The organism is Solwaraspora sp. WMMD406, assembly GCF_029626025.1.
Lineage (GTDB): Bacteria > Actinomycetota > Actinomycetes > Mycobacteriales > Micromonosporaceae > Micromonospora_E.
Genome location: NZ_JARUBF010000001.1, coordinates 6801973 through 6857984 on the forward strand (window position 1 = coordinate 6801973; position 56012 = coordinate 6857984).

A 56012-nucleotide genomic window follows, 5' to 3' on the forward strand; every position below is an offset into this window, starting at 1 on the left:
GACGAGCTGCCAGCGTGGCCGGGCCCGCCAGCCGGCGCGGTCTGTGCTGTTCGCGCGGTCCGTGCTGCTCGCTGGCTCCGCCATCGGTGCACCTCCTCCCGCACCCTACCGAACCAGACAGGGAAAACGTCGGTCGGCGCTCGGCGGGCGGACGGTCAGCGCTCGGCAGGTCGGCGCTCGGCAGGTCAGCGGTCCGCCATCCACTTCTCCCACGCCGGTCCGTACGCGGCGACGAGCGCGGCCGAGTCGTCGCCGTAGAAGAACATGTCGACGACCGCGCCCCGGCTGGCACCGAAGTCGGCGGCGATGACGCTGGCGACTCCGCCGGCCGGTTCGTCGACCAGCAGCGTCAGGCCGGTGTCGGCGACGGCGGACACCTGCCCGGCCAGCGGGGGCGCGACCCCGTCACCGACCCGGACCCGGTCGCCGACGGCTGCCCCGGCCAGCCCGAGGTCGGTGGTCAGCGTCGCCCAGACGTCGGACAGCGACCGGTCCGAATGCGCCCAGGCGCGCAGCGAAGCGCTCGGCCGGCCGGCGAAGTGGGCCGTGTAGAGGGCCAGCACCCGCAGCGCCTGGGTCCAGCCGGCGGCGGTCGACTCGGCCTGACGTCGTCCGTCCGGGCCGGTGCCGAAGCCGGACGAGACGATCCGGACCAGGCTGGTCGCCCCGGACACCGCCTCGATCAGGAACTCGGTGGTCGAGGTGATCGGCTCGGCACCTTCGCTCGGTGCCCATTCCTCGACGTACGCGAATCGGTGTGGCGCCTCGGCGGCGACGATCGTGCCGTCGGAGACCTCGTCGTCGCCGGGGCCGAACCGGTGCCGGACGGTGCCCGCGTCGATGTCGACCTCGGCGGGCATGAACCAGGCGGAGATGCCGGCGCCGCTGGTCAGCAGCGGCCACAGCTCCTCCGGTGTGCCGGTGACCTCGGCGGACGCCTCGACAGGGTCGGTCATGGCTGCTCCCTCGGGTGGGTGGTCACGGTCAGGCGGTAGTCGTCGCCGACGGTGTCGGCCGACTGGTGGTGCCGACGGATCACGGCGGCGACGGCGGCGGTGAGGTCGTCGGCGAACGCGGCGCGGGCCTGCGGGGACGCCGCCAGGCGCACCTCGCTGTCCAGCGAGAAGGTGACGACCCGTGCTCCGCTGGCTTCGGCGCGACGCAGCAGCCGGGTCAGTTCGCGGATGGTACGGGCGGCGAGCGCGATCAGGTAGCGGGCGGATCCCCGGTCGGCGGTACGGGCGGGGTCGCCGGCCGCGTCGCCGAGCGCGGCCGGCGACACCAGGTACGCTGCGGCGCTGGCGACCAGCAGCCGCTCGGTGAGTCCGCCGTGCCGGCGTTCGCCGGCGGGCTGGACCAGGCCGTGGTGTTCGAGTGCCCGCAGGTGGTAGTTGGCCCGTTGCCGGGTCAGGCCGGTGCGCCCGGCCAGTTCGGTGGCGCTGGCCGGCTCGGCGAGCGCGGCCAGCAGCCGCGACCGGGTCGGTTCCAGCGCGGCGACCGCCACCTGCGGATCCTCGATGACTTCGATCTCCTGCACGCCGCCAGCCTGCCCCTGACAGAGGTTGCTGTCAAGACAAGATCTCCTGTCAAGCTCGAACGAGCGCTCCGACAGGCTCGGCAACCACCGCTGGTCGCAGATGGATCACGGGCCGAGCAGGGCCAGCGGGACGACGGCGATCCCGTCCGCACGCCGATACGCCACTGGACCGGTAGTGACGACCGCCGCGTCCAGCAGGTCCTCACCCATCTGGTCCCGAAGCCATCGCAGGTGCGCGACGTCGTCGTCACCGACGATGGGTGCAAGCTTCACTTCCAGCGCGACGACCCGCTGATCGGCGCGCTGCACGATCAGGTCGACCTCGTGGCGGCCGTTCCAGGTCCGCAGATGGTGGATCGAGGACTCGGCCGCCTGTGCGTAGACGCGGACACACAATGTCACCAGGGATTCGAAAAGCGCGCCCAGCAACGGGCCCATCCGGGGAGTGACCCCCGCAGGGACGGACTCGTTGAGCAACGCCTCCCGACTGGCACCGAGTAGCCGAGCGGCAAGCGCCGGATCGGCCAAGTGGTGTTTGACGGCGCTGCCGAGCCGGGTGAAGGTGCTCCGGCTCGGCGACCAGCCCGGCACCGGATCCAACAGCCACAGCTGGGAAAGCACGTCACGATAGGCGGTGGTAGTGGTCTTGGCGGGCTTGTTGCTCTCGCCCGGCGTCGCCGCGTCGAGGATCGCCGTGTATGAACTGGTGGTCGCGGTGGCGCTCGCGTACGCCGCCAGCCACCCGCGCAGCGTCTCGGGCCGGCGTACCAGATGTCCCTGCTCTGGAAAGTCACGCTCCACGATCCGGGCCAGGTAGCCGTCGAGTTGCGCGCGGCGCGCTCTCGACGGCAACTGTCGGATGGCGGGAAACCCTGACCGGACGATCTCCTCGGCGTAGTCGGCGAGGCTGGCCGGTGATTCGCCGGCGACCTCCGGCCGGCGACCGGACAGCAGGTCACGCAGGCTGACCGTGGGTTCGGCGACCGCCCGCTCGACAAGGGTCATCGGTCGCATCCGCAGTTGCACGATCCGTCCCGCTCCGGAATGGGTAGGTGCCGAGGTCGGGGTGGCGCTGCCGGTCAGCAGGAACCTTCCCGGCGACGGATCCCGGTCGACGCTGCGTCGCACCAGGTCCCAGACCGTCGGCTCGCGCTGCCACTCGTCGATGAGGACCGGCCCCTGGACACGGTCGATGCGCGCCGGGTCAGCACGTAGCAACTCTCGCTGTACGGGGTCGTCCAACGCGACGAGGGTTGCCGCCCGACGCTGCCCCGTCGCTGTCTTGCCCACCCCCTTCGGCCCCTCGATGCTGATGGCGGGTAGGCCCGGCAGCAGCTCGTCCAACTCCTGGTCAACGACCCTTGTCTGATAGGCACTCACCAGCCAAAACTACCTTTCACACATGTTTTACGCTACTTCTCACACGCGTTTCACACTACCTTTCACACATCTCCTGGACTGCTTTTCCGCCAGGCCTCCGCATTCGGTCAGGGGGCGCTCAGGGCCCAAGCCGGCGGCAGCCGGGCGCCCCGGAACGCCAGATAGCCGCCCGCGACGACACCGACCAGCAGCTCGCCGCCCAGCCCGGCGAGGGTCGCCCCGGCGGCACCCGCCCGCGGCGGGGAGATCACCGTGGCCAGCGAGCCGCGCCGGGACGCGCACCACACCGTACGCGTACCGGCCCGGGCACCAGTCAGCCGGCGACGTCGAGGCGGGTCAACTGCTCCTCGGTGAGGGTGAGGGCGAGTCCGTCGAACGCGGCGTCCAACTGGTACGGCTTGCTGCCGCCGAGAATGGGTCGGATGCCCTGCGCCACCAGCCACGCCAGCACCACCTGCCCGCGCGTCGCGCCGGTCTGCTTGACCACGTCGTCGAGCGCGTCCAGCCGGCGGGTGCTGCCCGGATGGTCGTAGACCTGCGGGATCGACTTGGCCGGGTTGTCGTACGCCCCGGACAGCAGCGGCGTGTAGGCCCACACCTCCATCCGGTACGCCTGCGCGATGTCCCACTGTTCGTCGCTGAGCAGCCCGAACGGGTGCTCCACCCCGTCGGGCCGGGTGCCGGGGCGGGCCCGCAGATAGGTGGCGTTGAGTTGCAGGGCGTCGATCGGCCGGGTACCGGTGGCGGCGGCGCGGGCCCGGGCCCGCTCGACCCGCCAGGCGGGGTGGTTGGAGGCACCGACCCGGCGTACGGCACCGGAAGCGGTGAGCTCGCCGACCGCGTCGACGGTCTCCTCGATCGGGACGGCGCGATCCTCCTGGTGCAGCCAGAGCAGGTCGACGTGGTCGACGCCGAGCCGGTCGAGGCTGCCGGCGAAGGCGTCGCGGATGGCGTACCGGCTCAGGCCGGCGCGGTGGCGCGGCCACGAGCCGGCCCACAGCGGCTCGGCGCCAACTTTGGTGGCGAGCCGGACCCGGTCGCGGACGCCGGGCCGGGCGGCGAGCCAGCGTCCGATGATCCGCTCGCTGTCGCCGCCCCGGCCGTCGGCGCTGGCCCAGAACGCGTAGCAGTCGGCGGTGTCGATCCATTCGCCGCCGCGTTCGACGAACCGGTCGAGCAGCGCGAACGACGTCTCCTCGTCGACCGTGGTGCCGAACATCATCGTGCCCAGCACCAGCGGCGACGCCGGCGCGGGCGGTGCCGGTGCAGCCGATGCGGCGGCGGAGACAGAGTGGTCCGTGGTGTTCTCGTCGGTCATGCCACCACTTTTCAACTTCGAGTGCACTCGAAGTCAACCGGTATCGTCGCCGGCATGACGGCCTACTCTCCGGCGCAGGCGGCGGCCCGGTCCGGCTTCACCCTGCACACCTTGCGCTACTACGAGCGAGAAGGGATCCTGCCGCCGGTGGCGCGCGACTCGGTCGGACGGCGGGTCTACAGCGACGACGACCTGGCCACCCTGGGCTTTCTGCGCTGCCTGCGCGACACCGGCATGCCGATCGAACTGCTCCGCCGCTACGGCGAGCTGTGCCAGGACCCGGGCACCGTCCCGGAGCGGATCGCGCTGCTGCGCGAACACGCCGCCGCCGTCGAGGCGCAGATCGCCCAGCTGCAGCGTTGGCGGGTCCGGATCGGTGACAAGCTCGCCTGGTACGCCGACCAGGCCGACGGTACGTCGGCGGCCGAGGAGTAGCCACAGATCGCCGAGGAGTAGCGGCAGAACTACAAGTTCGGGCTGCTGGAGGACTTCGACCACCTGTACCGCTACTCCAACTTGTACGAGCTGACCCAGGGCAAGAAGGCGCAGGCGATCGTCGACTACCTGACCGAGGTCATGCCGGGGCGGCCGACGGCACACCACCACCGCCACCCCGCGGACAACATTCGCAAGCACTACGACAAGCACACTGTCGATCCGCTGTCGCGGATGCACGCGATCACGATCACGGCCGCCGAGCAGCAGACGATGACCTACTACATGAACGTGGGGCCGGAGTTCGTCGAGCCGATCGCCCGCAGTCTCTATCTGGAGATCGCGATGGTCGAGGAAGAACACGTCACACAGTACGAGTCGATGATCGACCCGGCGGAAAGCTGGCTGGAGCAGCTCGTCCACCACGAGTACAACGAGTGCTACCTGTACTGGTCGTTCGCGCAGGACGAGGACGACCGCCGGATCAAGCAGCTCTGGGAACTCAATCTGGCGATGGAGATCGAGCAGCTGAAGGTGGCGGCCGACCTGCTGCGCCGCTACGACGGCCGGGAGCCGGAGCAGATCCTGCCGGCCGAGATGCCACAGCCGACAAAGTTCCAGCCGAACAAGGAGTTCATCCGCGAGGTCATCGCCGAACAGGTGGACGTCACCACCTTCGGCACCGGCTTCGTCGCCGAGTGGCCGGACCGCTACATCAAGCACATGGCGACGGTCAACGCCGGCGGCGCGCCGAGCGAGCAGGTCATCGAGGAGAACGCGCTGCGCAACGGCAGGGAGTACCGCAACATGACCGAGGGCCCGTACCCAGTCGAGCGGTACGCCCACGAAAAGGTCCGAGAGGAGGTCGCGCGATGACGCGCAGCGCTGTCCGCGCCGAGACGGGTGCCACCATCAAGCCCGGCCCGATGGTGACGGCGGTGCCGGAGCGGGCCGTGGACGACGACCAGCTCGCCGCCTTCGCCGCCGGCAGTGGCCTGAACGGAGCATTCCTGGCCGATCAGCTCTCGGCGTGGATGACCCACGACCTGATGGGGGTCTGCCTGTTCAGCATGCTGGCCCGGCGCACCCCGAATCCGATCCTGGCCGGCCTGTACGACCGGCTGAAGTCGTCGGCCACCGAGCAGGCACGGACGTGGGAAGAGCTGGTCGGCAACCTGGGCGGCAATCCCCGGTACGTCAGCCCGACGGCCCGGATGACCGGCGGGATGGACGAGAAGATCACCGGGTCGTTCCTGCTCAACGGCTCCGGCGACGAGCTGACCTTCGAAACGGCCGGTCTGAACGCCGCCTTCGCCGCCCTCTCGCTCGATCTGCTCAACGCCTGCGCGCTGGCGAACTGCGCGGAGAAAGCCAACGACGGCCAGGCCAAGCAGGTCATGCGGGCGGCGGCCGAGCGACTCACCGGTACGGCACAGAAGGGCCTGTCCGAGGTGGAAAAGGCGTTGAGCGCCAGCATGTTCCTGCAGGTCAGCAGCAGTTCGACACAGAAGATGATGCAGGGCGTGGACAAGGCCGCCAACAAGATCAGGAACGTACTGCGGTCGTAGTCTCCACCCGGCTCACCGTCCCAGGTGGATGAAGCCTGCCCACGCGGCCAGGTCGGCGGCCACCGAGCAGGTCACCGCCGCTGATCCGCTGGTGACGAGGCCTTGCTTCGCAGCCCGCAGTGCCCGCCGATCGCCGCTGCAGGACGCCCACATGTGCCCCATCAGCGGAGCGAACCGGCCCACCAGGTCGAGCGTGTCCGGGCCCGCGTACGGGTCGTTGACGGCGCGGACCAGCGGCTCCATCGCCTGCTGTGTCGCGGTCGGCTGCTGCACCGACCTCACGTGCTGCACGAGCGCCCCGATCGTGTCCAATACGCTGCCCAGCTCCGATGGTGGATAGGGCATCCGGCGGGCGACGTCCAGTAGCCGGGTCACCCGGTCCAGATCGATTGTGTCCGGATCGATCCGCCCACCGTAGAACTCGGTGACGGCCAGGACGCCTGCGGCGAGGCTGCGCAGATCGGTGTTGACATCGACCGCCCGTTCCCAGGACGGCCGGGCTTCGGCGATCCACCGCACCAGCCGGGGACCGCTGAACTCCGCCAGGTCCGGTGCGGTGTGCCGCACCGCGTCGTCGAGCAGGGCGATGGCGGCGTCCAGGTCGGCGGGCCGCTGTCCGGCGTCGTACACGGTGTGCCGGGCCAGCCCGTGCAGCAGCCGAACGTAGTGTCCGAGCTCAGCGTCCGCCGTGTCGGCGGCGAGTGCCCACAGCGTCGCGGCGACGCGTTCGGCCTCCGTCAGCAGCTCCGCAGACGGGTCAGGGCGCAGTGCCCGCAGCAGCCGGAGTCGGTGCCAGTGCACCTCGGCGAGGGTGCCCACGACGAGGCCGTAGTCGGGTTCGCCGACGCTCAGCCGCGAGGGCAGGGCGTCGAGCAGCTTGATCGCCCGGTCGTAGTCGCCCGGATCCCGTCGGCGCTCGCCACGGTAGCCGTACAGGATCGCGAGGTCGTAGCGCCACTTCCCGGCGGCGGGATGGTCCGGGGCGCGCTCCCAGCGCGGGTTCGAGTTCCGCGGGGCGCGGCAGCGTGCTGCGGCGGGGAACCATGTTCTCGTCGGGGCTGATCCCGTAGGGGGATCATGATCCCGCTACGGGATCAGCCCCGAACGCACTACAGGTCCGCTGGGCCGGTTCCGGCAGGCGGGGAGCCGCGCGGCGGACGCCGACCTTTGCCGTACACCTGCGTTATCCACAGGCTGTGGACAACCGTTGTCCGTGCCGACCCCGTGCGGCAATGTTCCGGTCGTGTGGGCGGCGTGAGATGACGGCCGTCGAAGAGGCGGCGGACGACTCCGGGATGACCCCCGAGCCCGGCAGGCAGGCAGACCCGCAGGCCGGTAGCCGATGGCCAGAATTCTGACCAGTTGCTAACCCAGCTGCCATGGAGACCATTCCGATCACCGAGGCCAAGGCCCGGATCGCCGAACTCGCCGATCGGGTTGCTCGGGAACACGACCACTTCACGATCACCCGCAACGGCCGCGCGGACGTCATGTTGATCTCGGTAGCCGAGTACGAATCGATGCGGGAAACGCTGGACCTGCTCTCCGACAGTGAAGCCCTGGCGGATCTGCGCCAGTCCCGGGAGGACTTCGCCTCGGGTGACACGTTCTCGATGGACGAGGTCCTCGGCGAGTTGGAGCGACGTCGCGACCGGGCAGCCTGATGCCTCAGCGGAGCGAACAGGGCCACGGCGTCGGCGAAGCACCCAGCCCGTACACCGTGATGTTCTCCCGCCAGGCCCGCCGCAACCTGCACGAGGACCTGCCATTGGAAGTGGCGATCGCGGCAACGGAGACCATCGCTCGGGCGATCGCGGTCAACCCCTACCGGCCCGGCAAACCGCTCGACGAGCCCTTCGACGGCTTCCACTCTGCCCGGCGCGGCACATACCGGATCATCTACCGGGTCAACGAGGCCAAGCGGGTTGTCGAGATCCAGTCGATCCGTCACCGACGCGACGCCTACCGATCATAGGAGCGCCTGCCTCGCGAGCATCGCGACAATTCTCCTTGGCGCTGTTGTTGCCGAGCTTGGCGGTCGGCGTACGACGGCTGCACGACACCGACCGGTCCGGCTGGTGGCTGCTGATCGCGCTGATCCCGATCGTCGGAGCGATCGTCCTGCTGGTGTTCTTCGTGCTGGATGGCACGCACGGCCCGAACCGCTTCGGCCCCGACCCGAAGGACGTCGCCGGATTCGGGGCGGCCGTCTGACGCCCGACAGCTACGACGATGTGAGGCTGAGATACCTATCCCGTACGCCGATAGGTATCTCAGCCTCACATCGGTGCCGTCAGCGCGGGTGCCGGGGTGGTCAGCCGCCGAGGGTGCCGGTCTTGGTCGCGGCGACGAAGGCGGACCAGCTCGCCGGGGCGATCATCAGCACCGGCCCGGCCAGGTCCTTGGAGTCCCGCACCCCAACGACACCAGCCAGCTGATCAGCCACCTCGACACACTGTCCCTGGTCGTTGGAACGGCTGCTCTTGCGCCACGTGACGTTGGACAGGTTGGTCATGACTCGTACTCCTTTGCGGTCCGGATGAGGAGATCACGCGACGCGGCCTGGTCCAGCGCCACTGTCGAAAGGCCATCGAAGGCAATCGTATAGCGCTCGGCCTCATCCGGACGGTCCAAGTAGAGGGCACCTGTGAGCCCTTCGACGTAGATCGTGGTCGGCTCAACCTCACCGGGGAAGGCCATGATCGTGAAGTCCTTGGCGAGGGTGCCGCCATGGACTCCTGCGGCGAACGGGATCACCCGGATCGAGACGTTCGGCAGCTCACCAGCCTCGACCAGCCGGCGAAGCTGGGCAGACATCACCGTCCCCGAGCCGACCGGGCGGCGGATCACCGCCTCATCCAACACGATGTCGAACTGGGGCAAATGCGGCTCGATCCGGGTGAGTAGCTGTGCGCGCTGCAGCCGCACCGCCACCCGCCGCTCGATGGTCTCGGGCGAGAGGTTGAGCGGGCTGGCCGTGAACACTGCGGTTGCGTACTCCCGGGTTTGCAGCACCCCCGAGACGAGGTTGGTGTGGTACTCGCGGAGGTGGGAGGCGGCTTCTTCGAGGCCGATGAACAGCTCGAACCAGGACGGGATGCTGGCGTAGTCGTGCCACCAGCCCTTCTCCCTGGTCTTCGGGGCGAGGGCGGCCAGCGCCTCGGTCATCTTCAGGTCCGCGCCGTACAGCTCGCAGAGCAACACCACGTCCTCGGTACGGACCGGGACCTCGCCCTGCTCCATCCGCCACAGCTTGCTGTTGGACCAGGTGAGCACCCGCGCCGCCTCGATCTGCGCCATCCGCGCCCGCTCCTCGCGCAGCCGACGCAGCTCCCGACCGAGCTGCCGCCGAGGCACCGAAGAGTTCAACAAGGTCGCGGCCATCTGCCACCTCCCGAGACGTCGTTTGCCAATCGAGCCCATGCCGTACCTCGGTAAGAGCTGTTGATCGACGGACGCCACGATCATACGGTCGAATCGAATCCCTGGTGACATCCCCGACAGGAATTGCGGAGTCGCCGGTCGACCGACAGACTCGTATTCGTTCGGGAAACGCGAACGAAGCGCCGCAAAGCCGGCGCGTCTTCCACTTCATGAATACGGCGTCACCGTTCGGTGGGCGGCAAACCACCCGAACGGTCAACATCGTTTCACCCCGATCAGGCGTGGCGGCCGAGGCGACTCTCCCGGCCCGCCCGGCCGCCACGCCGCCCTATATCCCCAGCTCAGCGATGCTATGCGGAGGTCGAGAAATGTCGCCTATCGAGTTCTGGCTCGCCATGGCCGGCGCTGCCTTGATCGGGTTCCTCGCCGGGCTGCTGAGTTTCAAGGTCAAGAGTCGCTGGTGCCCGGAGTGCGGGGCGATGACCTATCCCCGGCTGCCACCGGGTCCCGAACGAGGCTCCTCATCGCAAATCTGAACGCAATTCCATGTCGAGCAGCACCATCAACTTGTGAGGGATCATGCCGTACCGAAATGACGAGCCGGACCGGTTCTCCCGCCCGCCGCTGCCGTCCCACTTGATCAACCAGTTGCCGACGCCCGGCCGACCGCCGCTACCGCAACGCCAACCCGGCGAGACCGACGTCGACGCCGACCCGCGCTTTAATCTGATCGCCGCGCGGGGCGTCGCACCGGCACCCCGCAGCGGCGACGACGCGCCACCAGCGGGCGACCACGTCGCCGACATGGTCCAGCTCGCCCGGCAGACCGCCGAGCGGCACATGCCCGACCGGTTGGGCGGCTGCCGGCACTGTCACCGTACGTACTGCGAAATGTTCCTCGACGCCCTCGCCGTGCTCGACCGCCGCGACCAGCGCGCGGCCCGCCGCATCCGGGTCGTCCTGCAGTACGCCGGCCTCACCCCACCGGCCCCGCCGCAGGACTGACGGTGTCTTCGACGATCCGGCCGTCCCGGATCCGGACGACGCGATCACACCGCGCGGCGAGGCTTGGATCGTGCGTCGCGATCATCAGCGAGGCTCCGAGCCGGTCCCGCACGCCGAACAACAGCTCGATGATGTCGTTGCCGGTCTGGCTGTCCAGGTTGCCGGTCGGTTCGTCGGCCAACACCAGCATCGGGTCGTTGATCAAAGCACGGGCGATGGCGACCCGCTGCTGCTGCCCGCCGGACAGCTTCGACGGCAACGAGTCGGCGCGATCAGCCAGTCCTACTGCGTCGAGCAGCTGCCGGGCCTTGGCCCGCTTGTCGAACCCGACCTTGTACGGCAGCAGCGGCGCGATGACGTTGTCGGTGGCGGTCAGGGTCGGCAGGAGGTGGAACCGCTGGAACACGAAGCCCACCCGACGTCGGTATTCGGCCAGGCGACGCCCCTTGAGCCCGGTGATCCGCTCACCCGCGACCTCGATCGTCCCCGCGTCAGGGGTGTCGAGCGCCCCGACCAGGTGCAGCAGGGTGGACTTGCCGGATCCGGACGGCCCGGTCACGGCGACTATCTCGCCCCGGCTCATCTTGAAATCGACGCCGTCGCAGGCGTGGATCGGCTCGCTGGCCTCCGTACGGTAGCTCTTGGACAGGTCGACGACCCGCACCATCGGTTGCCGGCCGGCTTCGGTTTCGTCAGCCACGGGCTACTCCTCCACCAACAGGTGCGTGATCGGGCGGCGGCGTAGCGACTGGATCGGCGGGATCGTCGCTACAGCGGCGGCGAGGACACCGACAGCGGCTACGAACGCGGCCACCGGCAGCAGCTGGACCAGGCCGGTGCCCGAGCCACCGGCGAGCAGCACCGCGAGTCCGAGTCCGACGATGGCTCCGGGAACGGCCCCGATCAGGCCGAGCACCACGCCCTCGGTGAGGACCAGTCGGGAAATCGCGCCGTGGGTCCAGCCGGTCGCTTGCAGCGCGGCGAACTCCGACGCGCGCTCCCGGACGTTGAGAAAGACCACGTCGGCGACGGCGACCGTCGCGAGGACCAGCATCGCCGCCACAGCGGCCAGATCGGAACCCCGCACCTGTACGGCCACCGCGTCACCGAGCAGGCTGCCGACCAGGACTCCCTGGAACGCCCAGGTGATGGCGACCAGCAGAGTCAGCGCCGTCACCGCGACTCCCAGCGCCGCGCCGCCCAACGCCGTACGCCCCGGGGTCCGCCAAAGGTTGACCACCGCGAGACCGGTGAGGCCGAGGAACAACCTGGCGCGGCGACCAGCGACGACCGGCGGCCGCACCGCCGCTATGGAATCGGCCCGCGAGGCCTGTATCGCCGGGATCAGACCGGCGGACAGGGACACCAGGATCGCCGCCGGCACAGCCGACACGGCCCGCGACCACGACACGTCGATGCCGAGCGAACCGGCGGTCAGCCACGCTCCGACGGCACCCAGGACACCGGCGGCCAGCCCGATCACCATCAGTTCACCCAGGACCACGGCGAACAACGACCGCCGCTGCCAACCCAGGCAGGCGAGCACGCCGAGTTCGGTACGCCGGGCTCGTACCGCCGCCGCCGAGGAGTTGCCGACGAACACCGCACAGACCGCCAGGACCAGCACGAACAGGATCAGCGACTTGCGCTCCACCGCCTCGCTGATCACGGTGCCGACGCCCTTCTTCGACCACCATTCCGTGAGTACGAGATCGGGCCGGCCGAAGTCACCGGCCGGTAGCGCCACGGTCCGCTCGGTCGGCGACGAGCCGACGGTGATGTCGACGTGCAGGCCGGTCGTCTCGGCGATGCGCTCCGCCGCGACCCGGACCCGCTCCCGGGACACGTCGTCGACGCCCGTCACGCCGGCGACCCGGACCCGGACGGCGGCCACCGGTCTCGTCCCCGACGACCGGTCGAAGGCCCCGTAGAAGGACTCGACCGCGTCCAGGGTCGTCAGCAACAGCGGCGGTTGCTGCACATAACCGGCCGGGTTGCCCGACGGCAGCAGCGGCTGTCCGCCCAACAGATCCTTGGACTGGTCGTCGGCTCCGGGCAATCCGGGCGACTGGTAGGCACCGAGCGGCACCTCGGACAGGGCAGAGAAGGTCTCGATCAGCTCCGGGTCGAATCGGCCGGACAGGGCGAGCTTCGGATGGGTCACGGCCCGACCGACGGCGAGGCGATGCAGGCGCAGGTCGCGGAAGCCCCGATCGTCGGCGGCGACCGGCGCGCTGGCGATACGGCCGCCGAACGCCCCCCGCCACACGTCGCCCGCGACCTGTTGATCTCGCGGGACGGTCGCACCGTCGGGCCCGGTGTCCCACTCGACTGGTCCGGCCGTCCAGTAGCCGTCCACCGCGTTACCGAACGCGTGCCCGAGGTCCCGGAGCAGGAAATCGCTCGCGTCCCGGCCGTCGACCCCGATGGACGTGACGCTGACACCGGGCGCGGCGGCGGCGAAGCTGTCCGGTGCGGCGATGCTCTCCTTAGCATCGACGAACTGTTCCGCGACATCGCGTGGCAGCCGCTCGACCTCGACGATCGCTTGCTGGTCGACGTAGCTGTCACTCGCCGCGATCACCGGGATCGTGCGCGCCGACACGTCGCCGCCGCCCGCGGCTGCCTCGGCCGACGTGGCCGGGAGGTAGTCCCCGGACACAATCGCCTCGTCCAAGCCGACCAACTCGGCTTCGGCCGCCGGATCCACAGCGGCCAAGACGTACGGGACACGCCAGTCGAGCAGGAACGCGCGATCGGCCGCGTACTCGCGGCTGTCCTCGGTCAGGGAGTAGCACTGCACGTTCTCGCTGAGCGAGGACTCGGTGGACTCCCCTGCCTGGATGCTGATCGACTTGCCGCAGATGTTGACGCGGTCGCCGGACGGGGTCACCTCGTCGAGGAAGCTTCCGGTGGGGTTGCGGTCGGAGACCTCGACGACGTCTCGATGCTCGACCGGGTTGGGAGTGAAGTAGGCGTACGCCGTGTCCGGTCCGATGGTGCTCAGGCCACGATCCGTCCGCCAGTTGACGGTGAGCCGGTACGCGGACCGTTGCCCGTCTGGCACGACGTCGGACAGGTCGACCGGGATCCGCAGCTGCGGAACGACCATGCCGACGAGAGCGATCGGTGCCGCCACTTCCACCCCGGAGATGTCCCGAATCGCGGAGACCTGTTCCAGGCTGATGCCGCCGGGTGCCTCAGTGAGGAAGTTGGGCCGAACGATCCCGGTCGTCGCTTCCTGCTCGGTGATCGAATCCGCCGGTCGGACCAGGATGTCGTACGCGGTGCGGGCGTTGGCCTGCACCGTTCCGATGACACTGAGGCGTGCCGTCTCAGCCGTCCCGGTCAGCACCGTGAAACTGGTGACCGCGACGAAGATCCCGACCAGCAGGGCGATCGACCGGGTCCACCGGCGGATGATCTGCGACCACACGATCCGCGTCATCGCTACGGAATCCCACCGGTCATCGGTTCACTGTAGTCACTCCCGGCCGGGTCAGGCAGCGGGGGTGACGGTGCCGGTGACGTCGCCGAAGCCGATCGTCGAGCCGTCGGGGCCGGGCGCGGTGGCGGTGATGGTGACCGTGTCGCCGTCTTCGAGGAAGGTGCGCTCGGAGCCGTCGTCCAGTTTGATCGGCTCGGTGCCGCCCCAGCTCAGCTCCAGGAACGAGCCGACCTGGTCACGCCGGACCCCGGAGACGGTGCCGGAAGCGTAGAGGTCGCCGGTGCGCAGCGACGCGCCGTTGACAGTGAGGTGCGCCAACTGCTGGGCCGGCGTCCAGTACATGCCGGCGAACGGCGGCTCGCTGACCCGGGTGCCGTTCCACTCGACGACGATCGCCAGGTCGAGACCGCGCCGGTCGTCCTCGCGCAGATAGTCCAGGACCGGCGGATCCTGCACGGGAGCCGGCACCCAGGCGTGGTCGAGGGCTTCCAGCGGCACGATCCACGGGCTGACCGAGGTGGCGAACGACTTGCCCAGGAACGGGCCGAGCGGCTGGTATTCCCAGGCCTGGATGTCACGGGCCGACCAGTCGTTCACCAGGGTCACCCCGAACACATGGTCGGCGAAGCGGCCGGTCGGCACCCGTTCGCCGAGCTCGGTCGGCACGCCGACGACGAACCCGACCTCGGCTTCGATGTCGAGCCGGCGTGACGGGCCGAAGACCGGGCCGTCGGAGCTGCGCCGCTGCCCGTACGGGCGGACGATCGGCGTACCGGAGACGACGACCGTGCCGGCCCGGCCGTGGTAGCCGATCGGCAGGTGCCGCCAGTTGGGGGTGAGCAGCGGCTGGCCGGGGCGGAAGATCTGCCCGACGTTGCTGGCGTGCTGCTCGGAGGAGTAAAAGTCGACGTAGTCGCCGACCGTGAACGGCAGCGCCAAATCCACCTCGGACAGTGGGATCAGCAGCGGTGCGATCCGGGCCTGGTGTTCGGGCTCGGTGAGCAGTTCGACGATCCGCCGCCGGGTGGTCGTCCACTGCGCCCGCCCCATCGCCAGAAAGGCGTCGAGCGTCGGCGCGCACAACGCGCCGCCGGCCAGGATCTCGTCGGCTTCCTCCGCGCCGCGCAGGTCGAGCACCAGATCCCCGACGCGTACGCCGAGCCGCTGCTCGCCCCCGCCACGGCGGAACGCACCGTACGGCAGGGTCTGCACCCCGTACGGTGAGCCGTCGGCCCCGGGCACCCAGCAGGTCGTCATGCGAAGCCTCCGTTGATCAGGCCCAGCCGGACCAGGTCGGTGAGCGGATCCGGGATGCTGCACGATCCGAAACCTACCCACAGCGGCCGGTCGGCGCTGCCACGGGTCCGGGCCGGTTCGATCAGCCGGGCGGCGTCGGTGGTGGCGAGCAGTTCGGCGACCTCGGCCACTTCGCCGCCTTCGGCGGCGGCGATGGTGCCGGCGAGCACGTTGAGGAAGCCATGGTGGGTGAAGCCGGTCTCCGGGTCGGTGTCGCGGATGGCGTGGTGCAGGCCGGCGGTCAGTTTGAACGGCAGGGCGCGGTCGCGGCAGGCGCAGATGACGGCGGCCAGCTCGACCGGGGTGGGAAACAGTTCGGCGGCCAGCCCGCCGGTGCGGAACTTGGCGGCGACGTCGACACCGCCGGCCCGCGCCTCGGCGAGGGCGTCCAGGGCGGCGAGCAGCCCCCAGGTGAGCGGCACCTCGGCGTACCCGCTGATCTTGGGCCAGCCGGCGAGGGCGGTGAGTAGCGCGCGCAGGCCGGGTTGCGGGTCTTCGCCGCGTTTGGCGACGGCGACCTCGACCTGGCGGACCCGGACGCGGCCGGGGTCGAGGGCGGCGACGGCGGCCGGTAGCGCGCCGATGCCGGTGTCGCCGATCAGCCCGATGTCGAGGCTTTCGTCCGGTGCGGTCAGGCCGCCGATCCGGTCGACGGCCGACGCCGGCAGCAGGAACGGGCCGACCAGGTCGGCGTACCAGGCGGCCCGGTGGTCGCGGTGCGCGACGACCGCGTCGGGCAGCTCGGCGCTGCCCGGCGGGAAGACGGCGGCGTCGTCGACGAGGCCGGCGAAGATCCTGGGTACGTGCATTGACACGCCTTTGAACCTAGTGGATTCTACGATTAACGGACAACAGCGTCCGACTATCGGACGCTTTCGCCCGGTCAGCGGGGAGATACGGAGGGTAATGATGCCCTATTACCGCAGCGTTGGCGAGATCCCCCGCAAGCGCCACACCCAGTTCCGGCAACCCGACGGCAGCCTGTACGCCGAGGAGCTGATGGGCCAGGAAGGCTTCTCGTCCGACTCGTCCCTGCTCTACCACCGGCACCTGCCGACCGCGATCGTCGCCGCCGAGCCCTACGACCCACCGGCGACCACCCGGCTGCCCAACCGCCCGCTGAAACCACGGCACCTGCGTACCCACAAGCTCGACAGCGGACACACCGACGCCGTCCTCGGCCGCCAACCGCTGCTCGCCAACGACGACGTCCGGATCTCGTACGTCGTCGCCGACCAGCCGTCCCCGCTCTACCGCAACGCCACCGGCGACGAGTGCCTGTACGTCGAATCCGGCGCGGCCCGGATCGAATCCAGCTTCGGCGTCCTCGGCGTCACCTCCGGCGACTACGTGATCATCCCGACCTCGGTGGTGCACCGGATCGTGCCGGTCGACGACGTACCGCTACGGCTGCTCACCGTCGAAGCAACCGGCCACATCGGACCGCCCAAGCGCTACCTCTCGGTACGCGGGCAGTTCCTGGAACACGCGCCGTACTGCGAACGCGACATCCGGGGACCGGGACAGCCACTACTGGTCGACGGCACCGACGTCGACGTCTACGTCCGGCACCGGCAGGGCTGGACCCGCCACGTGTACGCCCACCACCCGTTCGACGTGGTCGGCTGGGACGGCCACCTCTACCCGTGGGCGTTCAGCATCCACGACTTCGAGCCGATCACCGGCCGGTTGCACCAGCCGCCGCCGGTGCACCAGACCTTCGCCGGCCCCAACTTCGTCATCTGCTCGTTCGTGCCGCGCAAGGTCGACTACCACCCGCAGGCCATCCCGGTGCCGTACAACCACCACAACGTCGACTCCGACGAAATGCTGTTCTACACCGGCGGCAACTACGAGGCCCGGCGTGGCTCCGGCATCGAACAGGGTTCCATCTCGCTGCACCCGGCCGGCTTCACCCACGGCCCGCAACCCGGTGCCGTCGAACGCTCCCTCGGTGCCGAACACTTCGACGAACTGGCCGTCATGGTCGACACCTTCCGCCCCCTGGACCTCTGCGACGCCGCGCTGGCCTGCGAAGACAGCGGGTACGCCTGGACCTGGGCCGGCAACGCCGCCCACTGAGCGCGAATCCCGTCCGCCGCCCGCTGACCGGTCAGCCTAAGCCTGGTCCGGCGGCCGGGTGGTGACCTGGCGCAACACCAGGAACTGGGCCACCGCCGCCGCGCCGATCGCCGCCACCAGCAGCCACGGCGTCGCGATCGCCGCGTAACAGAACAACAGCAGCGGCGCGGCACCCGCCGCGTACACGCTGGTCGCCAGCCGGCGGTCCACCAGCTGTGGCAGCAGTTCGGTCAGCCGGCCCGGCACCCGCCGGGCCAGGACCATGATCAGAACGACCCCACCGAGAGCGCTGACCACCGCCCAGCCGCGCGAGGCGGCACTGCCGGCCAGGCAGGCCACCGTCAACGCCGCGATCATGCTGTAGCCGGCACTGATCAGCACCAGCCGCCGCAGCTCCTCCTCGACCGTCCGGGGCTCCTGCTGCCTCGGCGGGGGCGGCGGAGGTGGGGCCATCACCGTGGCCCGCTCGGCGAGCAGGGCCAGCTCCGCCGCGTACCGGCGACGCTCCAGGTGAATCACGCCGACGTCGAACTGCGCCTCACCGATCAGCGGGTCCAGCCGCAGCGCTTCCTCGTACGCCCGGTGTGCCAGGTCGAACAGCTCCAGCCGGGCCCCGACCAGGCCCAGCACCAGGTGCGCCTGGGCGTCCTGCGGGGCCAGCTCCACCCCGCGCCAGGCCGCGTTCAGCGCCGGCTGCCCGTTGCGGGAGCCGGCCAGGATCGCCGCACCGCTGCGCTGGGCGTACGCGTCGTCCGGGTACGTCGCCAGCAGGTCGGTGGCGAGTTGAGCGGCCTCGGCGTACCGCCGCAGATCGATCAGCGCCAGACCGCGTACCACCTGGACCGCGATCCGGTCCGCCGGCTGCAGCCCGGCGGCCGGCGGCGAACCCTCAGCCGGCGACGCGTCGGTCGCGGCGGCCTCCGCCGACCACGGGTTGACGCTCACCCCGGCGGTCGACGAGTCGATCGCGGCGAGGGCCTGCTCCGGACGGTCGGCGGCGAGATGCACCCGGGCCAGCATGATCCGGGCCGCGACGCCGTCCGGGTCGAGCGCCACCGCGAACCCGATCTCGGCGGCGGCTTCGTCGTAGCGGCCCAGATCGGCCAGCAGCCCGGCCCGCTGCAGGTAGCCGTCGGCGTCGGTGGGCGGCTCGGGGGACGTCTCGCTCGACACGGGTCGAGCCTATCCGGCCACCGCACGTGGATAGACCATGGCCACAGCGAGGCCGGCGAGCCCTTCGCCCCGACCGGTCAGGCCCAACCCGTCGGTGGTGGTGCCGGCCACGGTCACCGGGGCGCCGGCGGCCGCGCCGAGTACCCGCTGCGCTTCGGCCCGGCGTGGACCGATCTTCGGCCGTACGCCGATCACCTGGATCGAGACGTTGCCGATGACGAAGCCGGCCGCCACCACCCGGCGGGCCGCTTCCGCGAGCAGGTCGACCCCGGCCGCCCCGGCCCACCGTGGCTCGGCCACCCCGAAGTTGGATCCGAGGTCGCCGAGTCCGGCCGCCGAGAAGAGGGCGTCGCAGGCGGCGTGCGCCGCCACGTCACCGTCGGAGTGCCCGGCCAGCCCGGTCTCGTCGGGCCAGAGCAGCCCGGCGACCCAGCAGGGCCGGCCGGGAGCGAAGGCATGCACGTCGGTGCCGACACCGACCCGGGGGACGATCATGGAAGCGTGGCCCGCAGGACGATCACGCAAGGAGCGTACGGTGCGCCGGCTCGGTGGCGAGCAGGTGCTCGGCGATCACCAGATCGAACGGGCGGGTGATCTTCAGCGCCCGTTCCGAGCCGGGCACGCACCGCACCGGTACGCCGAGCCGCTCCACCAGACCGGCGTCGTCGGTGTGCGCGTCGGCCGCCTCCGCGTGCGCGGCCACCAACACGTCCCGGCGGAAACCCTGCGGGGTCTGCACCGCGCGCAGCGTCGACCGGTCGACGGTGGCGACGACGGTCTCGGCAGCGTCCACGGACGTGGTGGTATCGACGGACTTGATGGTGTCGACGGACTTGATGGTGTCGACGACCGGCAGCACCGGGATCACCGCCGGTGCCCCGGCGCGTACCGCCGCCGCCACCGAGTCGACGAGGGTGGGTGGGGTGAGCGCGCGGGCCGCGTCGTGCACCAGGACGATCTGAGGACCCGCCGGTACGGCGGCCAGCGCGGCGGCGACGGACTCCTGCCGGTGCGCCCCGCCAGGAACGACGATCAGCGTCGGTGGGTCGGCGGCATCGGCTGGCCCGCCGGGCGCGTTGCCGGCGGCGGCTCGTTCGGCGACGACCGGGGCGAGCAGCTCCCGCACCAGGTCGACCTCGGCCGCCGGGGCGGCGACCACGATCACCCCGACGGACTCGGCGGCGGCCAGTCGACGGACCGCGTGGACCAGCATCGGCGTACCGGCGAGCAGGCGCAGCGCCTTCGGCGTGCCCGGACCCAGCCGTACGCCGGCTCCCGCCGCCGGAACGAGGACCGCGACGTCACCGCGCGGCTGGAGATGCGCGGTCACGTCGCGGTCCTCGGCTTTTGTTGACAACAGGCGATCGGTGACGGGTGGAGAGGTGCCTACGCGTCGGTAAGCACCTTGTCGAGCAAGGTCTCCGCCTCGTCCTTGGTGCTCTTTTCCGCGAGCGCCACCTCGCCGACCAAGATGTCCCGGGCCTTGGCGAGCATGCGCTTCTCACCTGCGGACAGCCCCCGCTCCCGCTCCCGACGCCAGAGGTCACGAACGACCTCGGCGACCTTGAGCGGGTTTCCGGAAGCCAGCTTCTCGAGGTTGGCCTTGTAACGCCGCGACCAGTTGGTCGGCTCCTCGGTGTGCGGGGCGCGCAGGACGTCGAAGACCTTGCCCAGGCCTTCTTCGCCTACCACTTCACGCACGCCGACTATCTCGGCGTTCTCGGCGGGCACTCGCACCGTGAGGTCACCCTGCGCAACCCGCAGGACGAGGTACTGCTTTTCCTCGCCCTTGATGACCCGAGTCTCGATTGCCTCGATGAGTGCGGCCCCGTGGTGGGGGTAAACAACGGTCTCGCCGACACTGAAAACCATAGGTTCGAAGCCCCTTTCGCTGTGTCTAGGGTAACACGCTCAGGCACCGATGTCCCGCCGCAGTCTTTGCCGTAAGCGCAGGTCAGAGGGGCTGTGAAAGGTCTTGCTCGGGCTTGACAGGCCACCACCCGAGGAAAACCGACACACTGAGTAACTAGAAGATCAGCAGCTAGCTAACCAGTTGGGCATGCCGGACGAGGCGTGTTTCGGCACATCGAGCATATCCTCCGCACCGATCCACTGCCGGCACTGGCGCGAGAACCCCCGGTGCGAGACCCTGGTAACTGGACCCCGATCGACCTTGTGGGCGACCGGCTGGGGGTGCTGTGGCGACGACAAGCAACGGCGATGGGTGGTCGGACGGTGCCGGGGCGCCCGACGACCTACCGGAGATCCCACCGGAGTGGGGGCCGGTCATCGTCCCCGACGACCCCGCCGCGCTGGCCGCCGAGGCCGAACTGGTCCGCCGTGAGCTCCGCCGCACCCGACGCCGCGACACCTGGCACCGCCGGTTCGGCATCGATCCCCACGACACCGGCCGTGGCACGGCGCACCGCCGCCAGGACCGGGCCGCGCTCCGACTGCCGCTGATCATCATGCTGGTCGCCGTCCTCGCCGCGATGGTGAGCCTGTTCACCGTCGCCTGGTCCGACCGGCCCCGGCCGACCCCGACGGCCACCCCACCGGCGCCGGTCCGGCTCCCCAGCCGACCGCTGCCAGCCCTCGACCTGATCGATCAAACCGGCACCTCGGTACCGATCCGGTCCCTGCTGCCAGCAGTGATCATGCTGGTGGAGACCTGCGACTGCGTCGACCAGATCGCCGCCACCGCCGCCACCACCCCGGCCGGGGTCTCGGTCGTCGCGGTCACCAGCGGCGCGGCCAGCCCGGCCACCCTCCCCGCCCCGGTCGCCGACCCGGCAAACACCCACCTGCTCGCCGATCCGGCCGGCGAGCTGCGCGGCTTCGTCGACGTCGAGGCGGTCGACGACACCGCGACCGTATTGCTCGTCACCGACTCCGGCGACGTCGTACGGCTGGTCCCGCAGGCCCGCTCGATCGAGACGTACCGGACCGACCTGGCCCTGCTCGTCGGACCCTGACGGCCGCCCACGTCGGTCCGCCCACGTCGGTCCGACCGCGCCGGTCCGACCGCGCCGGCCCACCGCCGGCTACCCGCCGGTGGCCGACAACAGGCCGGCGTAGAGTGTCAGCCCGGGACCGAACGCCAACATCACGATCACCCGTGGCGCGGGCGTCGACCGCCGCAACCGATCCACGATCAGCAGGACCGTCGGCGACGAACAGTTGCCGTACTCGGCCAACGTCGCCCGGGAAGCGGCCATCGCCGCGTCGGCCAACCCCAACTCCCGCTGTACGACGTTGAGGATGCGCGGCCCACCCGGATGCACCGCCCAGCCGTCGACCTGCGCCACGCTCAGACCATGCCGGGCCAGCAACTCGTCGACCAACCGCCGGACGTGCACCGACAGCACCTGCGGCACCCGGGGCGACAGGCCCATCCGGAAGCCGAGATCGGTCACCTCCCAGGTCATGTGATCGGCCGTCGCGGTGTCCGTGACCGCGGCGATCTCCCGGACCAGGTATCCGTCGGCCGCCGGGACGTCGGCCGCCGGCACGAGTACGACGGCGGCCGCCGCGTCCGAGAACAGCGCGTGCGCCACGATCTGCTGAGTGTCCACCCGGCGGGCCGGCGGCTGGATGTGCAGGCTGGTCAGCTCGGCGCAGAGCAGCAGCGCCGGACGGTCGCGCGCGGTGACGAAATCCGCCGCCGCGCCCAGCCCCGGCAACGCGGCGTAGCAGCCCATGTGACCGACGAACAACCGCTGGGCGTCCGGCGCCATGCCGAGATCACGGGCCAACAGGATGTCCAGACCCGGCGTCGCGTAGCCGGTGCAGGAACAGACCACGAACAGGCCGATGTCCCGGGCCGGCACCCCGGCCTGAGTCAACGCCCGCCCGACCGCCTCCTTACCCAGCGGCAGCGCCTCCACCAGATACCGCCGCATCCGGCGTTCGGTGGGCCAGTCCGCGACGTCCTCCAGTAACGGACTGACCGCCGCCTGCCGAGTCCGTACCCCGGAATTGGCGAAGATCCGCTCCGCGAGCGCCTGGGTGCTTCCCGCGTAGCGGTCGGCGAAGAAGTCCCGCCACAACTCGTCCTGCCGGGCCGACGGCGGCAACGCCACCCCGAGACCCGCGATCCGCGCCCGGCCGACCCGGGATCCGCCCTGGTCCGGGCCTCCCACCGGGCGGCTGCCCACCGTGGGGCCTACCACCGGGGAGCCGATCCGTCCCGGTCCGGGTCGCCGCCCAGCGTGGCCACACCCAGCCAGTCGGCGCAGACGTCCGAGGTCGGCGGGTGCAGCGCACCGCAGCGCGCGTCCCGGTACAACCGCTCCAGCGGATGCCCCCGCCGGGTCGCCGACGTACCCGCCGCCTCCAGCATCGACGCGGCCACCTCGGCCGCCGTACCGCCCGCCACCAGCTTGGCCCGCCACACCCACTGGTTGGTCTCCGGATCACCCGGAGCCGCGTCGACCCGACGAGCCGCTTCCCGCACGGCCAGCAACGCCGACGCCGCTGCCGCGTCCGCCCGACCGATCCGCGCCCGCACCGCCGGCAACCCGGCCAACCCGCGCTCGTCGAGGTGGGTCACCGCCGCGTCCACCGCCGCCCGCGCCACCCCGGCGTAGACCGCCGCGTAGCTGGCCACCATCCAGTGCGGCATCAACTGGGCGACCACCAGGGCCAGCCCCTCCATCCCGCCCAGCAGGGCGTCCGGGGCGACCGTCACGTCCAGGTGCAGGTCGTGCGAGGAGGTCGCCCGCATGCCGAGCGAGTCCCAGGTCGGCTCGACCCGCAGACCCGGGCTGTCCGCCGGAACCAGGAACTGCGAAACGACCGCCGGATCCTCGGCGTGCCGCGCCGCGACCAGGTAGCCGTCGGCGTGCCCGGCACCGGAACAGAACGCCTTGGCCCCGGTGATCCGGTAACCACCGTCCACCGGCCGATAGACGGTCGCCAGCTTTGACAACCGGGAACCCGCACCCCGTTCGCTCATCGCCACCGCGTACCAGGCGCCGCGCGCCGCCGCCGCGAGCAACCGGTCCCGGGCGGCGAGCGCCTCGTCCGGCAGACCGAGCGACTCGGCCAGGTCCTCGTCGACCGCGCCGAGCGCACCGGTCACCGACGCGTGCATGTTGAACACCAGCGCGGTGGCCCCGCTGCCCCGGGCCAGCTCGTACGCCACCTGGGCGTAGTCGGCGAAGCCGGCACCGTGCCCACCCAGCCGGGACGGCACCATCAACCCGAACAACCCCGCCTGGCGAAGATCGGCGAAATCCGCCGCCGGGAAGGTGCCCGCCCGGTCGTGCTCACCCGCGCGGGCCGCCAGCCGGGGCACCAGCCGCCGGGCCGCCGCGAGTGCGTCCCTACCGTCCGTACCGCCCGCCGCCGGGCTCGCCACCGGTTCGACGTCACCCACCGACCCGATGTCTCCCACCGCCACCGCGTCCGACACCATCGCCGCCCCTTTCGTCGTCGCCTCCGAATGGCACACCGCCTCCGGGCCCCTACCCCGTCTTGATCCCCCTACCCTGATAGAGCACCGCGGTGGACCAGGTCGGCACGATCCGTCGCCGGACCTTCCAGAGTGCCTGGTCCGAGACGGATCGCGGCAGCGGCACGCGGGCGAGCATCCACCGCGCCAACGCCGACACGGTCGGACGCACACCACGCACCCGCAGCCGTACGCCATGCCGGGCGCACTCGGCGATCAGCCGGCGCGGCCGGACGAACAACGCCGGGTCGTGGATCCCGCGTGGTGCGACCGGCAGCCGCTCCCCCAGCTCGACGGCGATCAACCGGCTGACCAGGGTGGCGTTGAGAGTGTCCAGCACCAGTAGTCCCCCCGGGCGCAGCACCCGGCACGCCTCACCGACCGCACCGGCCAGATCCGGTACGTGCTCCAACAGTTCACCGGCGGAGACCACGTCGGCGATCCCGGTGGACAATGGCAACGCCATCGCGTCCGCCCGCACCGGACACACGTCGCGTTCCCCCGCCTGCCGCAACGCCGAGGCGGTGAGGTCCACTCCGACGTGCCGGTATCCCTTGCCCCGCAGGTGCGGCGCGAGCAACCCGGCACCGCATCCGACGTCGACCAGCACCGCGTCCGGACGCGACGCCGGAGGGATCAACCGCGCCCGCGCCTCGGCGATCCAGTGCAGCATCTCGAAGGCACCCCCCGGCCGCCACCACTGGTCGGCCAGGTCGTCGTACTGCCGTGGGTCGTTGGGCGGGCGACGCGCGGGATCGGACATCCATCGAGCGTGGCACGACCAGCCGGTAACAGCCAGACTTCCGGTATGTCGCGCGCCGTGTCCGGGCTCCTTCGAGCAAGCCACCCCGAACCGGCGGTCGCGGTGACCGTGGCGACGGCCCTGCTCGCCTGGGGGGTCGGCCACCGGCTGCCCGGCGTCGTCGTCGTCAGCGTGACCGTGGCCGCCACCCAGCTCGCCGTCGGCTGGACCAACGACTGGCTGGACGCCGGCCGCGACCAGGTCACCGGCCGCGACGACAAACCCATTCCGGCCGGTACGGTGAGCCGCCGCGCCGTCGGAGTGGCCGGCCTGGTCGCCGCTCTGGCCACGCCGCTGATCGCCGCCCCGACCGGTGGGTGGGCGACGCTGTGCATCACCACCGCTCTGGTATCCGCGTTGCTCTACAACTGGCCGTTGAAGTCCACCCCGGTCTCCGTCGTGCCGTACGCGGTGTCGTTCGGGGCGCTGCCGGCGTTCATCGTGCTGGCCCTGCCCGGCCATCCGGTGCCGCCGGCGTGGCTGGTCGGCGCCGGTGCCCTGCTCGGTGCCGGCGCGCACTTCGCCAACGTACTGCCGGATCTGGCCGACGACGCGCGGACCGGGGTGCGGGGTCTGCCGCACCGGCTCGGCGCGGCCGGATCCCGGCTGGCCGCCGCGGCGCTGCTCTTCACGGCGACCGTGGTGCTGGTCTTCGGTCCGCCCGGCCCGCCGTCGTGGGCCGGGCTGGCGGCGGTCGCGGCGACCGCCGTCGTGCTCCCCACCGGCTGGTACGCCGCCCGCCGCGCGACCCGCTCCGGCGGTCGCCCGGTCGCCATCTTCCGGGCGGTGCTGCTGGTCGCGGTGATCGACGTGGTGCTGCTGGTCTCCAGCGGTCGGGTCGGCTGACCGGACCCGACCTCGTCGGCTGACCAGGACCCGGCATCGTCGGCTGACCGGACCCGGCACCGTCGGCTGACCAGGACCCGGCACCGTCGGCTGACCAGGACCCGGCACCGTCGGCTGACCAGGACCGACCTCGTCGGTTGACCGGGATCACGGATTGTCGGGTCCGGCGCAGCCAGCCGATCACCGCCAACTACCCTGGAGCCGGCTCGCGCGGGGTGTCGCCACCGCGCCCAGCGCCGGTGCGCGGCGCGATCGCTACGAGGAGGACCGACGTGACGCCCTCGACCAGGGGACACCGCCGATTCGCGGTGCTGATCACCGGCGCTGCGGCGGCCGGCGTCCTGCTGCTCAGCGGCTGCGGCACCGGCCAGATCGCCGAGACCGCGCTCAAGTCGGCGTCGATCAACGGGGTCAATATCGACTCACCGAACGGCGCGGTGTCGCTGCGCAACCTCTCGCTGCCGTATTCCGGCACCGAGGGCTACCCGGAAGGCGGCTCGGCACCGGTCGAGGTGGCCATCTACAACAACACCGCCGAACCGATCGCGATCCGGGTGAGCGCCGTGCCGGCCACCGGCGACGAACCCGAAACGCTGGTGAGCGCCGAGTCCGTGGTGCTGGGTGGCTCCGACGACGCCGAGCCGAGCCCCGACCCGGACGAGACCCCGGACCCCGCCAGCCCCGAGCCGACCGAGGCGCCGGAGCAGGACAGCGGCCGGGAAGCCATCATCGAACTGCCGGCCAACGGGTGGGCGCTGTACACGGCGGACAGCGACGAACTGCTGCGGGTCACCGGGTTGTCGGAGCGGGTGGCCGCCGGCTACATGGTGAACCTCGCCTTCGAATTCAGCGACGGCAGCCCGGCGCTGGTGGTGCCGGCACCGGTCACCGTGCCGCTCTCGCCGGCTCCGCGTGAGCCGGGCGAACACGAAGACGAGGAGCACTAGCCCGCAGGCCTCCGTCGGGACCGGCGACGACGTGGACGGTTCGTCGGTGCACTCGGCTACCGTGCTGAGGTGACCTCCCGATCGATTCCCCGTTCACCGGCTCGCAGCCGGCCGGCGGCGCGTGAGCCACGCCCCGCGTACGAGTGCGACGCCTGCGGGCACCAGCCCCCCAAATGGGTCGGCCGATGCCCGGAGTGCGGCGAATGGGGCTCGGTGATCGAATCGGTCGTCAGCGGACCGGTCGTGTCCGGCCGGGTGGTGAGCACCCGGCTGCCGGCCGAACCGGCCCGACCGATCGCGACCATCAGCGCCGCCCCGGCCAAGGCCCGACCCACCGGTGTCAGCGAACTGGACCGGGTGCTCGGCGGCGGTCTGGTCCCCGGCGCGGTGGTACTGCTCGCCGGCGAACCCGGAGTCGGCAAGTCGACCCTGCTCCTCGACGTCGCCCAACAGTGGGCGGCCGGCGCGGGCAGCCCGTCGCTGGTCGTCAGCGGTGAGGAATCCACCAGCCAGGTACGGCTAAGGGCCGAACGCATCGGCGCCCTGCACGAACGGCTCTACCTGGCCGCCGAGAGCGATCTGGGCGCGGTCCTGGGCCACCTCGACGCCGTACGCCCGGGTCTGCTGGTGCTCGACTCGGTGCAGACCATCTCGATGCCCGGCTCCGACGGCATCCCCGGCGGAGTCACCCAGGTCCGCGCGGTCACCGCGGCGCTGGTCGCGGCCGCCAAGGAACGCGGCATCGCCACCGTCCTGGTCGGTCACGTCACCAAGGACGGTCAGGTCGCCGGCCCACGGGTGCTGGAACACCTGGTCGACGTGGTGCTGCACTTCGAGGGCGACAAGCACTCGTCGTTGCGGATGGTCCGGGGCATGAAGAACCGGTTCGGCGCGGCGGACGAGGTCGGCTGCTTCGAAATGCACGAGGGCGGGATCAGCAGCCTGCCCGACCCGTCCGGGTTGTTCCTCACCCGCTACACCGAACCGGTTCCCGGCACCTGTGCGACCGTGGCGATGGAGGGCCGCCGGGCCCTGGTGACCGAAGTACAGGCGCTCATCGGCGCCACCGTCGCCGGCTCCCCCCGCCGGACCGTGTCCGGACTCGACAGCGCCCGGCTGGCCATGGTGCTGGCGGTGCTGCAACGGCGTACCGAGCGGCTGACGCTGCACGACCGGGAGGTGTTCGCCGCCACCGTCGGCGGCATCCGCGTCGTCGAACCCGCCGCCGACCTGGCGGTGGCGCTGGCGGTCGCGTCCGGCGGGCTCAACCTGGCGATCGCTCCCGACCTGGTGGCGATCGGCGAGGTCGGGCTGACCGGCGAGGTCCGCCGGGTCGGCGCGGTACCCAGACGGCTGGCGGAGGCGGCCCGGCTGGGCTTCCGCTACGCCCTGGTGCCGCCGGGCGCGGCCAGCGGAACCTCCGATCCGCTGCCCACGAACATGCGCGTCACCGAGGTCGGTGACGTGCGGGCCGCCCTGCAGTGGGCCGCCCGGACGTCGGCCGAGTGACGTCGCCCGGACCGGCGGCCGGACCGGCGGCCGACCCCGCGGCCGGCCGGCGATCCGGACGTGAGTAACCGCGAGAGCACCCACCGCATGGCGGTCCGTAGACTGTTGCCCGTGGCGATCGACCGCGATGCGAACAAGGCCGCCAGCACCAGCTCTCCCGCCAGAGCCGGTGCTGTCGGCGCGCCGCCGCGCACCATCAGTGCCGGCACCACCGCCCTGACCAGCCCGACCGCGACCGGGGACCCGCTGCGGGCGAACCTGGCGCTGATGGCCCCTGGTACCGCGCTGCGCGACGGGCTGGAACGCATCCTGCGCGGCCGTACCGGCGCGTTGATCGTGCTCGGCTACGACAAGCAGGTCGAGTCGCTGTGCACCGGTGGCTTCCCGCTCGACGTCGAATTCTCCTCCACCCGGGTCCGCGAGCTGTGCAAGATGGATGGAGCGGTGGTGCTGTCCAGCGACGGCACCCGGATCGTGCGGGCCGCCGTACATCTGATGCCCGACCCGGCGATCCCCACCGAGGAGTCGGGCACCCGGCACCGTACGGCCGAACGGGTCGCCCGGCAGACCGGCTACCCGGTGATCTCGGTCAGCCAGTCGATGCGGATCATCAGCCTCTACGTCAACGGCCAACGGCACGTCTTGGACGACTCGGCGGCCATCCTGTCCCGGGCCAACCAGGCGCTGGCCACCCTGGAGCGCTACAAGCTTCGACTCGACGAGGTCTCCGGCACCCTGTCCGCGCTGGAGATCGAGGACCTGGTCACCGTCCGCGACGCGGTCGCGGTGGTACAGCGGCTGGAGATGGTTCGGCGGATCGCCGACGAGATCGCCGGTTACGTCGTCGAACTCGGCACCGACGGCCGGCTGCTCGCCCTGCAGCTCGACGAGCTGATGGCCGGCGTGGACGCCGACCGGACCCTGGTCATCCGGGACTACCTGCCGACCAGCCGCAAGGCCCGGACCCTCGACGAAGCGCTGGTCGAGCTGGACCTGCTGACCGCGACCGAGTTGATCGACCTGGTGGCGGTCGCCAAGGCCGTCGGATACGCCGGATCCACCGAAGCACTGGACGCGGCGGTCAGCCCGCGCGGGTTCCGGCTGCTGGCCAAGGTGCCCCGGTTGCCGGTGCCGGTGGTGGACCGGCTGGTCAACCATTTCGGCAGCTTGCAACGGCTCCTCGGGGCCACGGTCGAGGACCTGCAGGCCGTCGACGGGGTCGGCGATGCCCGGGCCCGCAGCGTACGGGAAGGGCTCTCCCGGCTGGCCGAGGCATCGATCCTGGAACGATACGTCTGATCAGCTCGTCGGTGCCGGATCAGCTCGTCAGAGTGATCACGACCGGCTCGCTGACCTTCGCACCGAGCCGGGCGAAGAGCTGGTACTGACCGGCGGCCGGGAACTCGCCAGCGGCGACGTCGTTGGCGCACTCGCTGGCCGCCCGGCCGTTCCAGGCCACCTGATATTCGCGGACCGTACCCGGCCCGAACGTCTGGACGTCGGTGCCACGGGCCGCGCCACAGGTGTCCGAGGACCAGATCAGCTCCGCGCCCCGCTTCAGGTAGAGCTCCTGCGGATCGGCCCCGACATCGCGGTCGCAGGTACGGCTGGACCCGTTCTGCACCCGCAACCGGAAGGTCAGGGTGACGCCGAGCTGGGCGGTGGTCTGCGACGCCGCCGGAGTCAGCACGATCTCGTCGTCGGTGCAGGACCCCGTGCCGCCAGCCGGCGCACCCTCGGCGGGCGGTGGTGCCACGCCACCGGCGGGCGGCTGTCCACCGCCGGTGGCGGTTCCGGTGCCGTCCCCGCCGTCCGGTGCGCCCGGATCGCCGACACCGCCATCGGCGGGCTCACCACCGGACGTACCGTCGTCGCCGGTGGTGGTCTCGCCTTCCACGGTCGGCGACGGCCCGCCGGTCTGCGGCGTGAGCGTCGGCCCGTTGCCACTGGCTGACGGATCAGGGCTGGCCCGGCCGTCCCCTCCGGACTGACCGGAGCCGACGCAGGAGTACACCACGACGAAGAGCAGAAGCAGCAGGGCGCCGAGCACGACGGCCCGCCGCCGCCAGTAGATGGCGGGTGGCAAGGGGCCAACCGTCAGTCGCATGATGGCTCACCGTATCGGCAAACGCCGGGACCGCCGGCCGCGACGCGCCGAGTGGACCGACGAGTGCATCACAGGTACGTCTTGCGCTGGTAGACGGCGTGCGCGCCGGCCACCCGGTCGAGGAACAGCAGACCGGCACAGTGGTCGATCTCGTGTTGTACCGCCCGCGCCTCGAAACCGTCGGTGACCAGGCGGATCGCCTCGCCGCTGCCGGGCAGCGCCCCTTCGACCACCACCCGGCTGGCGCGCTTGACGTCACCGGTGAGGTCCGGCACCGACATGCACCCTTCGCGGCCGGGTCGCCACCGGGTCGCCTCGACCAGCCGGGCGTTGCACAGCACGAACGTGCCGTGGCCGGTGACCGTCTTCGGATGACCGGTCACATCTACCGCGAACACTCGCGCGGACACCCCGACCTGGGGTGCGGCCAGCCCGACGCAGCCCGGCGAGACGCGCATCGTGGCGACCAGATCGGCGGCGAGTCGGACGACGTCGGCGGCGCGCGGGTCGACGTCGGCACCGCCTTGGCCCAACACCGCCGCCGGGGCGGTCAGCACCGCGACGACCCGACCGGGTACGCCGAGCTCGGACTCGGTCCAGTCGGCAACGGTACGGCTGACGGTGCTCACAGCACGTCCGAGTCGGCCGAACGCAGGGTCACCTCGACGTCGAGTCCCCGCGCCACCTCGGCCAACCGGCCGCGTACCTCGTCGACCACGTCGGCGGCCAGCTCGACCTCGGCGACGAGAACGTAGAGCGGGCCGGTGAGCCGGGTGGTCAGGTCGGTCACGTTGCCGCCGGACCGCGCCACCACCCGGGTCACCGCGGCGACGATGCCGAGCCGGTCGGCGCCGTGCACGCTGACCAGGTACGGCTGGCCGGCCGGTGACAGCCGACCGTCCGCCGGCACCGGCCGTACGGTCGCCAGGAGCTGGCCGTCGGCGGTCAGTGGACGCAGCGCGGTCTCCACCTCGTCGGCGGCCGGGCCGGCGCAGACCAGTGTCATCGCGAAGTGGCCCCGCAGCCGGGTCATCGTCGAGTCGGTGAGGTTCGCCCCGAGTCCGGCGAGCGCCTCCGCGACGTCCGCGACGATTCCGGGGCGGTCCCGCCCGATCACGGTGATGGCGAGTTCGTTCATGGTCGCAGTCTGCCCGAACCGTGCCCGGAGGCAGCCGGCGGCCGATCCGCGTGCCCACGTCGCGGGACGACGCGGACTGGTCAGGGGTGGCCCGACTACGCGGTCTGGCGGCCCGGCTACGCGGCCTGGCAGGGCCGCCGGTGGGTAGCTGCCGGCGGGACCGCGCGGCCTGGCAGGATCAGCACCGCTATGCGTGACGTGAGCTTCGCCGACGAAGCCATCCGGTGGTACGACCACAACGCTCGTGACCTGCCGTGGCGGGTGCCGGGGATCGGTGCCTGGGCCATCCTGGTCAGTGAGGTCATGCTGCAGCAGACCCCGGTGGTCCGGGTGTTGCCGGCCTGGCGGGCCTGGCTGGACCGGTGGCCGTCCCCGGCGGCGTTGGCCGCCGACGCCCCGGCCGAGGCCATCCGGATGTGGGATCGGCTCGGTTATCCGCGACGGGCGCTACGGCTGCACGAATGCGCCACGGCGCTGGTGCGACGCCACGGTGGCGCGGTGCCGACGGATCTGGACGAGTTGCTGGCGCTGCCCGGAGTCGGTACCTACACGGCTCGGGCGGTCGCCGCCTTCGCATACGGGCAGCGGCATCCGGTGGTCGACACCAACGTACGGCGGCTGGTGGCCCGGGCGATCGACGGCGCCGCCGACGCCGGGCCGGCGACCCGGCCGGCGGATCTGGTGGCGACCGAGGCCCTGCTGCCAGCCGAGCCGGCACGGGCCGCGCGGGCCAGCGCCGCGTTCATGGAACTCGGGGCGGTGGTCTGCGTGGCCCGTACGCCCCGGTGCGCGGTGTGCCCGATGGCGGCCCGCTGTGCCTGGCTGGCTGCGGGGCGGCCAGCCCAGGTCGGGCCGAGCCGGCGTCCTCAGCGGTACGCCGGAACCGACCGGCAGGTACGGGGTCTGTTGTTGGCGGTGCTGCGGGAGGCCACCGGTCCGGTGCCGCAGCAACGGTTGGATTCGGTCTGGCCGGACGCCCGGCAACGGAGCCGGGCGCTGGCGAGCCTGATCGAGGACGGTCTGGTGGATCCGGTCAGCCGGGACGGCGCGCCGCCGACCGGGTACGCGCTGGCCGGTCAGGGCTGACAGCTGGCCGGCCCCGAGCCCGTTCGGGCCGGCCGAACGCGCCGGGCCGGGCGGGGTCAGGCCTGCCCAACACGCCGGGCCGGGGCTGCCGAACACGCCGTGAGGCGCCGCCGGAACCCGGCGACGCCTCACGAACAGGTCGTGCGTCGTGGCTACTCGTCCGCGCCGGCCGCCGCCGTGCCGCCGAGATCCGCGGGCACCGCGTCCGGCACGGTGACCGGTCGGTCGGAGCCTCGGAACACCAGCTTGGACTTGTCGATGTCCTCCGGGTCGCCGTCGCAGTCGACGACCACGATCTGACCCGCCTTGAGCTCGTTGAACAGGATCCGCTCGGACAGGTTGTCCTCGATGTCGCGCTGGATGGTCCGGCGCAGCGGCCGGGCGCCCAGCACCGGGTCGAAGCCCTTCTTCGCCAGGTACTTCTTGGCGTTGTCGGTGAGCTCCATGCTCATGTCCTTGTTGCGCAACTGCGTCTCGATCCGGGAGATCATGATGTCCACGATCGACAGGATCTCGGTGCGGTTGAGCTGGTGGAACACGATGGTGTCGTCGATCCGGTTGAGGAACTCCGGCCGGAAGTGCTGCTTGAGCTCGTCGTTGACCTTCTGCTTCATCCGGTCGTAGTTGGAGTCGCTGTCCTCCGACGCCTGGAAGCCCAACGACACCGCCTTGGCCACATCCCGGGTGCCCAGGTTGGTGGTCAGGATGATCACGGTGTTCTTGAAGTCGACGATCCGACCCTGACCGTCGGTGAGCCGCCCGTCCTCCAGAATCTGCAGCAGCGTGTTGAACACGTCCGGGTGGGCCTTCTCGATCTCGTCGAAGAGCACCACCGAGAACGGCCGACGGCGGACCTTCTCGGTCAACTGGCCGCCCTCGTCGTAGCCGACGTACCCGGGCGGGGCACCGACCAGCCGGGACACCGTGTACCGGTCGTGGAACTCGGACATGTCAAGTTGGATCAGGGCGTCCTCGCTGCCGAACAGGAACTCGGCGAGCGCCTTGGACAGCTCGGTCTTACCGACACCGGACGGGCCGGCGAAGATGAACGAGCCGGACGGCCGCTTGGGGTCCTTCAGGCCGGCCCGGGTACGCCGGATCGCCTTCGAGACCGCCTTGACCGCGTCTTCCTGGCCGACGACCCGCTTGTGCAGCTCGTCTTCCATGCGCAGCAGCCGGGAGGTCTCCTCCTCGGTCAGCTTGTAGACCGGGATGCCGGTCCAGTTGCCGAGGACCTCGGCGATCTGCTCGTCGTCGACCTCGCTGACCACGTCGAGGTCGCCGGCCTTCCACTCCTTCTCCCGCTGCGCCTTCTGCCCGAGCAGCTGCTTCTCCTTGTCGCGCAGCTGGGCGGCCCGCTCGAAGTCCTGCGCGTCGATCGCGGACTCCTTGTCGCGGCGTACCTGGGCGATGCGCTCGTCGAAGTCGCGCAGGTCTGGCGGAGCGGTCATCCGACGGATCCGCATCCGGGCACCGGCCTCGTCGATCAGGTCGATCGCCTTGTCCGGCAGGAACCGGTCGGAGATGTAGCGGTCGGCCAGGGTGGCGGCGGCGACCAGCGCGGCGTCGGTGATGCTCACCCGGTGGTGTGCCTCGTAGCGGTCCCGCAGGCCCTTGAGGATCTCGATGGTGTGGGCCAGCGACGGCTCGCCGACCTGGATCGGCTGGAACCGGCGCTCCAGCGCGGCGTCCTTTTCCAGGTGCTTGCGGTATTCGTCGAGCGTGGTCGCGCCGATGGTCTGCAGCTCGCCACGGGCCAGCATCGGCTTGAGGATGCTCGCCGCGTCGATCGCGCCCTCGGCCGCGCCCGCGCCGACCAGGGTGTGGATCTCGTCGATGAACAGGATGATGTCGCCCCGGGTGCGAATCTCCTTCAGCACCTTCTTGAGACGCTCCTCGAAGTCACCCCGGTAGCGGGAGCCAGCGACCAGCGCGCCGAGGTCGAGGGTGTAGAGCTGCTTGTCCTTGAGGGTCTCGGGCACCTCGCCCTTGATGATCTTCTGGGACAGGCCTTCCACCACGGCCGTCTTGCCGACGCCGGGCTCACCGATCAGCACCGGGTTGTTCTTGGTACGGCGGGACAGCACCTGCATGACCCGCTCGATTTCCTTTTCCCGGCCGATGACCGGGTCGAGCTTGCCCTCGCGGGCCGCCTGGGTCAGGTTGCGGCCGAACTGGTCCAGCACCAGGCTGGTCGACGGGGCGGCCTCGCCCGTCGCCGCGCCGGCGGCCGCCGGCTCCTTGCCCTGGTAGCCGGAGAGCAGCTGGATGACCTGCTGACGGACCCGGTTGAGGTCGGCGCCGAGCTTGACCAGCACCTGGGCGGCGACGCCCTCGCCCTCGCGGATCAGGCCGAGCAGGATGTGTTCGGTGCCGATGTAGTTGTGGCCGAGCTGCAGCGCCTCGCGCAGGGACAGCTCCAGCACCTTCTTCGCCCGCGGCGTGAACGGGATGTGACCGCTCGGCGCCTGCTGGCCCTGGCCGATGATTTCCTCGACCTGTTGACGCACACCTTCCAGCGAGATGCCCAGACTCTCCAGGGCCTTCGCCGCCACGCCCTCACCCTCGTGGATGAGGCCGAGCAGGATGTGCTCCGTGCCGATGTAGTTGTGGTTGAGCATCCGGGCTTCTTCTTGAGCCAGGACGACAACTCGCCGTGCTCGGTCGGTGAACCGCTCGAACATGCCCTCGTGCTCCTCACGTGCCGTGCGCCAGTGGTCTTGGCGGGCCAGCGCACGGGCTTCCAGGTGGACGCCCGTGCCATCACTCTATCGCCGCGAGCCGACTCTGCTCGTGCCCTGTCGCGCCAGAGCAGGTGCGATCCGCGACGTTTAACCCAACTGTGCCGGCTCGGAGCCTGTTCCCCGAGGCTCTGGCGCTACGCGGTGAGCGAAATCGACCACTGGTCCGGCCGGTTGGTCGGCACCGGCCGCCGTACGGCCAGGCCGGGCTGAGGCAGCCGGGTCGAGGCAGCCGGGTCGCGACACGCCGGATCCGGGGTGCACCAAGCACCAGACCGGACATCTAACCCAAATGCCGCGCCAGGCGGGGACGCGAACGCGTCCCCGCCCGGCGGCATCGCCTACCGCTCGATCCGGAACGAGCCGGCGCCGTAGCTCCGGACGACCGAAACCGCTGAACGGATCAACGACCGGCCTTGGCGTGGTACTCGTCCACGATCTCCTGCGGGATACGCCCGCGGTCGGAGATCTCCTTGCCTTCCTTCTTCGCCCAGGCACGGATTGCCCGGTTCTGCTCGCGGTCGGCGGCGGCACCGCCCCGACCCCGCGCGGCCCGGCCACCCACGACGACGCCGCCACGGCCGATCTTGGTGCCAGCGGCCACGTACGGAGCGAAAACGTGCCGCAATTTCTCTGCGTTCTTCGCTGAGAGGTCGATCTCGAACTGGACGCCGTCGAGGGCGAACTTGACGGTCTCGTCGGCGTCACCGCCGTCCAGATCGTCGACCAGCTTGTGAATGATCTGCTTGGCCACAGGCCGTTGTCCTTCCGAGCACGTTCTCCCGCAATCAAGAGCACAATAGCCCGAAAGATGCGCCAGCCGTCAATAGGACGCGCAAAGTCACCCGGAGATCTCCCCGGCGAACTACTCCGGCCGGACCAGAGGGAAGAGGATGGTTTCGCGAATACCCAGGCCGGTCAGGGCCATGAGCAACCGGTCGATTCCCATTCCCATGCCCCCGGCCGGCGGCATTCCGTACTCCATCGCCCGGAGGAAGTCCTCGTCCAGCCGCATCGCCTCGGGGTCGCCACCGGCGGCCAGTCTCGCCTGACCGACCAGCCGATCCCGCTGTACCACCGGATCGACGAGCTCGCTGTAGGCGGTGGCCAGTTCGACGCCACGGACATAGAGGTCCCACTTCTCGGCCAGTCCCGGCTCGGACCGGTGCTCGCGGGTCAGCGGGCTGGTCTCGACCGGGTAGTCCCGGACGAAGGTGGGCTGCTGCAGCCGGGGAACCACCAATTCCTCGAAGAGTTCCTCGGCCAGCTTGCCCGGCCCCCACTTCGGGTCGACCGAGACGTCGTGCTTCTCCGCGTAACGCAGCAACTGCGCACGGTCGGTGCGTACGGTGACTTCCTCACCGACAGCTTCCGACAGCACGCCGTACAGCGTCACGGTCCGCCACTCTCCGCCTAGGTCGAACTCCGACCCGTCAGCGTGGGTGACGACATGTGACCCGGCGATTGCGGAAGCACACTCCTGGACCAGTTCGCGGGTCAGCCGCGCCATGGTGTCGTAGTCCCCGTACGCTTCGTAAGTCTCCAGCATCGCGAACTCGGGCGAGTGTGACGAGTCGACACCTTCATTCCGGAAGTTCCGGTTGATCTCGAAGACCCGATCGATGCCACCCACCACGCAACGCTTCAGGAAAAGCTCCGGAGCGATTCGGAGATACAGATCAGCATCCAGCGCATTGCTGTGCGTGACGAATGGCCGGGCCGCCGCGCCGCCGTGCAGCAGCTGCAGCATCGGCGTCTCGACCTCGACGAACTCCCGGCGATGCAGGGACTCCCGCAGTGCGCGCAGCGCCGTCGCCCGGGTCCACACCGTACGGCGAGCCTCCGGTCGGACGATCAGATCGACGTACCGCTGGCGGACCCGGGCCTCCTCACTCATCGGCTTGTGGGCCACCGGCAGCGGCCGTAACGCCTTGGCGGTGGGTCGCCAGGACTCGGCCAGCACGGACAGCTCCCCACGCCGGCTGGTGATCACCTCTCCGGTGACACCCACGTGGTCACCGATGTCGATCAGACGCTTCCAGTCTTCCAACGCCTCGGCGCCCACCCGGTCACCGGAGAGCATCACCTGCAGCTCCGTACCGTCGCCTTCCCGCAACGTCGCGAAACAGAGCTTGCCGGTGTTCCGGACGAAGATCACCCGGCCGGTGACCGCCACCTGCTCACCGGTGGCGGTGTCCGTCGACAGGTCACCGAAGCGCCGCCGTACCTCGGCCAGCGTCGCGGTCCGGGGATAGCCCACCGGATACGGTTCGACGCCTTGGGCCAGCAGCCGGTCCCGCTTCTCCCGGCGGACCCGCATCTGTTCGGGCAAATCCTCGGCGGAATCGTCGGGTACGGCGACGTGCTCGGTCACGGCTGGCATCCTCGAAACTGGGGGTACGGGCGGGGTACGGCGGGTACGGGTACAGCAGCTAGCGGGTACGGGCACATACGGGTACAGCAGCGACGGTACGGATGACGGATTCGCCCCCGTCGTCGTGGCGGATCCGGCCCCGAGCGTACTCAAGGCCGATACCGGCCTGCAGCCGATAACCCGCTGGCCGGGTCAGGTGTCAGGTGGGCGGGCTCAGAGGTTGCGCTCGTAGACCATCCGCAAACCGATCAAGGTGATCATGGGCTCGTGATGCGTGATCGTGCGGCACTCGCCGATCACCACCGGAGCCAGTCCACCGGTGGCGATAACCGCGCTGAGCTGGCCCAACTCCTCGGCCATCCGCTCCACGATCCGGTCCACCTGACCGGCGAAACCGAAGTACATGCCGGACTGCAGACACTCGACCGTGTTCTTGCCGATCACCGACCGCGGCCGGGTGGGCTCGACCTTGCGCAGCTGGGCCGCCCGGGCGGCCAGTGCGTCGAACGAGATTTCGATGCCGGGTGCGAACGCACCGCCAAGGAATTCACCCCGTGCGCTGATCACGTCGAAGTTCGTGGTCGTCCCGAAGTCGACCACGATCGACGGGCCACCGTACAGGCTGTGCGCCGCCAGGGTGTTGACCACCCGGTCCGCCCCCACCTCCTTGGGGTTGTCGATGGCAAGCTGCACCCCGGTCCGGACCCCCGGCTCGACGATCACGCTGGGGATGTCGCCGTAGTAGCGACCGAGCATCGTCCGCAGCGACCGCAGCGCCGCCGGCACCGTCGAACACGCGGCGACCCCGGTCACCTCCACCGCGTCGCCGGCGAGTAGGCCCCGGAACATCAACCCGAGCTCGTCGGCGGTGGATCGGGCGTCCGTCTTGATCCGCCAGGAGTGCACCAACTTGTCGCCGCTGAACGTCGCCAGCACCGTGTTGGTGTTTCCGATGTCGATACAGAGCAACATGTGTCGTTCCCTCGCCGCTAGCCGACGGACCGGGCGTCGGCCGGCACGACCGACGCCACCGGGTGCAGATCCAGCGCGATGTCCATGATCGGGGAGGAGTGGGTCAGCGCGCCAACCGAGACGTGGTCGACCCCGGTCGCCGCGTACTCGGCCGCGTTCGCCAAGGTCAGCCCGCCGGTCGCCTCCAGCCGGGCCCGGCCGGCCACCTCGGTCACCACCTCGCGCAGCAGGTCCGGGGCCATGTTGTCGCAGAGCAGGAAACCCGCACCGGCCTCCACCGCCTCCACCGCCTCGGCGAGCGTGGTCACCTCGACCTCGACCGGCACCTCGGGAAACGCCGCCCGGATCCGCTGGTACGCGGCGGCCACCCCGCCGGCGGCCAGCTTGTGGTTGTCCTTGACCATGGCCGTGTCGTACAGGCCCATCCGCTTGTTGCCCCCACCCCCGACCCGGACCGCGTACTTCTCCAGCAGCCGCAGCCCCGGGGTGGTCTTCCGGGTGTCCAGCACGGTCGTGGTGGTCCCGGCGAGCGCCTCGGCCCAGGCCCGGGTGTGGGTCGCCACCCCGGACATCCGGCTGATCAGGTTGAGCACGGTCCGCTCACCGGTCAGCAGGGTGCGGGTCGATCCGGTCACCGACGCCAGGACGGTCCCGGCCGGCACCCGGTCGCCGTCCGCGACCCGCAGCCGCACCTCGACCGCAGCCGCGCCAGGCGCGTCCGCCGGGGCAGGCGCGTCCGCCGGAGCAGGCACGTCCGCCGGGGCAGGCGCGTCCGCCGGGGCAGGCGCGTCCGCCGGGGCATCCAACGGGACCAGCTCGAACACCGCCGCGATCAGCGCCAGGCCGGCCACCACCCCGTCGGCCCGCGCCACCACCTCGGCCGTGCCGACCTGATCGGCCGCGATCGTGGCCACCGTGGTCACGTCCACCCCGGCCGGACCCAGATCCTCCGCCAACGCCGTCGCGACGATCCGTTCGACCGCCACCGGGTCCAGCCCACAGGCGCGTACGGCGGCGACGGTCGCCTCGCTCAGCATGACGGCTCCCAGGTGAGAATCGGCCGCCCGGCCGGGCCGAGACCGCTGACCAGATGTCCCAGCCAGTCGTCGCCGGCGGCCGGGAAGTCGTCGCGCCAGTGACACCCCCGGGTCTCCTGCCGGGCGTACGCCGCAGCGACCAGCGCGGTGGCGACGGTCATCAGATTAGTCGCCTCCCACCCGGCGGTCGCCGGCACACCATCGACGCCGGCCAGCCGGCGCAGCTGCTCGGCGGTGCCCGCCAGTGACCCGGCGGACCGCAGCACCCCGGCGCCCCGGCTCATCGCCCGCTGCAACGGTTCCCGGACGGCCGCCCCGACCACCGAAGCGCGGGCGGCGGCCACGCCGGCCGTAGCGACCGGTTGCGCCTGAGCCGGTAGGTCGCAGGCGATGTCCCGGGCGATCCGCCGGGCGAAGACCAGGCCCTCCAACAGGGAGTTGCTGGCCAGCCGGTTGGCACCGTGCACACCGGTGCAGGCGACCTCGCCGCAGGCGTACAGGCCGGGAATCGAGGTACGGCCGGACAGGTCGGTACGGACCCCGCCGGAGGCGTAGTGGGCGGCCGGGGCGACCGGGATCAGCTGCTCGCCGGGATCGATCCCGGCAGCCCGGCAGGAGGCCACGATGGTGGGAAACCGTCGGGCGAGGAACTCGCCACCGAGGTGCCGGGCGTCCAGGAACACGTGGTCGGCGTCCGTCGCCGTCAACACCCGGTGTATCCCCTTGGCGACCACGTCGCGCGGGGCGAGTTCGGCCAGTTCGTGCTGGCCGAGCATGAACCGCTTGCCGTCGGCGTCGACCAGGTGGGCGCCTTCGCCCCGCAGCGCCTCCGACACCAGCGGCTGCTGCCCGCTCCCCGGGTCGTGCCCGGTCGGCACCACCAACGCGGTCGGATGGAACTGGACGAACTCCAGATCGGCCACTGCCGCGCCGGCCCGGATCGCCACCGCCACCCCGTCCCCGGTGGAGACCGCCGGATTGGTGGTGGTCGCGAAAATCTGCCCCATCCCGCCGGTTGCCAGGACCACCGCCCGGGCCAGGATCGCCCCGACCCCGTCCTCACTGCCCTCGCCCAACACGTGCAGGGTGACCCCGCAGGCCCGGCCGCCGGTGGCACGGCCACCGCTGGCCGCGTCCGGCGCGGCGCGCAGCAGATCGACCACCAGGGCGTGCTCCACCAGCCGGATCCACGGATCCCGGCGCACCGCCGCGTGCAGCGCCCGCTGCACCTCGGCCCCGGTCGCGTCGCCACCGGCGTGCACGATCCGGTTGGCCCGGTGCCCGCCCTCCCGGGTGAGCAGCAGAACGCCCTCGGCGTCCCGGTCGAATTCGGCCCCGACCCGGATGAGCTCCCGAATCCGGGCCGGCCCTTCCTCCACCAGGACCCGTACCGCCTCGGGGTCGCAGAGGCCGACCCCGGCGATCTCGGTGTCCTGGGCGTGCGCCGCCGGCGTGTCCAGCGGGTCGAGCACGGCGGCGATCCCGCCCTGGGCCCACCGGGTGGAACCGTCGTCGATGTTGACCTTGGTCACGACCGTGACGTGCAGGCCGGCTTCGCGCAGATAGAGCGCTGCGGTGAGCCCGGCGATCCCGGACCCGACGACCACCACGTCGGTGGTCTCCGCCCAGCCGGGCTCCGGTGCCGCCAGCCGAGCGGGCAGCGTCGGCAGGTCGGGAGTGCGCGGATGCATGAGGTCAGTCAACCCCGGCGGTACGGGCGGACGGCCAGCGGGGCGAACCGATGTGTGCCGCCGCACCACCGACGGCGACCACCGCGCCCACCCATCGGCACCGCCCGTACCGGGACGGTCGCTACTCGTACTGGATCGGCAGGCCGGAGGTGCCGGCACCCTTCATCGAACGGGTGACGTTGCGCTCGTTGAGCCACAGGTAGCAGCGGACCCCACGGTTGCCGGCCGCCCACTCGGCGGCCCCGCCCGGCAACGAGATCACCCCGGTACGGAACTGCAGGTTGCCGTCGAGCGGCACACCCGCGTACCGGCCGATCACCTTGCGACACTCGGTGTGGAACTGGTTCCAGTCGGCGTCGCGGGTCGGGTAGGCGATGTCGGGCGCCTGCCACACCCCGGCGAACTCGGCGTTGTGTGGCCGGTCACAGCGCTCCGCCGGCATGGTGTCGATCGCGCCGTTGCTGTCGTTACGTACCGCGTAGCAGGTCAGATGCAGTTCGGACGGCTCCGCGAGGGCATCGCGCAGGCTGGCGGTACGGCTGGCCGTACCGCCGTTGTCCTCCACGTTCGTCACCTCGGTCACGTCGCAGCGGAACCAGCGGGCACCGCCTTCCCAGGCGTCGGGCGACGGGACCGCCACCCCCACCCAGAGCCGCCCCGACCGCCAGTCCGCGCCGACGTACTCGGTGGTCTTGGTGTCGCACTCGGCGTACGCGGCGCGGATCTCGGGCGAGCCCTGCGCCGGCGGGGCGGGTGCCTCGGCCACCGCGTCGCCGAACGTGCCGACGTGCACCGTCTCGACCCGGTGCGGGGCGGTGCAGTCGACCGGGCTGTACGACGAAAGGTAAGCCGTCTCGGCGAAGTCACCCGGATGGCAGATCTCGGCCGGCGGCACGAACGGGCTGGGCTCGGCGAGTGGCTGCCAGTCGTTGGTCAGCTCCCCGTCCACCCCGGCGGGTAGGCCACAGCCGGTCAGGCCGAGCGCCAAGGCTCCACCCAACGCCACGGCGGCGGTCCAACGGCGCATCTGTCCCCTCCCACGGGCCCTGCTGTCCGGACGGTCGCGCATCTCCGTCGCGCATCTCCTCCGAAACGGCCGGGCATCCTCCGAACGGCCGAGCATACGGCACCCAGCGTCGACCGGCAGGAAACCGGCCGTGCGGGTCGCTCCCACGCTACGACCCGGCCGCCACCGCCGTCGAACCGGCGAGAGCGTCGCCGCGCGACACCGGACCGCCGGCCAGCCCTGCCGGGGCACCGGCCGGGTCGTCGTCCAACCGGATCACCCGGTTGGCCGCGTCGACATGCACGACCCGGGGGGTGAAAGAGCGCGCCTCGGCGTCGGTGAACTGGCCGTACGCGATGAGAATCACCAGATCACCCGGGTGCACAAGGTGCGCGGCGGCCCCGTTGATCCCGATCACGCCGCTGCCCGGCGCACCGGGGATGACGTACGTCTCCAACCGGGCACCGTTGGTCACGTCGACGATCGCGACCTGCTCGCCGGGGAGCAGGTCGGCCGCCGCGAGCAGGTCGGAGTCGACGGTCACCGAGCCGACGTAGTGCAGATCTGCCTGGGTCACCGTGGCCCGGTGGATCTTCGACTTGAGCATCGTACGGAGCATCAGGCACCTTCCGGTCCGGCGTCGGTCGACCGCACCCCGTCGATCGACCGCACCGCGACGTTGTCGATCAGTCGGGTGTCCCCGACCCGGGCGGCGATGAGCAGCCGACCCGGCCCCGGTCCCGGTCCGGGTGGCCCGAGATCGGGATCGGTCAACGCCAGGTAGTCCAGTTCGGCACCGCCGCCGGTGTGCCGCTCGAAGGCCTGCCGGGCGGCGGAACGCACCGCGTCCGGGTCACCGCCGGCAGCGGCGGCCCCGGCGCCGGCCCGCAACGCGGCCGCCAACCCCAACGCCACCAGCCGTTGCGACGGGGACAGGTAACGATTGCGGCTGGAGCGGGCCAGGCCGTCCGGTTCCCGCACCGTCGGCACCCCGACGATCTCCACCGGCAGGTCGAGATCGCGGACCATCCGCCGGACCAGGGTCAACTGCTGGTAGTCCTTCTCCCCGAAGAAGGCGACGTCGGCGCGGGTGAGCTGGAGCAGCTTCAGCACCACGGTCAGTACGCCGTGGAAGAACCCGGGCCGGCTGGCTCCTTCGAGGATCTCCCCCAGCGGCCCCGGGTTGACCCGGACCATCGGCTCGCCCCCGGGATAGACCTCGGTGCGGGCGGGGGCGAACACCGCGCTGACCCCGGCCGTACGGCAGATCTCCAGGTCGTCGTCGATCGTCCGGGGATAGCGGTCGAAGTCCTCGGTCGGCCCGAACTGCAGCGGGTTGACGAAGATCGTCACGATCACGTGGTCAGCGCGCTCGACCGCTGCCCGCAGCAGCGTGGCGTGCCCCTCGTGCAACGCGCCCATGGTCATCACGACCGCCACCGATCCACGCCACCGGCCGCGCAGCGCGGCCAACTCGGCCCGGGTCCAGACCACCTGCAGGCGTCCAGCGGTCGCGACGGACCGATCGCCGATGGCACCGGGCCGGCCGGTGGGAGCCACAGATTGGCCGGTGGTCGCCACGGATCGTCCGGTGGCCGTACCGGATCGGTCGCTCATCGCACCGGCTCCCGCCGCCGCGCGGCGAAGCCGGCGGTCTCGCGGCTGGCCAGCACGTCCAGCAGTGGTACGGCGTCGCCGGCCGGCAGCCGGCCGGCGGCGATCGCCCGGTCGGCGGTCCGCCGGGCGAGCGCCAGGTAGCTGGGCACGCTTTCCGCGGCGGTGACGGCCAACCGGTCCAGGTGCCGGGCCACGGTGCCGGCGTCGCCGCGCGACACCGGCCCGGTCAACGCCGCGTCGCCCCGGTCCAGCGCGTTGCGCAGCGCGGCCTCCAACAGCGGACGCAGCACCCGGGCCGGATCACCGACCCCGGCGTCCCGCAACCGGTCGGCGGCCTCGTTGACCAAGGTGACGAGGTGGTTCGCGCCGTGGGCAAGCGCCGCGTGGTAGAGTGCGCGGTCCGCCTCGGCCACCCACTCGACGGTGCCGCCGAGCGCCGCGACGAGCCGGACGGCCAGCGGACGCAACTCGGGCACCGTGGTCACCCCGTAGCTGACGCCGGGAAGCCGGTCCAGATCACCCGGATCACCGGTGAACGTCATCGCCGGGTGCAACGCCAACGGGGCCGCACCGGCCGCGACGGCCGGGGCCAGCACCGCCACCCCGTGGGCGCCGGAGGTGTGCGCCACCACCTGGCCGGTCCGCAGCGCTCCGGCGGTGGCCAGGTCGGTGACCACCTGGGAAAGGGCGTCGTCGGGCACCGCGACGATCAGCAGGTCGGCTGATCGGGCCACCTCGGCGGGAGACCCGCTGGGCACGTCGGGCAACAGCCGTCGAACGAGACCCCGGCGCGCCGGGGCGGATCGGGAAACCGCGCGGATCGGATAGCCGGCGGCGGCCAGGGCGGCGGCGAGTACCGCGCCCACTCGGCCGGCGCCGATGATCCCGACAGCGGGAGGTGCCGCTGTCGGGCGCACCTGTGCGCTCATAGCGTGATCCAGTCCTCGAAACGGGGGTACCGGTCGATGCCCAGTATGCGCCGCCGCCACACGTCGGAAACAACGGTGTGTGAAAACCTTCACCCCGCCCGCCGGTACCCGCCGACGCCAGGGGTGCGCCGGGCGGAGCCGCTAAGGTGAGCCGGTGCTGACCTGGCGGGACGCGATCACCGCCGCGCTGTACGGACCGGCCGGCTTCTACCTAGCTGGGCGGCACGGCTCCGAGCCGGCTGGGCGGCACGGCTCCGACGCCGGGCTACCCGGCCCGCCGGTGCCCGCCGCGCACTTCCGGACCAGCGCGCAGATCGGCGCCGGCTTCAGCCGAGCCGTGCTGAGCCTCCTCGAACGGCTCGACACGCTGCTCGGGCACCCCGACCCGATCGACGTCGTCGACGTCGGGGCCGGCGGCGGCGAACTCCTCACCGCGCTGCACGACGACGCATCCCGGCCGCTGCGGGCCCGGCTCCGGCTGACCGGCGTGGACCTGGCCGGCCGACCGCAGCGGCTACCCGCCGCGATCGGCTGGCGCGACCGCCTGCCGTCGGCGGTCACCGGGCTGATCGTCGCGACCGAATGGCTGGACAACGTGCCGTTCGACATCGCCGGGCACGACGACGACGGAGAGCTGCGATACCTGCTGGTCGACCCGGCCAGCGGTCGGCAGCGGCCAGGGAATCCGCTGCGGTCGGCCGACGCCGACTGGCTGGCCCGCTGGTGGCCACCGGTGCCGCCCGGCGGCACCGTCGAACTGGGGCGGAGCCGGGACGAGGCGTGGGCGGGCGCGGTACGGGCGCTGCGCCGTGGAGCGGCGGTGGCGGTCGACTACGGCCACCGGTACGCCGAGCGTCCGCCGACCGCCACGGTCACCGGGTTCCGGGCCGGCCGGGAGGTGCCCCCCGTACCCGATGGGTCCTGCGACATCACCGCTCACGTCGCGATCGACGCGGTCGCGGCGGCCGGATCGGCGGCGGCCGGCGGTACGCCGTACACGCTGCTGCGTCAGCGCGACGCCCTGCGGGCCGTGGGGGTACACGGCCGGCGACCGCCGCTGCGGCTCGCCAGCACCGACGCGCGCGGCTACCTGGCCGCGCTCGCCGCCGCGACCGTCGACGCCGAGTTGACCGACCCGGCCGGCCTCGGTGCCCACTGGTGGCTGATCCAGCCGGTCGGCCTGGCCGAGCCCGGACAGCGGTTGCTCCCCGGCGGCACGGGACCCGACGCACCGGGACCCGACGCACCGGGACCCGACAGCACGTGACCCGGTCCGGTGGTGAGCGTCGCACGTCGGCCGTCGTGGCACGATGGCGGGCATGGACGCCGATACCGGTACGCCGCCGGTGAGCCAGCACGCCGGGGCACTGCGCGAACTGACCGTGGGCACCGGCGCGGGCCTGGACACCGCCGACATGGTGCTCAACATCGGCCCGCAGCATCCCTCCACACACGGCGTACTGCGGCTCAAGCTGGTCCTCGACGGCGAGCGGGTCGTCTCCTGCGAGCCGATGGTCGGCTACATGCACCGGGGCGCCGAGAAGCTGTTCGAGGTCCGCGACTACCGGCAGATCATCATGCTGGCCAACCGGCACGACTGGTTGTCCGCCTTCGCCAACGAACTTGGCGTGGCACTCGCCGTCGAACGGATGATGGGCATCGAGGTGCCGGACCGGGCGGTCTGGCTGCGTACCGCGCTGGCCGAGCTGAACCGGGTGCTCAACCACCTGATGTTCCTCGGCTCCTACCCGCTGGAGATCGGCGCGCTCACCCCGGTGTTCTACTCGTTCCGGGAACGGGAGACCCTGCAGGCCGTGATGGAGGAGGTCTCCGGCGGCCGGATGCACTACATGTTCAACCGGGTGGGCGGGCTCAAGGAGGAAGTGCCGGCCGGCTGGACGCGCCGGGCCCGCGAAGCGATCGGCCAGGTCGAGTCCCGGATGCCGGATCTGGACCGGTTGATCCGCCGCAACGAGATCTTCCTGGCCCGTACGGTCGGGGTCGGGGTGCTGGACGCCGCCACCGCCGCCGCGTTCGGTGCCTCCGGGCCGGTCGCCCGAGCCAGCGGACTCGACTTCGACCTGCGCCGCGACGAGCCCTACCTGGCCTACGGCGAACTCTCCGTGCCGGTGGTCACCCGTACCACCGGTGACTGCCACGCCCGGTTCGAGGTTCTGCTCGATCAGGTGTACGCCTCGCTCGACCTGGCCCGACAATGTCTGGACCGGGTGGACCAGATCAGCGGACCGGTCAACGTCCGGCTACCCAAAGTGGTCAAGGCCCCCGAGGGGCACACCTACGCGTGGACCGAGAACCCGCTCGGCGTCAACGGCTACTACCTGGTCTCCCGGGGGGAGAAGACGCCGTGGCGGCTCAAGCTGCGGACCGCGTCGTACGCGAACGTCGCCGCGCTGGCGACGCTGATCCCCGGCAGCCTGGTACCTGACCTGGTGGCGATCCTCGGCTCGATGTTCTTCGTGGTCGGTGACATCGACAAGTGACCGCGGACCGTCGGATCCGGCGTACCCCGGTCAGCGCCAGCGGCGGTCGTCCGGATAGTCGTACCCGCCGCGCCGCTCGGCACCGCCCCGCCAGCGGTCGTCGCCGCGCCCGGCGTCGTCGTCGCGGTAGCGCCGCCCGGGCTGATCGTCGTCGCGGAACGGCCGCCCGGCCGAGTCGTCGTCCCGGAACCGCCGCCCCGGCTGATCGTCGTCGCGGAACCGCCGCCCGGCCGAGTCGTCGTCCCGGAACCGCCGCCCCGGCTGATCGTCGTCGCGGAACCGCCGCTCATCCGGGTCGTCGTCCCGATACCGCCGGCTTCGCCGGGCCGGATCGGCTTCGGAGTCGGCGGATCGTCCCGGGGCGGTCCAGCCGGCTGGCTCGGTCGACCCACTGCCAGCGGGCAGCGCGGGCAGCGCGGTGCGTCGTTGCCACGACGCTGGTGGTGCCGGATCGGCGGCACCAGCACCTCGCTGGTCCCAGCGGGCGTCACGCCAGGGGGGTTCGTCACCCGATCCGGAACGGTCGGAATCCGACGGCCCGTCGTAACGGCCGAGGCCACCACGGGCGGCCGGACCGCCGTCCCACCCGTCGGCGCGGTCGCGGCGAGTCCGGTCGTCGGCATCCCAGCCGGTGCCCCGCCGGTCCTCGCCGTACCGGTCGGGTCGGTCCCGGTCCGGGCCGGGAAAGCCGTACCGATCGTCGGCATGGCGCTCGGTGCCGAGCCGGTCGTCGGCGTACCGGACCGGACCGTTACGGGCGGAACCCAGTTGGTCGTCGACGCGACCACCCGACCAGCGATCGTCGATCCGGGCCCCGTACTGGTGCTCGCCGCTGTCGTCTCGGTCACCGTTCCAGGACCAGCGGTCGTCCGAGGACGACCGCGGGCGCCGATCGCTCCACGACTCCTCACCCGGGCCGGCCGACCGGCGTCCGCGCGTCGGGTCCGCCGACCATTCGCCTTCGATCGCCTCGACTCCACGGCCGCCGTAGCGGGTGCCGCCGTACACCGTGCCGGCGGAGTCCTCGTCGCCCCGGGGATCGACCACGGTGTGCCGGGTGGTGACCTGCACCGTCTCGGTGTGCCGGACGACTCCGTTGGCGACGGGTGGGCGCGGCAACACCGTGCCGCTCATCGCCGGAACCGACGCCCGGCCGCCAGCGGCGCCGGACGAATACTGGCCGCCGTTGGAGCCGCCGTAGCCGTAGCCCGCCGCCCCCGCCGGCCCTGACGCCGGCATCGAAGACGCCGGCATCGACGACGCCGGCACCGAGGACGCCGGCATCGACGCTGCAGGGTCGAAGCGGTCGTCACCGACCCGGTCGGTCCGACCCCAGCCCTGTACGTCGCGGACGGCGGCTTCCGCTCGCGCCGCCTCCGCCCGGGCCGCCTCGGCTCGGGCGGCTTCGCTCCGTACCACCTCGCCACGAACAGCGTCCACTTGACCACGAAGTGCTTCGACGTTGTCCTGCATCGTCTGCAGTTTTTCACCGAAGGCGCGATGCGTCGCCCGTACGGCGGTGGAAATGTCATTACGTACGTCGTCGCGAAGGACGTCCATCTCTTCGACGAGAACATCCTCGACATCAGCGCGCATCGTCTCGATGCCGCCACGCAAAGTAATTGACAATCCGATCAAGACGACTGACGCGACAGCGATCACCATGGCCAGCCGCAACGAACCGTCGCCATCCCCGAGCAACAGCAAAATCGCAGCTAGCGGGGCTAGTCCCAGGCCACCCCAGCTGAGCCATTTGAGCGGAACCGTACGACGCGGCTCCTCTTCGGCCTCGGGAGCGGACATGGCTGTGGAGCCTACCGACATCTCCAGATCAACGGAATGGGTGGCCGGGCACAGCCCGAGTGGACGATGGTTCCGGCCGGTCGGGGCGGAACCATCGTCGTCAGTCGTCGGGACTATCCGGCCGCCAGCTCACCATCCGAGGAGAACACCAGACCGACACTGATCGCGCCGGTCGTCAACGCCGTCTTCGTCTGCGGCCCGCCCGCGTCCAGCGAGCTGAACTCGCCGGCCCGGAAGTCGTAGACCTCGACCAGACCCTGCTGGCACTTGGGACGCTGCGGACACTCCGGTGGCCCGCCCAAAATGGTGGCCGCACCGGAGCACTTCTCGGCCAGGTCGGAAAGGGTCCGCACCCCGTACTCCTCGGCGAACTCGCTGGTCACCGCGAACGCGTTCTGGTTCTGGGCGGCGGACGGCGTACCGAAGGTGAGACCGACCTGCTCACCGACCCGACGCAGCCCGGTCATCGTCTCGTCCAGGTCGGAGGAGGAGATCGCCGGCGCGTTCTCACCGGAGACCTTGTTGTTGAGGAAGTCCGCCAGCGTCGCCGCGTACTCCGGCACCACCTGGATCTCACCGGACTCCAGCGCTGGCTCGTAGAGCTCGCGGTTGCCGATCTGCTGCACGGTGACCTGGTAGCCGGCGGCGGTCAACACGATCCGGTACAGCTCGCCGAGGATCTGGCTCTCGCTGAAGTTGGCCGCGCCGACCACCAGCTCGCCGCCGGGCCCGGCGGCGATCCCGTCGGTCAGTCCGGTCGAGGCGGCGAACTCCTCGGCGGCCACCGCCGGCGTCTTGCGGTCGACGTCGACCGCACGGTTGAGGTCGATCAGCTGCTCGGTGTCCAACGCCGCGGAAACCTTGTCCAGGGCCGCGATCACCTCCGGCTGCGCCGCCTCGGCGTTGACCGCCGGCACGATGTTGTCAGTGTTCTGCAGCGCCTGGTCGTCCTCCAGCACCACCAACTGGTCACCGGCGACCGGGGCGCAACCCGCGCCGGTCGCCCCGGCAGCAGGCGCCTCGGTGCCGGACGATCCGGCGTCGCCGCAGCCGGCGAGGATCCCCGCCGCGGCGAGGGCGCCTGCGGCGCCGAGGGCGATTCGTGTCCGCGCGCGCATGATGGCCCGCCTTCCGTGTCCCGGCGCGGCCCTTCGGGCCGGCCGCGTGTCCGACGGGCGAACGGAGATGACATCCGGCCCGTGTCTCTACCGAACATCCTCGCAGCCGGGTCCGACAACCGGTGAAGATCGGTTGTCACCGGATCGTCATCCACGCCGCCGACCACAGCGCCACCCGGCCGGCGGTGCCCGGTCTCGGTCTCAGGCCGTGCCGACCGCGCTCGCCCGCTGATCGGCCCGCTGGCCCGAGCGACGCAGCGGCGTCGGGGTGACCAACCGCTCCAGCGCCGCCGACACGCCCTCCGTCGCCATCGCCAGCGACGCGACCAACAGACCCCCGGCGAGGATCTGGCCGCCGCCGACCGAGATGCCGAGTCCGAACCCGGCGCTGATGATCTGACCCAACCCACCGCCGTTGACGAAGGCCGCCAGGGCCGCGGTAGCCACCACCTGCACCGCCGCCGTACGGAAACCAGCGGCCAGGTACGGCACGGCGAGCGGCAGCTCCACCTGCCGCAGCACCTGCCAGCCGGACAGGCCCATCCCCCGCGCCGCCTCGCCCACCTCCGGATCCACCTGACGAATCCCGGTGTACGCGTTGGCCAGCAGCGGCGGCACCGCGAAGACCGCCAACGCCAGGATCACCGGCGGTTTGCCGAAGCCGAGGAAGGTCAGCGGCAGGATCGACAGCAACGCGATCGTCGGCACCGCCAGGGTCAGGTTCGACAGCAGGACCACCGGCGCTCCGCCGCGCCCGACGTGACCCAGCCAGAGGCCGAGCGGCCAGGCCACCAGGCAGCCGATCGCCACCGCCGCCGCCGAGATGACCAGGTGTTCGCCGAGCCGGTCCAGCACCCCGCCCGGATTCGTCCAGTTGAGCGGATCGTTGAGCCAGACCATCGCTTGTTCGACCGGATTGGCCACGAGGGTGCGCGGGCTCGCGACGTACCTGCCGCTCATGGCGTGGCCCGCCGCGTCGCCCAGGGGGTCAACAGCCGGCCTATCGCGGCCAGCGCCAGATCCAGCGACAACGCCAGACCGACGCTGAGCAGCGTACCGGTGAGAATCTGGGCCTTGTAGAAGTTGTTGCGAAAGCCGCTGAAGATCAGGTCGCCGAGCCCGCCGTACCCGATCAACGAACCGATCGTCACCAGCGCCACCGTCGAGACGGTGGCCAACCGCAGACCGGTCATGATCCCGGGCAGCGCCAGCGGCAGTTCGATCCGGATCAGCCGACCGAACCGGCCGTAGCCCATCCCGTCGGCTGCCTCGATGGTCGCCGCCGGCACCTGGCTCAGCCCGGCCAGCGAGTTGCGGGTCACCAGCAGCAGCGCGTAGAGAATCAACGCGATCAGCACCGACGCCGGGTTGGTGGCCCCGACGTACGGGGCGAGAAACGCCAGCAGGGCCAGCGACGGGATGGTGTACAGCACCCCGGTGACCGCCAGGATCGTCGCGGTCAGCGGCCGGGACCAGTACGCCACCACCGCCAGCGGCACCGCTATCACCGCCGCGATCAGCACCGCCTGTACGGTCAGAGTGACGTGTTCCCGCAGTGCGGCCAGGATGGCGTCGGAGTTGTCCCGCACGTACTGCCCGGAGAACCACGGGTTGCCCGGATCGGCGCGGCCGGCGAGCAGGTGGAGGGACACAGGTGGACGGTACCCTGCGGAACGCCGGTGGCGCTGCGGCGATCACCCTGACCGGGATCGGCAAACGGTTCCCCGACGGCACCCAGGCCGTACACGACCTGTCGCTGGAGATCCCCGCCGGGGAACTGGTGGTGCTGATCGGCCCGTCGGGTTGCGGCAAATCCACCCTGCTCCGCATGATCAACAGGCTGATCGAGCCGACCAGCGGCCGGATCCTGCTCGGCGACGAGGACGTCACCGGAGTGGACCCGGTGCGCCTGCGTCGCCGGATCGGCTACGTGATCCAGCACGTCGGCCTCTTCCCGCACCAGACGATCCGCGCCAACGTCGGGACGGTGCCCCGGCTGCTGGGCTGGCCCCGCGACCGGATCCGTCGACGCGCCGACGAACTGCTCGACCTCGTCGGTCTCGACCCGGGCCGGTACGCCACCCGCTACCCACACGAACTGTCCGGCGGACAACGTCAGCGGGTGGGGGTGGCTCGGGCACTGGCAGCCGACCCGGTCCTGCTGCTGATGGACGAGCCGTTCTCGGCGGTCGACCCGATCGCCCGTGGCCGGCTGCAGGAGGAGTTCCTCCGGCTGCAGGCCGAAGTCCGCAAGACGATCGTGCTGGTCACCCACGACCTGGACGAAGCGGTCCGGCTCGGCGACCGGATCGCCGTGCTGTCCCAGGGCGGGCGGCTGGAGCAGTACGACACGCCGACGGCGGTGCTCGGTGCCCCCGCCTCCGCCTTCGTCGAGGAGTTCGTCGGAGCCGATCGGGCGATCCGCCAGTTGGTGGTCACCCCGATCGTCCGGGAGATGCTCACCCCGTCGGACCCCACGTCAGGTGCGGTCGACCTGCCCGAGCTGATGCTCGGCGCATCGCTCTACGACGCCCTGGCTCACCTGCTGGTCACCGGAGCCGACCAGGTCAGAGTGATCGACGAGACTGGTCGGCTGGCCGGTCTGCTCGGCCGGCACCGAATCCTCGGTGCCGGCCGAGCAGACCCGACAGGCAGTTGACCAGCCCCGTCAGCGTCGGCCGGGAACTGGCGCGTCAGCGTCGGCCGCGCCAGCCACCCAGGGCCGCGATCCCCACGATCCAGCCGGCGAAGAAGCCGTACCCGGCACCGGAACCAGCTGCCTGGAAGGCGGACAGCAGCGACGGATTCGTCTGGATCAACGCGGTGAGCAACGCGGCGAAGGCGCCGGCGAAGATGAACGAGGCCCAGCCAGCGAAGAACTGGCTGAGGGTGCCCCGGGCCCGGGCCAACTGTGAGCCGGGCAGCAGGAACAGGAACAGCGCGGTGAGGGCCACCACGAGGATGGCCCGCAGGTCCGCAGCGATCAGGTCCTGGATCGAGGCGTCCGAGTCGAACCGCCAAGACGGCCAGGCCAGTACGCGCAGGAACCAGCCGCCGGCGGTGTCCGGGTCGGTGTTGGCTTCGGCCCAGTCCGCGTACCAGGGACTTCCGAAGATCAGTACGAGCAGGAACGCGGCGAGGGTGCCCGCTCCGGTTGCTGACTTGTATCGATTGGTGAGAGCCATGCCGCCGGTAATTCCCAGCCTCGGCCAACCGGCAAACCTAGCCGACGACGGCAGCACCCTGCAAACAACCTACCGTGATGTCGTCGGCGGAATCGGCGCACCGCCGGCCGGCGGCATCCCGGCGTCAGGACGACACCAAGGCCTTCAATCCTGGTGCGGGTGCTTCAGCAGATAGTCGATGAAGGCGGCCCGCAGCAGCGGCTCGGACTCGCCGTACTCGTGGCCGGTGAACTCCCGCCACAAGGCGACGGCGTCGTCGATGGTCGGACCGATCGAATTGGGTGAGCCGTCCAGTTCGTTGGCGTCGTCGGCGCGAGACAACCGCTGCATGATCGACCAGAAGAAGCCGAGGTCCTTACGCTCGCGCGCCACGTCGAACGACCGCTCCCGCAACTCCTCGGTGGAGAGCCGGTCCAGCTCGTCGAAGGTGGGCAGCGTACGGTCCGGGGCAGGCGACTCGGTCATGCCGCGAGCCTAACCCGAACGGGCGCGAGTCGGCGGCGGCGGGTGCCGGCGAGGAGCCGGTTCAGCGCCCGTTCGTGCCCCAGCCGTCATTGGTGTCCCAACGGTCGCGGGTGTCGGTCGGCTGCGCCGGCAAGGTCGACGACCACGATTCCTGGACGGGACGACCCGAGTTCCAGGCGGTGGTCGTGGACCGCGACTCGTCCTGCTCACCATGCTCGCCCTGCCACTGCCCGTCGTCGGCCGGGTCGTCGTCGAACTCGTCCATCCGGGCTGGCACGGGGCGGCCGTACGTCTCGATCAGCCGGGTCACCGCCAGCCCGACCGCCACAGTGACCGCCGCGGTGGCGTACAGCGCGATGTCCAGGTCACGCAGTTCGGCGTACCGGATGAAGATCGTCAGCCCGGCCACCGCGAACAGGATGCCGAAGATCCCACCGCGCCGACCGAACACGCTGGTGCCCCCGAGCAGGGCCGCGCCGAGCGCGAGAGCACTCCATTCGAGGCCGACCGACGGGTCGACCGGCCCGCTGCCCAGCGCCGCGAGCAGCACCCCGCCGAACGCCGCGAAGACCATCGAGACGACGATCGCGCCGCTGGTCAGCACCGCCGCGAGCGCTCCCCGTCGGTCCGCCGGGTCGGCGACGGGACGGAACCGGCCGACCGTCCGCCGGATGGTCTTGATGGTGCCGAAAGCGCCGCCGAGCAGGGCAAGCACAGCGAACCCACCGAACAGGTAGAAGGCGTGCGTGGTCGGGTCGTACCCGCCCTGCACGTCGACCGGTCCGGACCGCTGCTGGATGAAGACGACGGCCACGCAGGCGGCGACCAGGCTGCCCGCCCACCCGGGCACCTGCAAGCCGGTGACCAGTACCGCCGTCAGCACACCGAGCAACACCGCCCAGATGCCCACCGTGATGAGCACGGGGATCACCCCGTTGTCGCCGTTCTCGGCGAAGTGCAGAGCGGCGGCCACGGCGACCGGCCCCAGCGCCAGATTGGGTGCCCCGGTCCGCAGGGTGACCCCGGCACCGAGGACCAGCAGGCCGAGGCCCGCGCCGTAGGCCAGCAGCGTGTCCAGCGACGGGCTGTCGAGCACCGCCGGATCCGCACGGTAGAGCAGGTAGCCGACGCCGCCGACCACGAGCAGCAGGACCAACTCCCAGATCAGGTGTACGGTGAGCCGGTCCCGACCGCGTTCGCCGTGGCGCGGGTCGTCGAACACGTCGTCCAGCCCTTGCGACGGCCGCCGACGACGGCTCCGACGAGGGGTCCGCTCCGACGGCGTGAACTCCGCCGTGGTGAAGGATGCCGTGGTGAAGGATCCGGCCTGGTGGCCGGCGGTCGATCGAAGATCGGAGTCGGGGTGGTACGCCGGGTCGCCGTACCCGATGTCCCCGCCCGGGCCCGGGCGGGCGGCATCGGCGCCGTCCACGGTCCGCCGCCGATAGGGCGAGTCGTCGTACGCCATATCGCGTCTCCTCTGGTCGTTACGCCGACCAGTGACGCCTCTCGCGGTGGCACGTGGAGCCGGACCGGTCGGTGGCACCGTACCCGCGTACCGGCCCGGTCGTCACCCCCCGTGTCGGGAGCGGCCGATCCGCCGCCCCGGTGACCCGGTCAGCGGGCCGGGTCGTCCGACGGATCGGCGTCCTCCGGTCGCTCCGGCACCCGGCAGGAACGCTCCAGCCACAGGGCCGCCGCGACCAGCGCGATCGATGCGACCAGCCCGCTGCTCGCGGCCGGTAGGTCGTTGGTGGCGGCCCGGGTCTGTTGGATGAACAGCCACAGCACCAGTCCCGCGTAGAAACCGGCGAAGATCGCCCCGGCGAGTGCCGAGGCCTTGGCCAGCACGACGAAGCGCGCCACCAGCAGCGGCTGGACGGGGTCGTGGCCCGGCTGACGGTCGATCCGCGCCTTGGTGTTGATGGCCGCATACCCTTCGAAGACAGCCAATGCCGCCAATGTCACTGAGGGTAGCCAGGGAAAGACCGGCATCCGTACGTAGTAGTTGCTGATCAGCAGCCAGGCGAGGGCCGCCGAGGCGAGCGCGGCCACCA

At 71.2% G+C, this 56012-nt stretch carries 59 protein-coding genes (2 of these 59 only partly in view); 18 read left to right on the top strand and 41 right to left on the bottom strand.

The annotated features are described in order from the left end of the window. The 6 genes from O7632_RS30525 to O7632_RS30550 all read right to left on the bottom strand — a co-directional run. Positions 1 to 84 carry the beginning of a PQQ-binding-like beta-propeller repeat protein gene (locus O7632_RS30525; protein ID WP_278119356.1) on the bottom strand. Its footprint begins 1350 nt before the window's first position, so the window shows 84 of its 1434 coding nt (coding positions 1-84); the start codon lies at positions 82 to 84; its stop codon lies off the left edge, out of view. 101 nt (positions 85 to 185) lie between these two features. Further along, positions 186 to 956, bottom strand: a complete 771-nt coding sequence (locus O7632_RS30530; RefSeq protein WP_278119358.1) for an SRPBCC domain-containing protein — start codon at positions 954 to 956, stop codon at positions 186 to 188. Further along, positions 953 to 1537 carry a winged helix-turn-helix domain-containing protein gene (locus tag O7632_RS30535; protein ID WP_278119359.1) on the bottom strand — a complete coding sequence of 195 codons (585 nt, stop codon included), beginning with the start codon at positions 1535 to 1537 and terminating at the stop codon, positions 953 to 955. Before O7632_RS30535 ends, O7632_RS30530 begins: the two co-directional genes overlap by 4 nt. Before the next feature lie 105 nt (positions 1538 to 1642). Next, positions 1643 to 2917: a DUF4143 domain-containing protein gene (locus O7632_RS30540; RefSeq protein WP_278119360.1), complete on the bottom strand. Its 1275-nt coding sequence runs from the start codon at positions 2915 to 2917 to the stop codon at positions 1643 to 1645. 107 nt (positions 2918 to 3024) lie between these two features. Continuing rightward, a complete protein-coding gene (locus O7632_RS30545; protein ID WP_278119361.1) occupies positions 3025 to 3168 on the bottom strand; it encodes a hypothetical protein in 144 nt (47 codons plus the stop codon). A 62-nt stretch (positions 3169 to 3230) separates the two neighbouring features. Further along, positions 3231 to 4235, bottom strand: a complete 1005-nt coding sequence (locus O7632_RS30550) for an aldo/keto reductase (RefSeq protein WP_278119362.1) — start codon at positions 4233 to 4235, stop codon at positions 3231 to 3233. A 54-nt stretch (positions 4236 to 4289) separates the two neighbouring features. Between O7632_RS30550 and O7632_RS30555 the strand changes: the two genes are divergently transcribed. From O7632_RS30555 to O7632_RS30565, 3 genes are all read left to right on the top strand, one after another. After that, entirely contained in the window at positions 4290 to 4670 is a 381-nt protein-coding gene (locus O7632_RS30555; RefSeq protein ID WP_278119364.1) for a MerR family transcriptional regulator, read from the top strand. Positions 4671 to 4751: 81 nt separating this feature from the next. Continuing rightward, entirely contained in the window at positions 4752 to 5546 is a 795-nt protein-coding gene (locus O7632_RS30560; RefSeq protein ID WP_278119366.1) for a hypothetical protein, read from the top strand. Next, positions 5543 to 6238: a hypothetical protein gene (locus O7632_RS30565; RefSeq protein ID WP_278119368.1), complete on the top strand. Its 696-nt coding sequence runs from the start codon at positions 5543 to 5545 to the stop codon at positions 6236 to 6238. Before O7632_RS30560 ends, O7632_RS30565 begins: the two co-directional genes overlap by 4 nt. A gap of 12 nt (positions 6239 to 6250) precedes the next feature. Here the strand turns inward: O7632_RS30565 and O7632_RS30570 are convergent, their stop codons facing one another. Next, positions 6251 to 7057: a hypothetical protein gene (locus tag O7632_RS30570; RefSeq protein WP_278119370.1), complete on the bottom strand. Its 807-nt coding sequence runs from the start codon at positions 7055 to 7057 to the stop codon at positions 6251 to 6253. A 560-nt stretch (positions 7058 to 7617) separates the two neighbouring features. Here O7632_RS30570 and O7632_RS30575 point away from each other — a divergent pair. From O7632_RS30575 to O7632_RS30585, 3 genes are read left to right on the top strand one after another with little or no spacing between them, the layout of a single operon-like run. Then, positions 7618 to 7902: a type II toxin-antitoxin system Phd/YefM family antitoxin gene (locus O7632_RS30575; RefSeq protein ID WP_278119372.1), complete on the top strand. Its 285-nt coding sequence runs from the start codon at positions 7618 to 7620 to the stop codon at positions 7900 to 7902. Further along, a complete protein-coding gene (locus tag O7632_RS30580) occupies positions 7902 to 8213 on the top strand; it encodes a type II toxin-antitoxin system RelE/ParE family toxin (RefSeq protein WP_278119374.1) in 312 nt (103 codons plus the stop codon). The genes O7632_RS30575 and O7632_RS30580 overlap by 1 nt, the downstream gene beginning before the upstream one ends. Further along, a complete protein-coding gene (locus O7632_RS30585) occupies positions 8207 to 8452 on the top strand; it encodes a DUF805 domain-containing protein (protein ID WP_278120529.1) in 246 nt (81 codons plus the stop codon). The genes O7632_RS30580 and O7632_RS30585 overlap by 7 nt, the downstream gene beginning before the upstream one ends. Before the next feature lie 100 nt (positions 8453 to 8552). Here O7632_RS30585 and O7632_RS30590 read toward each other — a convergent pair whose 3' ends face one another. Beyond that, positions 8553 to 8753, bottom strand: coding sequence for a DUF397 domain-containing protein (locus O7632_RS30590; RefSeq protein WP_278119376.1), 201 nt, complete (start codon positions 8751 to 8753; stop codon positions 8553 to 8555). Continuing rightward, a complete protein-coding gene (locus tag O7632_RS30595) occupies positions 8750 to 9622 on the bottom strand; it encodes a helix-turn-helix transcriptional regulator (protein WP_278119378.1) in 873 nt (290 codons plus the stop codon). The genes O7632_RS30590 and O7632_RS30595 overlap by 4 nt, the downstream gene beginning before the upstream one ends. 368 nt (positions 9623 to 9990) lie before the next feature. Between O7632_RS30595 and O7632_RS30600 the strand changes: the two genes are divergently transcribed. Continuing rightward, positions 9991 to 10158 (top strand): hypothetical protein, encoded by a 168-nt coding sequence (locus O7632_RS30600; protein WP_278119380.1) that lies wholly within the window; start codon positions 9991 to 9993, stop codon positions 10156 to 10158. Between the two features lie 43 nt (positions 10159 to 10201). After that, positions 10202 to 10627, top strand: coding sequence for a hypothetical protein (locus tag O7632_RS30605; protein ID WP_278119382.1), 426 nt, complete (start codon positions 10202 to 10204; stop codon positions 10625 to 10627). Here the strand turns inward: O7632_RS30605 and O7632_RS30610 are convergent. From O7632_RS30610 to O7632_RS30625, 4 genes are read right to left on the bottom strand one after another with little or no spacing between them, the layout of a single operon-like run. Further along, positions 10599 to 11294 (bottom strand): ABC transporter ATP-binding protein, encoded by a 696-nt coding sequence (locus O7632_RS30610; protein WP_278120531.1) that lies wholly within the window; start codon positions 11292 to 11294, stop codon positions 10599 to 10601. The two genes, O7632_RS30605 and O7632_RS30610, sit on opposite strands and share 29 nt — an antisense overlap. Before the next feature lie 36 nt (positions 11295 to 11330). Further along, the gene (locus O7632_RS30615) at positions 11331 to 14075 is read right to left on the bottom strand and encodes an ABC transporter permease (protein WP_278119383.1); all 2745 of its coding nucleotides are present in this window, start codon (positions 14073 to 14075) and stop codon (positions 11331 to 11333) included. Positions 14076 to 14126: 51 nt separating this feature from the next. Beyond that, positions 14127 to 15332 (bottom strand): fumarylacetoacetase, encoded by a 1206-nt coding sequence (gene fahA / locus O7632_RS30620; RefSeq protein WP_278119385.1) that lies wholly within the window; start codon positions 15330 to 15332, stop codon positions 14127 to 14129. Beyond that, a complete protein-coding gene (locus O7632_RS30625; RefSeq protein ID WP_278119387.1) occupies positions 15329 to 16186 on the bottom strand; it encodes a hypothetical protein in 858 nt (285 codons plus the stop codon). The genes fahA and O7632_RS30625 overlap by 4 nt, the downstream gene beginning before the upstream one ends. Before the next feature lie 94 nt (positions 16187 to 16280). On the opposite strand from O7632_RS30625, the gene O7632_RS30630 reads away from it, so the two are divergent. Next, entirely contained in the window at positions 16281 to 17453 is a 1173-nt protein-coding gene (locus O7632_RS30630; RefSeq protein WP_278119389.1) for a homogentisate 1,2-dioxygenase domain-containing protein, read from the top strand. 36 nt (positions 17454 to 17489) lie between these two features. Here O7632_RS30630 and O7632_RS30635 read toward each other — a convergent pair whose 3' ends face one another. Genes O7632_RS30635 through O7632_RS30650 form a run of 4 tightly spaced genes read right to left on the bottom strand, consistent with a single transcriptional unit; the run spans position 17490 to position 20498 of the window. Next, complete coding sequence (locus tag O7632_RS30635; RefSeq protein ID WP_278119390.1) at positions 17490 to 18626, bottom strand: tetratricopeptide repeat protein; 1137 nt, start codon at positions 18624 to 18626, stop codon at positions 17490 to 17492. Between the two features lie 9 nt (positions 18627 to 18635). Continuing rightward, a complete protein-coding gene (gene ispF, locus O7632_RS30640) occupies positions 18636 to 19121 on the bottom strand; it encodes a 2-C-methyl-D-erythritol 2,4-cyclodiphosphate synthase (protein WP_278120532.1) in 486 nt (161 codons plus the stop codon). 22 nt (positions 19122 to 19143) lie between these two features. Beyond that, positions 19144 to 19956 carry a 2-C-methyl-D-erythritol 4-phosphate cytidylyltransferase gene (gene ispD, locus O7632_RS30645; RefSeq protein ID WP_278119391.1) on the bottom strand — a complete coding sequence of 271 codons (813 nt, stop codon included), beginning with the start codon at positions 19954 to 19956 and terminating at the stop codon, positions 19144 to 19146. A gap of 56 nt (positions 19957 to 20012) precedes the next feature. After that, complete coding sequence (locus tag O7632_RS30650; protein ID WP_123603804.1) at positions 20013 to 20498, bottom strand: CarD family transcriptional regulator; 486 nt, start codon at positions 20496 to 20498, stop codon at positions 20013 to 20015. A 326-nt stretch (positions 20499 to 20824) separates the two neighbouring features. On the opposite strand from O7632_RS30650, the gene O7632_RS30655 reads away from it, so the two are divergent. Next, complete coding sequence (locus O7632_RS30655) at positions 20825 to 21601, top strand: hypothetical protein (protein WP_278119395.1); 777 nt, start codon at positions 20825 to 20827, stop codon at positions 21599 to 21601. A gap of 69 nt (positions 21602 to 21670) precedes the next feature. On the opposite strand, the gene O7632_RS30660 is transcribed toward O7632_RS30655, so the two are convergent. From O7632_RS30660 to O7632_RS30670, 3 genes are read right to left on the bottom strand one after another with little or no spacing between them, the layout of a single operon-like run. Continuing rightward, positions 21671 to 22768, bottom strand: a complete 1098-nt coding sequence (locus O7632_RS30660) for a 3-oxoacyl-[acyl-carrier-protein] synthase III C-terminal domain-containing protein (RefSeq protein WP_278119397.1) — start codon at positions 22766 to 22768, stop codon at positions 21671 to 21673. 23 nt (positions 22769 to 22791) lie between these two features. Beyond that, positions 22792 to 24045 carry an acyl-CoA dehydrogenase family protein gene (locus O7632_RS30665; protein ID WP_278119399.1) on the bottom strand — a complete coding sequence of 418 codons (1254 nt, stop codon included), beginning with the start codon at positions 24043 to 24045 and terminating at the stop codon, positions 22792 to 22794. A gap of 49 nt (positions 24046 to 24094) precedes the next feature. Continuing rightward, on the bottom strand, positions 24095 to 24844 hold the full coding sequence (locus O7632_RS30670; protein ID WP_278119400.1) for a methyltransferase domain-containing protein: 750 nt from the start codon (positions 24842 to 24844) through the stop codon (positions 24095 to 24097). A 45-nt stretch (positions 24845 to 24889) separates the two neighbouring features. Here O7632_RS30670 and O7632_RS30675 point away from each other — a divergent pair, with 45 nt between their 5' ends. The 4 genes from O7632_RS30675 (at position 24890) to disA (ending at position 29484) form a co-directional block, all read left to right on the top strand. Further along, complete coding sequence (locus tag O7632_RS30675) at positions 24890 to 25729, top strand: UbiA family prenyltransferase (protein WP_278119402.1); 840 nt, start codon at positions 24890 to 24892, stop codon at positions 25727 to 25729. A gap of 272 nt (positions 25730 to 26001) precedes the next feature. Next, complete coding sequence (locus O7632_RS30680) at positions 26002 to 26676, top strand: hypothetical protein (RefSeq protein ID WP_278119404.1); 675 nt, start codon at positions 26002 to 26004, stop codon at positions 26674 to 26676. Positions 26677 to 26745: 69 nt separating this feature from the next. Next, positions 26746 to 28185: a DNA repair protein RadA gene (radA, locus tag O7632_RS30685; RefSeq protein ID WP_278119406.1), complete on the top strand. Its 1440-nt coding sequence runs from the start codon at positions 26746 to 26748 to the stop codon at positions 28183 to 28185. 111 nt (positions 28186 to 28296) lie between these two features. Continuing rightward, on the top strand, positions 28297 to 29484 hold the full coding sequence (gene disA / locus O7632_RS30690; protein WP_278119408.1) for a DNA integrity scanning diadenylate cyclase DisA: 1188 nt from the start codon (positions 28297 to 28299) through the stop codon (positions 29482 to 29484). Positions 29485 to 29503: 19 nt separating this feature from the next. On the opposite strand, the gene O7632_RS30695 is transcribed toward disA, so the two are convergent. The 3 genes from O7632_RS30695 to O7632_RS30705 all read right to left on the bottom strand — a co-directional run bounded on the left by O7632_RS30695 (position 29504) and on the right by O7632_RS30705 (position 31430). Beyond that, the gene (locus O7632_RS30695; RefSeq protein ID WP_278119409.1) at positions 29504 to 30292 is read right to left on the bottom strand and encodes a hypothetical protein; all 789 of its coding nucleotides are present in this window, start codon (positions 30290 to 30292) and stop codon (positions 29504 to 29506) included. Between the two features lie 68 nt (positions 30293 to 30360). Further along, positions 30361 to 30921, bottom strand: coding sequence for a peptide deformylase (locus tag O7632_RS30700; protein ID WP_278119411.1), 561 nt, complete (start codon positions 30919 to 30921; stop codon positions 30361 to 30363). Further along, positions 30918 to 31430: an ACT domain-containing protein gene (locus tag O7632_RS30705; protein WP_278119413.1), complete on the bottom strand. Its 513-nt coding sequence runs from the start codon at positions 31428 to 31430 to the stop codon at positions 30918 to 30920. Before O7632_RS30705 ends, O7632_RS30700 begins: the two co-directional genes overlap by 4 nt. Positions 31431 to 31619: 189 nt before the next feature. Here O7632_RS30705 and O7632_RS30710 point away from each other — a divergent pair, with 189 nt between their 5' ends. After that, a complete protein-coding gene (locus tag O7632_RS30710) occupies positions 31620 to 32516 on the top strand; it encodes an A/G-specific adenine glycosylase (protein ID WP_278119416.1) in 897 nt (298 codons plus the stop codon). A gap of 152 nt (positions 32517 to 32668) precedes the next feature. Here O7632_RS30710 and O7632_RS30715 read toward each other — a convergent pair whose 3' ends face one another. The 10 genes from O7632_RS30715 to O7632_RS30760 form a co-directional block, all read right to left on the bottom strand. After that, positions 32669 to 35200 (bottom strand): ATP-dependent Clp protease ATP-binding subunit, encoded by a 2532-nt coding sequence (locus O7632_RS30715; protein WP_278119417.1) that lies wholly within the window; start codon positions 35198 to 35200, stop codon positions 32669 to 32671. A gap of 460 nt (positions 35201 to 35660) precedes the next feature. Further along, positions 35661 to 36011, bottom strand: a complete 351-nt coding sequence (locus O7632_RS30720; protein ID WP_278119418.1) for an Lsr2 family protein — start codon at positions 36009 to 36011, stop codon at positions 35661 to 35663. Positions 36012 to 36122: 111 nt separating this feature from the next. Next, the gene (lysS, locus tag O7632_RS30725; protein WP_278119420.1) at positions 36123 to 37631 is read right to left on the bottom strand and encodes a lysine--tRNA ligase; all 1509 of its coding nucleotides are present in this window, start codon (positions 37629 to 37631) and stop codon (positions 36123 to 36125) included. A 213-nt stretch (positions 37632 to 37844) separates the two neighbouring features. Continuing rightward, positions 37845 to 38603, bottom strand: a complete 759-nt coding sequence (locus O7632_RS30730) for a type III pantothenate kinase (protein WP_278119421.1) — start codon at positions 38601 to 38603, stop codon at positions 37845 to 37847. A gap of 17 nt (positions 38604 to 38620) precedes the next feature. Further along, positions 38621 to 39640: a carboxylating nicotinate-nucleotide diphosphorylase gene (gene nadC, locus O7632_RS30735; RefSeq protein ID WP_278119423.1), complete on the bottom strand. Its 1020-nt coding sequence runs from the start codon at positions 39638 to 39640 to the stop codon at positions 38621 to 38623. After that, positions 39634 to 41331 carry an L-aspartate oxidase gene (locus O7632_RS30740; protein WP_278119424.1) on the bottom strand — a complete coding sequence of 566 codons (1698 nt, stop codon included), beginning with the start codon at positions 41329 to 41331 and terminating at the stop codon, positions 39634 to 39636. The genes nadC and O7632_RS30740 overlap by 7 nt, the downstream gene beginning before the upstream one ends. 121 nt (positions 41332 to 41452) lie before the next feature. Further along, positions 41453 to 42358, bottom strand: a complete 906-nt coding sequence (locus tag O7632_RS30745) for a septum formation family protein (RefSeq protein ID WP_278119426.1) — start codon at positions 42356 to 42358, stop codon at positions 41453 to 41455. Positions 42359 to 42506: 148 nt separating this feature from the next. After that, positions 42507 to 42956, bottom strand: a complete 450-nt coding sequence (gene panD, locus O7632_RS30750) for an aspartate 1-decarboxylase (protein ID WP_278119429.1) — start codon at positions 42954 to 42956, stop codon at positions 42507 to 42509. Then, complete coding sequence (gene panC, locus O7632_RS30755) at positions 42956 to 43954, bottom strand: pantoate--beta-alanine ligase (protein WP_278119431.1); 999 nt, start codon at positions 43952 to 43954, stop codon at positions 42956 to 42958. The genes panD and panC overlap by 1 nt, the downstream gene beginning before the upstream one ends. Next, positions 43951 to 44883: a Rossmann-like and DUF2520 domain-containing protein gene (locus O7632_RS30760; protein ID WP_278119432.1), complete on the bottom strand. Its 933-nt coding sequence runs from the start codon at positions 44881 to 44883 to the stop codon at positions 43951 to 43953. Before O7632_RS30760 ends, panC begins: the two co-directional genes overlap by 4 nt. A 157-nt stretch (positions 44884 to 45040) precedes the next feature. Between O7632_RS30760 and O7632_RS30765 the strand changes: the two genes are divergently transcribed. Both O7632_RS30765 and O7632_RS30770 read left to right on the top strand, forming a co-directional pair. Continuing rightward, positions 45041 to 46150, top strand: coding sequence for an SAM-dependent methyltransferase (locus tag O7632_RS30765; RefSeq protein ID WP_278120534.1), 1110 nt, complete (start codon positions 45041 to 45043; stop codon positions 46148 to 46150). A gap of 52 nt (positions 46151 to 46202) precedes the next feature. Beyond that, on the top strand, positions 46203 to 47384 hold the full coding sequence (locus tag O7632_RS30770) for an NADH-quinone oxidoreductase subunit D (protein ID WP_278119434.1): 1182 nt from the start codon (positions 46203 to 46205) through the stop codon (positions 47382 to 47384). A 30-nt stretch (positions 47385 to 47414) separates the two neighbouring features. On the opposite strand, the gene O7632_RS30775 is transcribed toward O7632_RS30770, so the two are convergent. The 4 genes from O7632_RS30775 to O7632_RS30790 all read right to left on the bottom strand — a co-directional run bounded on the left by O7632_RS30775 (position 47415) and on the right by O7632_RS30790 (position 51957). Further along, entirely contained in the window at positions 47415 to 49187 is a 1773-nt protein-coding gene (locus O7632_RS30775) for a hypothetical protein (RefSeq protein ID WP_278119436.1), read from the bottom strand. Positions 49188 to 49300: 113 nt separating this feature from the next. After that, positions 49301 to 50305: a glycine betaine ABC transporter substrate-binding protein gene (locus tag O7632_RS30780; protein ID WP_278119438.1), complete on the bottom strand. Its 1005-nt coding sequence runs from the start codon at positions 50303 to 50305 to the stop codon at positions 49301 to 49303. Positions 50306 to 50506: 201 nt separating this feature from the next. Beyond that, positions 50507 to 51265, bottom strand: a complete 759-nt coding sequence (locus O7632_RS30785) for an ABC transporter permease (RefSeq protein WP_278119440.1) — start codon at positions 51263 to 51265, stop codon at positions 50507 to 50509. Further along, positions 51262 to 51957 (bottom strand): ABC transporter permease, encoded by a 696-nt coding sequence (locus O7632_RS30790; protein WP_278119441.1) that lies wholly within the window; start codon positions 51955 to 51957, stop codon positions 51262 to 51264. Before O7632_RS30790 ends, O7632_RS30785 begins: the two co-directional genes overlap by 4 nt. Before the next feature lie 2 nt (positions 51958 to 51959). Between O7632_RS30790 and O7632_RS30795 the strand changes: the two genes are divergently transcribed. Beyond that, positions 51960 to 52964, top strand: a complete 1005-nt coding sequence (locus O7632_RS30795; protein WP_278119443.1) for an ATP-binding cassette domain-containing protein — start codon at positions 51960 to 51962, stop codon at positions 52962 to 52964. 34 nt (positions 52965 to 52998) lie between these two features. On the opposite strand, the gene O7632_RS30800 is transcribed toward O7632_RS30795, so the two are convergent. From O7632_RS30800 to O7632_RS30815, 4 genes are all read right to left on the bottom strand, one after another. Further along, entirely contained in the window at positions 52999 to 53490 is a 492-nt protein-coding gene (locus O7632_RS30800) for a hypothetical protein (protein WP_278119445.1), read from the bottom strand. Between the two features lie 144 nt (positions 53491 to 53634). Further along, a complete protein-coding gene (locus O7632_RS30805) occupies positions 53635 to 53955 on the bottom strand; it encodes a hypothetical protein (protein ID WP_278119446.1) in 321 nt (106 codons plus the stop codon). Positions 53956 to 54016: 61 nt separating this feature from the next. Next, complete coding sequence (locus tag O7632_RS30810; protein ID WP_278119447.1) at positions 54017 to 55423, bottom strand: ABC transporter permease; 1407 nt, start codon at positions 55421 to 55423, stop codon at positions 54017 to 54019. Positions 55424 to 55572: 149 nt separating this feature from the next. Beyond that, on the bottom strand, positions 55573 to 56012 hold the 3' portion of the coding sequence (locus O7632_RS30815) for a DUF3180 domain-containing protein (protein WP_278119448.1). 28 nt of this gene lie beyond the right edge of the window; 440 of the gene's 468 nt are visible here — the last part of the coding sequence; its start codon lies off the right edge, out of view; it ends in the stop codon at positions 55573 to 55575.

Coding starts and splice junctions, on each gene's coding strand:
- O7632_RS30530 (WP_278119358.1), bottom strand. CDS start 956: ATGACCGACCCTGTCGAGGCGTCCGCCGAGGTCACCGGCACACCGGAG.
- O7632_RS30550 (WP_278119362.1), bottom strand. CDS start 4,235: ATGACCGACGAGAACACCACGGACCACTCTGTCTCCGCCGCCGCATCG.
- O7632_RS30555 (WP_278119364.1), top strand. CDS start 4,290: ATGACGGCCTACTCTCCGGCGCAGGCGGCGGCCCGGTCCGGCTTCACC.
- O7632_RS30565 (WP_278119368.1), top strand. CDS start 5,543: ATGACGCGCAGCGCTGTCCGCGCCGAGACGGGTGCCACCATCAAGCCC.
- O7632_RS30575 (WP_278119372.1), top strand. CDS start 7,618: ATGGAGACCATTCCGATCACCGAGGCCAAGGCCCGGATCGCCGAACTC.
- O7632_RS30580 (WP_278119374.1), top strand. CDS start 7,902: ATGCCTCAGCGGAGCGAACAGGGCCACGGCGTCGGCGAAGCACCCAGC.
- O7632_RS30590 (WP_278119376.1), bottom strand. CDS start 8,753: ATGACCAACCTGTCCAACGTCACGTGGCGCAAGAGCAGCCGTTCCAAC.
- O7632_RS30595 (WP_278119378.1), bottom strand. CDS start 9,622: ATGGCCGCGACCTTGTTGAACTCTTCGGTGCCTCGGCGGCAGCTCGGT.
- O7632_RS30600 (WP_278119380.1), top strand. CDS start 9,991: ATGTCGCCTATCGAGTTCTGGCTCGCCATGGCCGGCGCTGCCTTGATC.
- O7632_RS30605 (WP_278119382.1), top strand. CDS start 10,202: ATGCCGTACCGAAATGACGAGCCGGACCGGTTCTCCCGCCCGCCGCTG.
- O7632_RS30610 (WP_278120531.1), bottom strand. CDS start 11,294: ATGGTGCGGGTCGTCGACCTGTCCAAGAGCTACCGTACGGAGGCCAGC.
- O7632_RS30615 (WP_278119383.1), bottom strand. CDS start 14,075: ATGACGCGGATCGTGTGGTCGCAGATCATCCGCCGGTGGACCCGGTCG.
- fahA (WP_278119385.1), bottom strand. CDS start 15,332: ATGACGACCTGCTGGGTGCCCGGGGCCGACGGCTCACCGTACGGGGTG.
- O7632_RS30630 (WP_278119389.1), top strand. CDS start 16,281: ATGCCCTATTACCGCAGCGTTGGCGAGATCCCCCGCAAGCGCCACACC.
- ispF (WP_278120532.1), bottom strand. CDS start 19,121: ATGATCGTCCCCCGGGTCGGTGTCGGCACCGACGTGCATGCCTTCGCT.
- O7632_RS30650 (WP_123603804.1), bottom strand. CDS start 20,498: ATGGTTTTCAGTGTCGGCGAGACCGTTGTTTACCCCCACCACGGGGCC.
- O7632_RS30665 (WP_278119399.1), bottom strand. CDS start 24,045: ATGGTGTCGGACGCGGTGGCGGTGGGAGACATCGGGTCGGTGGGTGAC.
- O7632_RS30670 (WP_278119400.1), bottom strand. CDS start 24,844: ATGTCCGATCCCGCGCGTCGCCCGCCCAACGACCCACGGCAGTACGAC.
- O7632_RS30675 (WP_278119402.1), top strand. CDS start 24,890: ATGTCGCGCGCCGTGTCCGGGCTCCTTCGAGCAAGCCACCCCGAACCG.
- O7632_RS30695 (WP_278119409.1), bottom strand. CDS start 30,292: ATGCGACTGACGGTTGGCCCCTTGCCACCCGCCATCTACTGGCGGCGG.
- O7632_RS30705 (WP_278119413.1), bottom strand. CDS start 31,430: ATGAACGAACTCGCCATCACCGTGATCGGGCGGGACCGCCCCGGAATC.
- O7632_RS30710 (WP_278119416.1), top strand. CDS start 31,620: ATGCGTGACGTGAGCTTCGCCGACGAAGCCATCCGGTGGTACGACCAC.
- O7632_RS30715 (WP_278119417.1), bottom strand. CDS start 35,200: ATGTTCGAGCGGTTCACCGACCGAGCACGGCGAGTTGTCGTCCTGGCT.
- O7632_RS30730 (WP_278119421.1), bottom strand. CDS start 38,603: ATGTTGCTCTGTATCGACATCGGAAACACCAACACGGTGCTGGCGACG.
- nadC (WP_278119423.1), bottom strand. CDS start 39,640: ATGCTGAGCGAGGCGACCGTCGCCGCCGTACGCGCCTGTGGGCTGGAC.
- O7632_RS30740 (WP_278119424.1), bottom strand. CDS start 41,331: ATGCATCCGCGCACTCCCGACCTGCCGACGCTGCCCGCTCGGCTGGCG.
- O7632_RS30745 (WP_278119426.1), bottom strand. CDS start 42,358: ATGCGCCGTTGGACCGCCGCCGTGGCGTTGGGTGGAGCCTTGGCGCTC.
- panD (WP_278119429.1), bottom strand. CDS start 42,956: ATGCTCCGTACGATGCTCAAGTCGAAGATCCACCGGGCCACGGTGACC.
- panC (WP_278119431.1), bottom strand. CDS start 43,954: ATGAGCGACCGATCCGGTACGGCCACCGGACGATCCGTGGCGACCACC.
- O7632_RS30760 (WP_278119432.1), bottom strand. CDS start 44,883: ATGAGCGCACAGGTGCGCCCGACAGCGGCACCTCCCGCTGTCGGGATC.
- O7632_RS30770 (WP_278119434.1), top strand. CDS start 46,203: ATGGACGCCGATACCGGTACGCCGCCGGTGAGCCAGCACGCCGGGGCA.
- O7632_RS30775 (WP_278119436.1), bottom strand. CDS start 49,187: ATGTCCGCTCCCGAGGCCGAAGAGGAGCCGCGTCGTACGGTTCCGCTC.
- O7632_RS30780 (WP_278119438.1), bottom strand. CDS start 50,305: ATGCGCGCGCGGACACGAATCGCCCTCGGCGCCGCAGGCGCCCTCGCC.
- O7632_RS30785 (WP_278119440.1), bottom strand. CDS start 51,265: ATGAGCGGCAGGTACGTCGCGAGCCCGCGCACCCTCGTGGCCAATCCG.
- O7632_RS30800 (WP_278119445.1), bottom strand. CDS start 53,490: ATGGCTCTCACCAATCGATACAAGTCAGCAACCGGAGCGGGCACCCTC.
- O7632_RS30805 (WP_278119446.1), bottom strand. CDS start 53,955: ATGACCGAGTCGCCTGCCCCGGACCGTACGCTGCCCACCTTCGACGAG.
- O7632_RS30810 (WP_278119447.1), bottom strand. CDS start 55,423: ATGGCGTACGACGACTCGCCCTATCGGCGGCGGACCGTGGACGGCGCC.